The following is a 57,671-nucleotide window of genomic DNA, read 5'->3' on the forward strand; positions in this document are numbered from 1 at the left end:
GCGGAGGCAGCAGCGGCGCCACACGCTGCCAGAAGGCGTCGGGAACGAGTTCGCGGACCATGCACTCAAGCTGGGGATGCCCTTCGTCGGTGGCCACCCCAGCCCTGACTTTTGTTAGGTCCTCTAAGCGGCATCGTCATCCCTGCCGTTGCGCCCACTGTGATGACAACAGCCGGGCTTGTCGGAGGAGGCCCGGTCCTCCTTGAGACGGGACTCGACGCGGTGGGAGTCGTGACCGGAGCATACGGTTGTGGCGTCTACCGGGATCCGTCTGCATGCGGTGATGCTTTCACCTCCGCGGCGGACCTGTATGCGATTGGCGTTCCCTTGCCGCTTTCCGAGGAGAGCCTGTACAGGCGTGTCAAGACGGGCTTTGCGGCTAGGGGCCAGGGGACTGGCGGTCCACCTTCACAGACGGTGGAAGTCGCTGAGGCACCACATGGTGGCTCAGTAACGGTGCCGACGATAGCTGGCACTGGCGGCGCAGCAAGAATTACCACGAATAATCCCGGGAACGCCGTTAGTTCACTGCCTGTCGAGGAGCTTTCTGAAGGCATTGGAATGGCCTACTCCACCAGTAGGCTTGTAGAGCGATCTTATAAGCAAATCCAAGAGGGTAGTTATGATGTTGCCCTGAGCTACGTGAAGCCCAAGAGGTTGAGTGATGGGGTGTTGGTTGATGACAACGTGATCACGGGGCGTACGGATACGTTTAAGGAAGAAATCGATCTATATGTTTCAAATATGAGTAGCGGCATCGAGGCTGTCAGTACGCTGGTCCACGAGTCGAGTCATGTGAGAAGTCTTACGCTGGGGCGGCCAACAAATACGCAATATGATGAATTCATGGCGTTTCGCCGTGAGCATTTATTTCTGTATGGGGAAAAGCCGACGCTCGACGAACGAAGAAGAATCTGGAGGGCCGTTACCAGGGACTACGAACACCTTCCTCCGGGTAATGTCCCTGCTGCATTGAGGAAGTGGTGGTGAGTCGTTCAGTGAAAGACGAAAGCCCTGGGTTGGGTGGTCTTGTGTTGATTTTAAGATTGCGCCCGGGTAAAGTCAGTCGCGTTGTGTTTTATCTTGATTGGTGAGGTGTTGATGTGGAATCGACTCTGTATGATGGGGATGTAGACAGAGCTCTTGAGGTAATTGCCGCTGGCGGGAAGGTGCTGTGTCCCAGGTGTCGAGCAGAGTTAATTGTGGCTATGAGTATGGAAGAGGCTAAGCGATATCGGGTGCGTCCTGGGATATATTGTCCTGTTGAGCCTAAGCACGTCATGGTTACCTTTAGTCTTAAGTCAGAGCGCTCGCTTCTTCTGGACCTCATGAAGAAGTGACGTGCAAGTGCGACGACGGGGATGTCCCGATTGTAGTTGAAATGTAGGCGCTCACCGGCTCATGCAAGGTTTGCGAGCTGAGGGGCCTCTGTAGATGGCGGGAGCGAGGGTGGCGCGAGGCCGAGGTGCGCGCGGAGAAGAAGACGGCGGGCATGACCCGCGAGATTCTTCAACTGGAAGCGTGTCTCTGGACGTTTGTCGACGTGCCGGGCCTTGAGCCGACAAACGACTTCGGCGGGCAGATTGGGGTGCGTGCTTTCGCGTATGGGGACACGGTTTATGCCGCCACCGAGCAAGCTGAGAACGGTCCGGCCTGCGTTCGCCTCGGCGATGTTCTGCATGAAAGCGTCCACCAGATCGACTACATGAAAAAGGGGACATGAAAATTGCTTTGCCGACCTGAAGAGGGGGCGGCCATGCTCCCGTGCGAACGCCGTGCTACCTTCCGCGCCCCATGAAGCGGACTGTCCTCATCGGTAGCCTCCTCCTGGCTCCGGCCTGTGCCACCACGTCGCGTGAGCCCGTCTCCGTCGCGGAGTCCTATGCCCGCGCCCTGGACGAAGGCCGCCTCCAGGAGGCCTACGCCCTCACCACCGATGGTCCGGAAGGGCAGGTCGCCTTCCTGGAGCGCTACTCCGACGAGACCACCCGCCGCGAACGCGCCGCCGCCGTCCGTGCCGGCGCCGCCGTCCTCGAAGCTCGCGCTCCCTCCCTCACCCTCGCTCGTACCGGCGAGGACTGGCGCATCGTCGAAGCACGTCCCGCCGATGTCCCCCGCGCCGCCCTCCGGCGCTTCCTGGACGCCTCCGACACCAAGGACTGGAAGACGGCCTGGAGCCTGCTCGCCGCGCCCCTGCGTGCCCGCTACACCCCCGAGCGACTCCGTGAGGACTTTGATCGCGACCCCCTCGCCAAGGAGCGCCTGCGCCGCGCCCGGCTCGCTCTCAACACGCACGTCCGAGTCGGCGCCGGTGAGGCCGTCTTCCCCATAGGCGACGAGCGGGCCGTCCTCCTGGTCCTCGAGGACGGCGAATACCGGATCTCCGCGCTCGAATAGGCCCGCTGACCCCGACACGCAGTGTCCCTGATGGACACCTTCAGCCCGCCAACACCCTCCAGCCCTCCAGGCCGTCGCCAGGGTGCGTCCGCGTCCACCCAGCGTTAAACGACGTTGACAGTCCCCCCGGGGCTGGCATGTTCCGTGCCCGCTGAGGGGCGCCCAAGCGCCCGTTTTCCAAAGGTTTCAGGTGTCCCGATGAGTGTTACCGAGGCCAGCATCCTCGCGGCGATGTCCAAGGTGATCGATCCCGAGCTGCACGTGGATCTGGTGAAGGCGGGGATGGTGAAGGACATCCGCGTCAGCGGCGACACGGTCAAACTCAAGATCGAACTCACCACGCCCGCCTGCCCCATGAAGGGGAAGATCCAGGCCGACTCCGAGGCCGCCCTCAAGGCCGTCCCCGGCCTCAAGTCCTTCGACATCGAGTGGGGCGCCCAGGTCCGCGCTTCCGGCGGCGGCGCTCCGTCCCCCGGCGGCCTGCTCCCCAAGGTGAAGAACATCATCCTCGTCGGCGCCGGAAAGGGCGGGGTGGGCAAGAGCACCGTCGCCGTCAACCTCGCCGCCGCCCTCGCCCAGCACGGCGCCAAGGTCGGCCTGCTCGACGCCGACTTCTACGGCCCCTCCATCCCCCTCATGACGGGCCTGGGCGAGAAGAAGCCCGTCAGCCCCGATGGCAAGTCGCTGGACCCGCTCATCGCCCACGGCATGAAGGTCATGTCCATCGGCTTCCTCGTGGAGGCCGACCAGGCCCTCATCTGGCGCGGTCCCATGCTCCACGGCGCCCTCATGCAGTTGGTGCGCGATGTGAACTGGGGCGAGCTCGACTACCTCGTGCTCGACCTGCCTCCGGGCACCGGCGACGTGGCCCTGTCGCTCTCCCAGTCCATCCGCGCCGCGGGGGCCGTGCTCGTCACGACGCCGCAGGACGTGGCCCTGGCCGACGTCGTCCGCGCCAAGCAGATGTTCGACAAGGTCCACATCCCCGTGCTGGGAATCGTGGAGAACATGTCCCAGTTCGTCTGCCCGAACTGCTCGCACGTCACCCCCATCTTCAACCACGGCGGGGGCCGGAAGGCCGCGGAGATGTTCGGCATTCCGTTCCTCGGAGAGGTTCCGCTGGACTTGAAGGTGCGTGTCTCGGGAGACTCGGGCGTACCGGTGGTCATCGGTGCCAAGGACAGCCTGGAGGCCAAGGCCTTCCAGGAGGTCGCTCGCAACATCGCGGGTCGAGTGTCCGCACAGGGCGCCAAGAGCATGCCGCTGCCGGTGGTGCAGGCCCGCTGACATCCACCAAGGAGACGCTGCATGCCCCCGGCCGGCAATGACGACTACCCCGACGACCCGTTGATCGACGAGGACCGTTCCGGCCGAGAGGGCCGCTCCGGTCCCGCAGGCTTCGTTCCGGAGTTCGTCCGTCGCATGGCCGTCGCCGGCCTGGGCGCCCTCTTCATGACCGAGGAGGGCATCCGCAACCTGGCCGGGCAGCTCAAGCTTCCCAAGGAAGCCCTCGGCTTCATCCTCTCCCAGGCGGAGAAGACCAAGGACGAGGTCACCGGCGCCATCACCGAGGAGCTCCGCCGCTTCCTCCAGTCGGAGAAGCTCCGCGACGAGTTCCTCAAGCTCGTCTCCGGCATGACGCTGGAGATCAAGGCCCAGGTCCGACTCGTCCCGCCCGACAAGGCCGAGAAGATGGGCGCCGACGAGCCCGAGAGCACCGAGCCTCGGCCCAAGAAGGAGAAGACCGCCGCCCCCACCGCGCGCGTCGTCATCTCCGAACTCAACGCCCGCCGCCCCGGCTCCAAGCGTTCCAAGAAGGAGTAGTGGTGGCGGACACGCCTCCCCCTGAATCAGCTCCACAGCCCCCCGCACGCAAGGGCTGGCGCTCGTCCCCGCTGGCGAAGCGGCTGCCGCTGCTCCTGCTCCTCGGTCTGGGCATCTACATCTGGCAGATCACCGGCGTCCCCGAGCGGGAGCTGGTCATCCAACCCGATGGCGACGGCTGGAGTCAGGCCCGTGCGCTGGACCTCCAGGTGATGGACCCGGAGGGCTCGGTCCTCAAGCGCGAGGAGCGCTTCTTCGGCGACACCGGCGCACCTCCGGAGCTGAGCTTCAAGGTGGACCTGCCCGAGGGCTCCTTCAGGACGTTGTTCTTCGTGAAGCTCGCGGGCCGCGAGGAGCGCGTCCGCGTCGAAGAGCCACTCACGGTGGGAGAGGAGCGCTACATCGTTCGCCGGCTCCAGTTGCCAGCCGCGACTCGTTGACCGCCCTGGGGGCGTGGGCTATGGGCGCACCACGTCATTCACATTCCGACCGAGGGGTTCGAGAGCACCATGGCAACGGAGCACATCGTCGTCGTCGGCGCCGGGCAGATGGGCGCGGGAATCGCGCAGGTGGCATTGCAGGCGGGTCTGCGCGTCACGCTGGCGGACGTGTCCAAGGAAGGTCTCGCCAAGGGCGCTGACCGCATCCGCGCGGGCCTGAAGAAGCTGGTGGAGAAGGGCAAGCTCGACGCCGCGAAGCAGCAGGCCGCCGAGGCCAACCTCGCCACCCTCACCAACGTCACCGAGGCGAAGGACGTCGACTTCGCGATTGAGGCCGTGACGGAGAACGAGGACCTCAAGCGCCGCATCTTCCAGGACCTGGACGCCGTCGTCCGGCCGGGCGGCATCCTCGCCACCAACACCTCGTCCATCCCCATCACCCGCATCGCCGCGTCCACGAAGCGCCCCGAGTTCGTCATCGGCATGCACTTCATGAACCCCGTGCCGGTGATGCAGTTGGTGGAACTCATCCGTGGCGCCGCCACGTCGGACGAGACGTACGCCACCACGCGTGCCCTCTCCGAGCGCATGGGCAAGACGACCGTGGTCTCGAAGGACTTCCCGGGCTTCATTGTCAACCGCATCCTCATCCCGATGCTGAACGAGGCCTGCTACGCGCTGATGGAGGGCCTGGGCTCGGCGGAGGACATCGACACCGCGATGAAGCTGGGCACCAACCAGCCCATGGGCCCGCTCCAGCTCGCTGACTTCATCGGCCTGGACACGGTGCTCTACATCGCCGAGGTGCTGCACAAGGGCCTGGGTGACTCGAAGTACCGCCCGTGCCCGCTGCTGCGCCAGTACGTCGACGCCGGCTGGTACGGCAAGAAGAGCGGTCGCGGCTTCTACAAGTACTAGGCACCACCTTCCCGAGGAGCCTCGAACATGACCTACGAGAACATCCGGCTGGAGCACGACGGCGCGGTCGCCACCCTCACCATCGACCGTCCCAAGGCGCTCAACGCCCTCAACAACAAGACGCTGCAGGAGTTCGAGGCGGCGCTGAAGTCCCTCGGCGCCGACACGCGCGTGCTCATCGTCACCGGCGGGGGCGAGAAGGCCTTCGTCGCGGGCGCCGACGTCGCGGAGATGTCCGCGCTCGAGGTGCCCGAGGCCCAGTTGTTCGCCACCCAGGGTCACCGCGCCTTCGCGCTGCTGGAGTCGCTGTCCATCCCCACCATCGCCGCGGTGAATGGCTTCGCGCTTGGCGGCGGCTGTGAGCTGGCCCTGGCGTGTGACTTCATCTACGCCTCCGAGAAGGCCCAGCTCGGCCTCCCCGAAGTGGGCCTGGGTGTCATCCCCGGCTTCGGCGGCACCCAGCGCCTCACCCGCATCGTGGGACGTGCTCGCGCGAAGGAGCTCATCTTCACGGGTGGGCGCATCGACGCGGCGAAGGCCAAGGAGATCGGCCTGGTGCTGGAGGTGCTTCCGGCCGCCGAGCTGCTCGCGCACTGCAGCTCTGTCGCCGCGAAGATGCTCAAGAACAGCCCGCTGGCCATCGCCACGGCCAAGCGCGTCATCGGGCAGGGCGCGGACAAGGACCTGGGCGAGGCCAACGCGCTGGAGCGTCGGGGCTTCGCGGAGCTGTTCGGCTCGGACGACCAGCGCGAGGGCATGAAGGCGTTCCTCGAGAAGCGTCCCGCCGTCTTCACCGGCAAGTGAATCACCTGCTCGCGGTCGGGAGTCTCCTCACGATTCTCCTGGCCGCGACGCCGGCCCGCTCCGAGCCTGTCTCCGAGCCTCGCTCGGAACCCGCGCCCGAAGCTCGGGACGACGAGGCCGGACGGGCTCCGGCGCTAGTCTCCTGGAAGCGCTCGCTGTGCATCTACACAGGCTGCTTCCTGGAGCCGTTCATCCCCGATGTCCGCTTCCAGTGGGGACAGGGCTCGCGTGAGCACTGGGTGCTGTCCTGGCCCATCCACCCGTGGGCCTTCCCGGCGTGGGACATTCCGGGGCCCACCCTGATCCTGTCGCCCTTCGTGGAGCCTCAAGTTCGCCTGGAGCCGGCGGCCTTCCGGCTGCTCGCGGGGGCACGGGTGTATGCGTTTCCGGACAGCGCTCGCCTGGGTGTACTGGCGGAGGGCGCGGGCCTGTGGGGCCAGGATGGCTCGGGTGGGCTGGCGGGCCTGGGCCTCACCTACGACTTGATTGAACGCGGCCCGAACACGAAGCCCTGGACGGTGTCCGTGGTGCTTCGCCGGGCCTGGACGGGGGAGGGGGCTCGGATGGACCTCTCCCTGGACGTCACGGTGCCATTGAACATGTTCCTGGGCTCACCCCTGGATTCCAGGGAGCCCGGCGGGCGGTCGTCGGCTAATCGGCACGGCAACCCTCGCTTGGGGCCTGGCGGAGCGTCTTCGCTATTCCCTGGGAGCACCCCCCGTAATATGGAGCCCTCATGAACTTCGAGCTGACCGATGTCCAGCGCGAGATCCAGCGGATGTGCCGCGAGTTCGCCGCCAAGGAACTGACCCCCAACGCCCGGAAGTGGGATGAACACCACTCCTGGCCCACGGATGCGGTGAAGAAGCTCGCCGAGCTGTCGCTGCTCGGCGTGGCCGTCTCCGAGAAGTACGGCGGCGCCGGTCTGGACAACGTCTGTTACGCGCTCGCCATGGAGGAGATCAGCCGAGGCTGTGCCTCCACCGGCGTCATCATGAGCGTGAACAACTCGCTCTATTGCGACCCGGTGTCGAAGTTCGGCACCGAGGCGCAGAAGGAAGAGTTCCTCACGCCGTTCGCGCGGGGCGACAAGCTCGGCTGCTTCGGCCTGACGGAGCCCGAGGCCGGCAGCGACGCCGCCGCCCAGCAGACCGTCGCGGTGCGCCGGGGTGACGAGTTCGTCATCAACGGCTCCAAGAACTGGATCACCAACGGCCCCAAGGCCGACGCCATCGTCCTGTTCACGATGACGAACAAGGAGGCGGGCAACAAGGGCATCACCGCCTTCCTGGTGCCCACGAACACCCCCGGCTTCACCCGCGCCGAGCCCGACAAGAAGATGGGCATCAGCGCCGCCTGGTCCTGCTCCATGTTCTTCGAGGACATGCGCGTGCCGGCCAAGAACATCCTGGGCAAGGAGGGCGAGGGCTTCAAGGTCGCCATGTCCACGCTGGACGGTGGCCGCATCGGGATTGCGTCGCAGGCGCTGGGTATCGCCCGCGCGGCGTACGAGGAGGCGGTGCGCTACTCGGGTGAGCGCAAGTCCTTCGGCAAGCCCATCCGCGAGCACCAGGCCATCCAGTTCATGATCGCCGACATGGCCATGGAGATCGACGCGGCCCGCCTGCTGGTGTGGCGCGCGGCGCTCCTCAAGGACAAGGGCGTGCGCCACAGCGCGGAGAGCGCGATGGCGAAGCTGTACGCCAGCGAGATGGCCAGCCGCGTGGCGAACAAGGCCCTCCAGGTGCACGGCGGCATGGGCTACAGCAAGGAGATGGACGCCGAGCGCCACGTGCGCGACGCGCGCATCACCGAGATCTACGAGGGGACGAGCGAGATTCAGCGCATCGTCATCTCCGCCAACGTCCTGAAGGAGTAGGCACCATGAAGAGGGCACTGCTTCCCGTTCTGATTCTGGCCTCGGCCACCGCGTTCGCGGAGAGCGTTCCGCCGAAGAAGCCCGAGGGCGGGAAGCCCGCCCCCACCACGACGGCGCCCGCGAAGAGCGACGCGCCGGACGTGGCCCGCATGCCGTTCACGCCGGACTCCATCCGCCAGGTCGTCACGTACAACCAGGGGCGGATCCAGGAGTGCTACGAGGACCACATGGCGGAGAAGAACAAGAAGGCGGAGGGCAAGCTGCTCACGTCCTTCACCATCGACGCCAATGGTCTGGTGAAGGGCGCGAAGGTCCGCAAGGGCAGCACGCCGAAGGACCCGAACCTTCATGACTGCGTGGTGGCCGTGCTGTCGTCCATGACGTTCCCCAAGCCTCCGGACGGCGCCGACCACCCCATCGAGTATCCGTTCAACCTCAAGGCCATCGAGTAGGACAACAGACGTGAACCTCGAGCTGACCGAGACCCAGACGCTGATTCGCGAGACGGCCCGCAAGTTCGCGCGGGAGCGCGTGGCGCCGCTCGCCCGCGAACTGGACCGCCAGGAGCGATTTCCCACCGAGATCTTCAAGGAACTCGGCGAGCTGGGGCTGCTCGGGGTGAACATCCCCGCGAAGTACGGCGGCTCGGAAGCGGGCGCCGTGTCCTACGCGCTGGCGATGATGGAGATGGCCGCGGCGGATGCGTCCACGTCCGTCGCCATGGCCGTGACGAACATGTGCGCGGAGTTGATCAACGCGTTCGGGACCGAGGCGCAGCGCGAGAAGTACGTGACGCGGCTGACGTCGGGTGAGGCCGTGGCCGGCTCGTTCGCGCTCTCCGAGCCGCACGCGGGCTCCGACCCGGGTGCGCTCCTGACGTCCGCTGTCCGCCGTGGCGACTCGTGGGTCATCAACGGCAGCAAGCAGTGGATCACCTCCGGCGCGCACGCGGGCGTCATGGTGGTGTGGGCGCGGACGTCGGCGACCGGCAACAAGGGCCTGTCGTGCTTCATCGTGGAGGGTGGGACCCAGGGTCTCATCATCGGCCGTCACGAGGACAAGATGGGCCTGCGCTCCTCGAACACCGTCGCGCTGACGTTCGAGGACTGCGTGATTCCGGCGGAGAACCTGCTGGGCTCGGAAGGGCAGGGGTTCCGGCTGGCGATGGTCGCGCTGGATGGCGGACGCATCGGCATCGCCTCGCAGGCGTGCGGCGTGGCTCGCGCGGCGCTGGAGGCCAGCGTGTCCTACGTGAAGGACCGCAAGGCGTTCGGTCAGGCGATTGGCGAGTTCCAGGGGCCGCGCTTCATGATCGCGGACATGAAGACGCAGATCGACGCGGCGGAGCTGCTGACGCTGCGCGCGGCGTACATGAAGGACCAGAAGCAGCCGTTCACTCGCGAGGCGTCGATGGCGAAGCTGTTCGCCAGCGAGACGAGCAACCGCGTCTGCGACAAGGCCGTCCAGCTCCACGGCGGCTACGGCTACATCGACGAGTTCCCGGTGGAGCGGTACTTCCGCGACGCCCGCGTGCAGACCATCTACGAGGGCACCAGCGAGGTGCAGCGGATGGTGATTGCTCGCGAGAGCTTCAAGCTGTTGGGGTGAGCGCGTGGCGCTGAAGAAGAAGGGCCGGTACTTCTACGGCGATTCCCGCGCGGACATCCGCGCGGAGCTCGAGCGGTACAGCAAGCAGAACGGTTATCCCGTCCAGCGACTCGATGAGCTGCGCTGTCCTTGCGGTCACGAGCGGCACCACCTCCTGATCGACGAGGAGGCGGGCGCGGCGGTGCAGTGCTGTGCCAGGTGCGAGCACGAAGTCCCCCTCGCGGACAGCGAGGAGTTCCTCGAGGAGGCAAAGCTCGAGCAGGCCGAGTGCCCCTGTGGGAATGGGGCCTTCGAGATGGCCCTGGGCGCCGCCTTCTACACGGACACCACTGATGTCCGCTGGGTCTACATCGGCTGCCGGTGTCCGGAGTGCGGACTCACGGCGTGTTTTGGGGACTGGAAGACGCCGTGAGGCCGCCAGGAGCGACTCACCACCAGCGGTTGCCACTTCGCGGTGCCCGGCGCTTCATGTTGAACCAGAGCAGGCTGGTGCTCACGAGGAGGACGTACCAGAGCATGCCCGCGCCGAGCAGGAACATTCCTATGAGCAGCGCCGTCAGGGCGTACCACTGGAAGTGGTCGCGCAAGCGCCACTGGGGAGAGCCAAGCACCTCGCGCACGGGCCGCCAGGGCTCTGATTCAGAGAGGGATATCTCATCCGAGGCATCCACCAGCCCCGTCTTCAACGCCTGACGGACCTCTTCGACTCCGGCATAGGACAGTTCGCCTTCAGCTGTTCGGATTCGCACCGGCATGGTTCGCGCCCACCTCAATTGCAAACGCAGGTCATTGAGCTGCAAGGGACTCTCGGGGCGCCAGGGATTGATGGGCCCCGAGAGCCCAGGCCACTTCAGTCAAGCCTCCGGCCGCGCGACCGGAGGACTGACACTCCCATCCAGAGCGCCAGCATCATGAGGGATGAGCTGCCCGCGTCGGTGGCACCACATCCCCAGCCGGTGACCGTCAAGTCGCGGGGGCCCGACGGATTGGGCCCTTCTGGGTCCGTCGTGCTGCCCGCGTCGTCCGTGCCGGCATCATTCTCGCCAGCATCGGGTTCTGGCTGCGGGGTCACTCCACCATCCTCGCCCGCGTCGGGCTCGGGAGTCGTTCCACCGCCATCGCCCGCGTCGGGCTCGGGAGTCGTTCCACCGCCATCGCCCGCGTCGGGCTCGGGAGTCGTTCCACCGCCATCGCCCGCGTCCGGCTCGGGAGTCGTTCCACCGCCATCGCCCGCGTCGGGCTCGGGAGTCGTTCCACCGCCATCGCCCGCGTCGGGCTCGGGAGTCGTTCCACCGCCATCGCCCGCGTCGGGCTCGGGAGTTGTTCCACCGCCATCGCCCGCGTCGGGCTCGGGAGTCGTTCCACCGCCATCGCCCGCGTCGGGAGTCGGCGTGGTGCCTCCGTCGTCGTCCTCGCCAGCATCCACGGGAGGCGGCGTACCCGCATCGTCGTCCTCGCCAGCGTCTGCTGGAGCAGGCCCGCCGTCCGGTCCCGCATCGATGGTGCCTGAATCGAGGGTGCCCGAATCAGGGGGCCCGGCATCCGGCAGGCTCCCGCCATCCGGTGCTTCAACGAACACCGGCAGCTCCTCGGAGTTGCTCCAGGCGTAGAGGCCATCAATCCCCCCGAACTCGGCGAGGAGCGTGTGCTCGCCCATCGGGAAGAAGGAGAGAGAGACCGTGGCGGTTCCCGCGCCGTCGAGCAGCTCGGACGTGACGTGATCGCCATCCACGTAGAAGCTCACGCTGCCCATCGTCAGGGGCACGCCATCCACGGTGGTCACGGTGGCCGTGAAGAAGGCCAACTCTCCCTCGATCACTGGACCGCCCTGGCCCTCCACCCAGGTCACCGTGGGTTCGATTCCCACGCCTCGGACGAGGAAGACCCCGTCATAGAACATCCGATTTCCACCGGAGTTCATGTACTCCCAACCCATCAGCCACGTGTCGGTCGCTTCCATGGGCGCCAGCATCAGCACGTGGGGCGTGCGCTGCTGGTCGCTCCAGGCCTCGATGGGCGTGGTCTCGGTGATCTGGAACTTCCCGTACTCCTGTGTCCCAAGCCGATTGTACGCAAGGGGAGACAGCCACTCCCGAGGGGGAATCGAGGCCAGGACATCGGTCGACTCCTGCTGGTGCAGGTCCAGGTTGAGCAGCGTCTTTGAGAAGTGGACGTTGATGTCGCCATGCCCCCACAGCTCGCATTGGAGCCGGCCCTCAGGCGTCGTCCCCGGCAGGAAGCAGGTGTCCGTGGCTCCGCCGTAGATCTGCTCCACGTACGTCACGAGGAAGAAGACAATCTCCCGCCCGCCGTCCACGGTCCCCAGGCGCACGCGGCGATCATCCTCCGTGATGGCCGCCGTCACGTCCCGCCCCGGAATGACCCGGCCGAAGGGGTCGAACGCGCTCGCCTTGTAGTCGGGCCGCCCGTCGAAGAGTCCAGACCGGTCCCAGATGGGACCCAACGAAGCTGGCTCCCCTGGACCCGGTGAGGCCACTCGAGGCGTCAGGCACTCCACCGCGGGCGAGGCCGGGCACAGCGAACCATCATCATCCGTGCTCAACAGGATGATGTGCCCCAGGCCCAGGTGGCCGTTCTGCGAATCATCCGGCTCGAGCAGATTGGGGACGTGCGGGAAGACACCCCGGTCGCTGAAGTAGGCATCCACCAGTCCTGGCACCACTCCCGGGCGGAAGTCTCCGCTCGCGGTCACCAGGTCGGTCGCATCAAGCACGCGCTGGCCCACCACCGAACCCCCTGGACGCACCGGGTAGCCCGGCGCTCCGTCCGGCCAGCGCTTGGGCCCCGCATCCGCCGCATAGCTGCCAGGAGCGAGGCAGGAGCCCGTCAGCAGCTCCGGCTCTCTCAGGCGGAGCACCTCGCCCGACTCCCGTCGGTGGAAGAAGATGCGCTCGGGAATGCAGCGCGTGCTCTCTCCGATGTAGACCCGGTCCGGGTTCAGGTTGAACAAGTCCTCGTGGAAGTCCGGGATGCCATTCCCCTCGACGTCGCGGAGCACGTCGTCGTTCGGGTTGGCCGGGTCTCCAATGTCGATGTACCCCCGGGCCACCAACTCGTCGTAATAGAACCACCCCAGCGTGCTGGAGGCCCCACCCCCTGCCTGGTCATCGACGAGCAGCACCTCCACGTTCCGGTCCCTGGACAGGATGAGCCGATTCGAGTCCACGCCCTGCGCGGACACAGGGCCCGCGCCCACGCCGACGAGGACCAGCAGAAGGAGGGAAGGGCTCCAACGACGCATGGATGTCCTGTGCCAGCCGAGAAATGAACGCGGCATTCTATGTCCTTCTTGGATTCCCAGTACACGTGGCAACGGACCGCGACACGAGTCGTCTGCCCTCGAGAAGGGATGGCGTCGTGAGCAGCAGAGGAGGCAAGGGAAGGAAGAGGCCCGCGGCCGCCGACGTGCGGGAACGATTCACCCCCCCGGGCGCACCTCCCCCATGACTCACGCCGGGCACCGGACTCGTGGACCTCGACCCACGAGCGGAACGCAGCCGGACGATGTGGGTCGCATTTCAGCGGATTTTTCGAGTAGGTTGTCGCGCTCGCTGGCCGAACAGGCGAACCGGGCGCTCGCGGGGTCCTCTGAGTCGGGAGGGCTGCGCAGGAGGGCGAGCGTTCTTAGAACGAGGGGTGCGGATGGCTGTCCCGGGTCTTGACACTCCCGGGTCAACGCATCCGCCGATCAGCACATGGGGCACGTGCTCGCTTGACTACCGGAATAACCGGTGTCTAGGGTGCGCGGCCTCATTCAGCACCATTCAAAAGTCCCCAGAGGTGGGGACGCCCGCGGACTCCCGTTGCGCCCCGCAGGGGCCCGCGTTCCTCAAATCAGGGGGCAGCTGTGCCGTTTCAAAGGACTTCCATTTCCATGCAGCAGAACGTGAACCAGCAGGTCGAGACTGACGCCGGGGAAGAAAACTTCGCGGCGATGTTCGAAGAGTCGCTCAAGCAGCGCGGTGGCGACGGCATCCTGAAGGAAGGGGAGATCGTCAAGGGCACCGTGGTGCAGGTGACGAAGGACTTCGCGATCGTCGACATCGGCTACAAGTCCGAGGGTCAGGTCCCGATCTCCGAGTTCACCAATCCTCGCGGAGAGGTCTCCGTCAAGGCGGGCGACCCCGTTGAGGTCCTCCTGGAGAGCCGCGAGAACGACACCGGCATGGTCGTCCTCTCCAAGGAGAAGGCCGACAAGATGCGCATCTGGGACGAGATCAGCGCCGCCTGTGAGCGCGACGAGATCGTCAAGGGCACCATCGTGGGCCGCGTGAAGGGAGGCCTCTCCGTCGACATCGGCGTGAAGGCGTTCCTGCCCGGCAGCCAGGTGGATATCCGGCCCGTGCGCAACCTTGACCAGTACATCTCGAAGGAATTCGAGTTCAAGGTCATCAAGTTCAACAAGAAGCGCGGCAACATCGTCCTGTCGCGCCGGGTCCTCCTCGAGAAGCAGCGCGAGGAGATGAAGAAGGAGACCCTCAAGAACCTGAAGGAGGGTGCGGTCCTCAAGGGTGTCGTCAAGAACCTCACGGACTACGGCGCCTTCATCGACCTGGGCGGCATCGACGGCCTGCTCCACATCACGGACATGTCCTGGGGCCGCATCGGTCACCCCAGCGAGATGTTCAATGTGGGCGACGAGGTCCGCGTCGTTGTCCTCAAGTTCGACCCGACGCAGGAGCGCGTCAGCCTGGGCCTGAAGCAGATCCAGGAGGACCCGTGGCACCGCGCCGACGAGAAGTACCCGGTCGGCACGCGCGTCAAGGGCAAGGTCGTGTCCATCACGGACTACGGCGCGTTCATCGAGATCGAGCAGGGCGTCGAGGGTCTCGTCCACGTGTCCGAGATGTCCTGGACCAAGCGCCTCAAGCACCCGTCCAAGATCCTGGAGGTCGGCCAGGAGGTGGAGGCCGTCGTCCTGGATATCGATCCCAAGGCCAAGCGCATCGCGCTGGGCATGAAGCAGATCGAGCAGAACCCCTGGACGCTGCTCGAGGACAAGTACCCGATCGGCTCCGTCATCAAGGGTCAGATCCGCAACGTCACCGACTTCGGCGTGTTCGTCGGTGTCGAGGAGGGCGTGGACGGCCTGGTGCACGTGTCCGATATCTCCTGGACCCAGCGCATCAAGCACCCGGGCGAGATGTTCAAGAAGGGCGACGAGGTCGAGGCGGTGGTCCTCAACATCGACGTCGAGAACGAGCGGTTCAGCCTGGGCATCAAGCAGCTCCAGCCGGACCCCTGGGAGACGCTGTCCGAGCGCCTGCCTGTCGGCAGCCGCGTGAAGGGCAAGGTCACCAAGGTCACCGACTTCGGCGCGTTCGTGGAGATCGAGCCGGGCATCGAGGGCCTCGTCCACGTCTCCGAGCTGAAGGAGGAGCGTGTCGAGAACCCGCGTGACGTGGTGCAGGAGGCGCAGGATGTCGAGGTGAAGATCATCGACATCAACACGCCGGACCGGAAGGTCGCGCTGTCCATGAAGGCGCTGATCGGCGAAGGCGACGACTACCGCGAGTACCTCCGCAAGCAGGCGGAAGGCTCCAAGGCGCGCCTCGGCGACGTGATGGGCAAGCTGACGAAGAAGTAGTCTTCGTTCAGCACCGCCTCACGGCGTGACGGCCGGGTTCCCGTAAAGGGGGCCCGGCCGTTGCCGTTCCAGACGACTACTCCAGGTAGCTGGGGAACGCGGGCAGCGCGCGGAAGTCCTCGGGCGCGTGCTGGACGACGAAGCGGCCCTTGGAGTCCTTCACCAGCGCCTCCACGTGGTTGATGGATGAGAGGGTTTCCTCGCGGCTGGTGTTGAAGCCAGGCACGCCGTGGTGCTCCCAGTTCGCGCGGGTGTGGCAGAGGTCTCCGGACAGGACGACTGTGCCCGTCCGAGGCAGGTTCACCTGCAGCGACTGGTGGCCGGGCGTGTGGCCCGGCGTGAAGAGGATGCGCACGCTGCCGTCGCCGAAGACGTCGCGGTCTCCGTCGAGCGGCTCCACCTTCGCATCGCGCCACGTGGAGAACTTCGTGGGGTCCACGCCCAAGGGCGCGGGCGTCGCGGTGGCCCACGTCAGCTCCTTTTGCTGGAGCAGCCACGTGGAGCCGGTGAAGGCATTGGCGTTGCCGGCGTGGTCCGCGTGCAGATGGGAGAAGCCCACGTAGCGCACGTCCGAGGGCTTCAGGCCCAGTTGGGCGAGCTGGGCGTGCAGCGTCTTCTGGACGAAGTAGCGCGGGCCAATCGGATCCGCCACGCCGTCCGGGCTCTGGGCGATGACGTCATCCAGCCCCGTGTCCCAGAGCAGCGCGCCCTGGGGGTGGCGGATGAGGAAGCAGGGGACGGACATCTCCCCGCGCTGACCGTTGGGCTGACTCCCGTCCGTGAAGAACCCCATGTCGTGGATGTCGATGCGTCCGCAATCCAGGGCGTAGAGGCGCAGCTCCGGGGGATGTTGCGTGGACGCGGCGTTGGTGGACGCGGCCTGGTGCGCGCAGCCACCAGTGAAGGACAGCAGGAACAGGGAGGGGAGAATGGAGCGTGAGACGCGCATGACTAGAAGGACCTCAAGAGGGCATCGACGATGCGGGTGAGACGGGTGGTGTCCTCCGCCGTCTTTCCGAGCACGCGGAGGCCAGTGAGGTTGTTGAGGAGGAAGCTCGCGAGCTCCCGCGCGTCACGAGTAGCGTCGACCTCGCCGGTGCGCTGCCCTTCTTCGATGAGCGACAGGAAGGCGGCTTCGGTCTGCTCGAACATTCGCGCCGCCAACCGGGCCGCGGCGGCGTCACGCCCCGCCAACTCGATGGCGGTGTTGATGGCCAGACATCCCCGGCGCTCGGGGTCCGCGACGTCGGTCTCGATGACCGCGAGGAGCAGCGCCCGCAGCCGCTCCTTGATGGGGCCTGGTCGGGTCAGCAGCGCCAGGAGCTTGGGCGCCTCGTGCTCGTGGTAGTGACGCAGGACGCACTCGAAGAGGCCCTGTTTGCTCTCGAAGGCGTTGTAGAGGCTGCCGCGCCCCAGCCCCATCCGCGCTCCCAGCTCCTGGGGGGACGCCGCCGCGTAGCCCTTCTCCCAGAAGACCTCCATCGCCTTCGCCACCGCCGTCTCGGCCTGGAACTTCCTCGGACGTGCCATGGCCGTCTGTTAGGTCGTTTTGTACCTCAAGGTCAAATACCTTGGACTCGCGCGGCGCGAGCGTCCGACCGGTCGGGTGGTGAGTGGGCGGAAGGAGGAGGAACTTCGCGGGCTTGGGCGTCGTTTCGCGGTGCGTCGCGCGCAGTGGACGCTCATGTCCGGACGCCGAGCGAGGACGCTTGAACTCCGGGGAGTGCCCGGTGATAAGGGCGACCGCCGCTGTTATCGAAGGACATCCGTACATCCTCAAGAGGAGGCAGTTTTCATGGCTCGTGACGTCGTCATCGTGGGCGCGGCCCGTACCCCCATCGGCGCCTTCCAGGGAGCGCTCGCCAAGCTGACGGCGCCGCAGCTCGGCGCGGTGGCCATCAAGGCCGCTTTGGAGCGCGCGGGCGTGAAGCCGGAGACCGTCCAGGAAGTCATCATGGGCTGTGTGCTCCAGGCCGGCGTCGGTCAGGCGCCCGCTCGTCAGGCCACCATCTTCGCGGGCCTGCCCGAGACGGTGCCCGCCACCACGCTGAACAAGGTCTGTGGCTCCGGTCTCAAGGCCGTCATCGCGGGCGCGCAGGCCATTGCCCTGGGTGAGGCGGACGTCGTCGTCGCCGGCGGCATGGAGTCCATGAGCAACTCGCCCTACGTCAGCCACACGATGCGCGGTGGTGCGCGCATGGGCAACGTGGAGTTCAAGGACGCGATGATCCTCGACGGTCTCTGGGACGTGTATGGCAACGTCCACATGGGCCTGTGCGCCGAGGAGTGCGCCACGTCGCAGGGCATCAGCCGCTCGCAGCAGGATGAGTTCGCGCTGGAGTCCACCCGCCGCGCGATTCAGTCCCAGAAGGACGGCCTGTTCGCCGCCGAGATTGTCCCCGTGCAGATCCCCGGCAAGAAGCCGGACGAGGTGACGACGGTCTCCGAGGACGAGGGCCCGCGCAACGCGAAGCCGGACAAGATTCCGGGCCTCAAGCCGGTGTTCAAGAAGGACGGCACGGTGACGGCCGCCAACGCGTCCTCCATCAACGACGGCGCCGCGGCGCTGGTGCTGATGAGCGAGGAGAAGGCGAAGGCCGAGGGCCGCACCATTCTGGGCCGCATCACCGGGTACGCGCAGGCCGCGCGCAAGCCGGTGGAGTTCACGATTGCCCCGGCGGACGCCATCAACACGCTCCTGAAGAAGAAGGGCGTTGCCGCGGCGGACGTGGACCTGTGGGAGATCAACGAGGCGTTCGCGGTGGTGTCGCTCGCGAACAACCGCATCCTCGGGTTGGATCCGTCGAAGGTGAACGTGCGCGGTGGCGCGGTGGTGCTCGGTCACCCCATTGGCGCTTCCGGCGCGCGCGTGCTGGTGACGCTGCTGCAGACGATGAAGGACCTGGGCAAGAAGCGGGGCGTCGCGTCGCTGTGCATCGGCGGCGGCGAGGGCATCGCGCTGATGGTGGAGAGGTAGTCAACCCTCTCCCCACGGGGAGAGGGACGGGGTGGGGGCCTTGGTGGCCTTCACCCCGTTTCCGTTATCGGGAGGGCGAATGAACAAGGTCTACGCGAGCGCGGACGAGGCGGTCGCCGACATCCCGGATGGCTGCACGCTCATGAGCGGCGGCTTCGGGCTGTGTGGCAACCCTGAGAATCTCATCGAGGCGCTTCACCGCAAGGGCGTGAAGAACCTCACCATCATCTCCAACAACTGCGGCACCACCGAGCTCGGCCTGGGCATTTTGCTCCAGAACAAGCAGGTCAAGAAGATGGTGTCGAGCTACGTGGGAGAGAACAAGGAGTTCGAGCGGCAGTACCTCTCCGGCGAGCTGGAGGTGGAGCTGAACCCGCAGGGAACCCTGGCCGAGCGCATCCGCGCGGGCGGCTGTGGCATCGGTGGCTTCTTCACGCCGACGGGCGCGGGGACGCAGGTGGCCGAGGGCAAGGAGTCGCGCATCATCGACGGCCGGCTGCACGTGCTGGAGACACCGCTGAAGGCGGACTTCGCCATCATCCACGCGGCGAAGGCGGACACCCACGGCAACCTCATCTTCAACAAGACGGCGCGCAACTTCTCCCCGATGATGTGCATGGCGGCCAAGGTCACCATCGTCGAGGCGGAGGAGATTGTTCAGCCCGGCGAGTTGGACCCGGACCAGGTGCACCTTCCGAGCATCTTCGTGAAGCGCATCGTCCTGGCGAAGAACCTCCAGAAGTGGATTGAGCGGCGCACCGTCCGCAAGACGGCCTGAGGACCCCATGCCACTGACTCGTGAACAACTCGCGAAGCGCATCGCCCTGGAGCTGCGGGACGGCTTCTATGTAAACCTGGGCATCGGCATCCCCACGCTGGTCCCCAACTACATCCCCGAGGGGGTGGAGGTGGTGCTCCAGTCGGAGAACGGCCTGCTGGGAATCGGGCCGTACCCCGAGGCGGGCAAGGAAGACCCGGACCTCATCAACGCGGGCAAGGAGACGGTGACGACGGTGAAGGGCGCCGCGTTCTTCGACTCGGCCCTGTCCTTCGGGATGATCCGCGGCGGCCACATCGACATGGCCGTGCTGGGCGCCATGGAGGTCTCCGAAGAGGGGGACCTGGCCAACTGGATGATTCCCGGGAAGATGGTCAAGGGAATGGGCGGCGCCATGGACCTGGCGGTGGGCGCCAAGCGCATCTACGTGGCCATGGAGCACGCGAACAAGGAGGGTCAGCCGAAGATCCTCAAGAAGTGCTCGCTGCCCCTGACGGGCCTCAAGTGCGTGCACCACATCGTCACGGACCACGCCTTCCTGGACGTGACGCCGGAGGGGCTCGTCCTGCGCGAGCTGGCCCCGGGCGTGACGGTGGAGCTGGTCCAGAAGCTCACCGAGCCGAAGCTGAAAATCGCTCCGGACGTGCGCGAGATGAAAGTCTGAGCGCGCAAGGCTAAGGTGCGCCGCTGGGGGAGGGTGGTATGGACGACTTCCCCGGCGGAGCCCCTTTCATGGCCGATACCTCGGAGAAGCTGAACCCCATCGACCACCGCGCGCCGCGAGTCGAGTACGAGCTGCCGGTGGCCTACCGCAGCGTGGCTGGCTTCGTGACGGACTGGGCCGTCAACCTTTCCAAGGGCGGCCTCTACATCAACACCGACAAGCCCCTGCCGGTGGACACGGTGGTGAAGCTGCTCGTGACACTGCCGGGAGCGCACTTCCCGGTGGAGCTGAAGGGCCGGGTGACGCGCACCAACGCGCTCGGCACCGCGTCTCCGCAGTCCCCGGGGATGGCGGTGGAGTTCCTGGACGTTGACGAAGACAAGCGGTCGCGCATCGGGGAGTTCGTGGAGCGGTTGCGCTCGGAGCTCCCGTCGGAAGCGACCCGGAAGTAACGGCGGCCCGCGCGGGCGCCCCCACCGAGCGCCTGCATGCTGCCCCTCCCTGAGACCCCCGTTTCCCTGACCATCGACCGCCTCGGCCAGCTCGGCGAGGGCGTGGCTTCCTGGCAGGGCCGCACCGTCTTCATCCCTGGCGCCTTCCCGGGCGACACCGTGCGCGTCCACCTGGAGTCGCAGGGACGCGTGCTGCGTGGGCTTTTGCGCGAGGTGGTCTCTTCCGGACCGGACCGTCGTGAGGCGCCGTGTTCCCTGGCCGGCGAGTGCGGCGGGTGCGACTGGCTGGGCCTGGCCGAGTCCGCCCAGCGAAGCGCGAAGCAGGAGATCGTCCTCTCCACCCTGGAGCACCTGGGCCACCTGCGGCGCGAGGATTTCACCGTCCGACCGCTCCTGGTGGCGCCTCGGGACTGGGGCTACCGCCGACGCGCGGTGCTGCATCCGGCGGGGAAGGGAGCGCTGGGCTACTTCAGCCGGCGCAGCCACGAGCGGCTCGCGGTGTCCGAGTGCGGTGCCCTCACGCCAGTGCTGACCGCGTTGCCGGGGAAGCTGGCGCCGCTGCTCAAGCCGCTGGCGAAGGACACCGAGGAGGTGCTCCTGCTCGCCGAGGGCGACAAGGCCGCGTTCGCGGTGAACCTGACGGGGCAGGTGACGGCGCGGCACGTGGAGGCCGCGGAGGCCGCCGTGCGGGCGCTGCGGTTGGAGGGCGCGGTGCTGGTGCCGAAGGAGGGCTCGCCCCGGGTGCTGGGCAAGCCGGCGCTGCGCTCATACTCGCCGCTGAGGCCGGAGGTGCCGCTGTACCTGCGACCGGATTCGTTCGCGCAGGCGCACGCGGAGGCCAACGTGGGGCTCGTGACATCGGCCATCCTCGAGCTGGCGGCGCGGGACGAGGACTCCGTGCTGGAGCTGTACTCGGGCAACGGCAACTTCACGTTCCCACTGGCGGCGGGCTCCGCGTCGGTGCTGGGCGTGGAGTCGTCCCCGGTGGGCGTGGAGCTGGCTCAGCGCAGCGCGCGTGAGGCGAGCGTGAGCAACGTGCGCTTCGTGCAGGGGGATGCGCGCAAGGTGTGTGACGGGCTGGTGTCCGAGGGCCGGCGCTTCGACGTGTGCCTGGCGGACCCGCCGCGCGCGGGAGCTCCGGGGCTGGCGAAGTGGATGGTGGCGCTAGGAATCCGTCGGGTGGTGTACGTGGCGTGTGACCCGGCCTCGCTCGCGCGGGACGCGGCGGGGCTGGTGGAGGCGGGTTACAAGCCGCAGGCGCTCCAGGTGGTGGACATGTTCCCCCAGACGCACCACGTGGAGGCCGTGATGTCCTTCGAGCGGCAGGGCACGGGGAAGGGACGCTGATGGACGCGCGCATCGTCGAATTCGCCGAGGTGCTCCGACAGAACGGTGTGCGCGTGAGTACCTCCGAGGTGCAGGACGCGCTGCGGGCCACCGCCGAGGTGGGGCTGGTGGACCGGTCCCTGTTCCGCGCGGTGATGCGCACCACGCTGGTGAAGCGTGAGCTGGACGTGGACACGTTCAACCGCGCGTTCGACTTCTTCTTCTCCGGCGCGGCGGCGACGTTCGAGGCCATCGACAAGTCCCTGGCCGCGCAGCTCCAGGAAGAGGGCTACCTGGACGGGGACACGCTCAAGATGGTCATCTACCAGATGAACCTCCTGCTGCCGGAGATGTCTCCGCTCGCGCAGGCGGTGCTGGAAGGGGACCGGGCGCGGCTGGCGCAGATCTTCCGGACGGCCTCGCTCCAGTTGGACTTGTCGAAGCTGGAGAGTCCGCTCCAGGGGGGATTCTTCGCGCGGCGCATGCTGGCGGGCGCCGGCATGGAGCGGGCTCGCTCCGACATGAAGTCGCTGGAGGATGAGCTGCATGCGCGCGGCTTGTCTCCGGAGGGTGTGGAGATTGTCTCGCGCCACGTCGCCGCGGCGATGCGGAAGATTGAAGATGCCGCGCGCCAGGAGGTGAAGCGGCAGGCGGAGGCTCGCATCCGTCGTCGCACCGACACGGTGCAGGACAAGCCGCTGCACCTGCTCACCCAGGCGGAGGTGGACCAGATGGAGTCCGCCGTGCGCACGATGGCGGAGAAGCTGCGCAGTCGCTTGATTCGCCGGCAGCGCTCGCACCGCAAGGGCGCGCTCAATGTCCGCCGCACGCTGCGCAAGAACATGACGTGGGGTGGGGTGCCCATGCTGCCCCAGTTCCGTCGCCGCCGGCCGGAGCGTCCGGAGTTGGTGGTGCTGTGCGACGTGTCCGACTCGGTCCGCAACGCGGCTCGGATGATGTTGCTGTTCATGCACACGATGCAGTCGCTGTTCGTGCGCGTGCGCTCGTTCGTCTTCGTGTCAGACGTGGGCGAGGTGACGCAGTACTTCAAGGACCTCGACGTGGACGAGGCCATCGACATGGCGACGGCGGGCAAGACGGTGTCCCTGAGCGCCAACTCGAACTATGGCCGCGCGCTGGCGGACTTCACCCGGGACCACCTGGGCAGCATCACCCGCCGCACCACCGTCATGATCATCGGGGACGGGCGCAACAACTACAATGCCAACAATGTCTGGGCGCTGAAGGACCTGCGTCGCAAGGCGAAGCGACTGCTGTGGATCTGCCCCGAGCAGCGCGGCAACTGGGGCATTGGTGACAGCGAGATGCTCACGTACGAGAAGCACTGTCACCAGGCCGTGGTCGTGACCTCCGTCTCCGACCTGGCCCGCATCGCTGACCAGCTCGTTCCGGCTTGAGCATCGTCCCTGAATGTTCGCGGGAGGCGGCGGGTTTCGAACCCGCATCAAGGCGGAAGCCTCCCAACCAAGTCGCGCTGTTACCGGCTAACAACTACCTTGACGCTCATCGCCACAGCCAGCCAAGAGCGACAGGCACCTGCCGCGCCCCTCCTGGGAAGGCGGCTGGGCTGGGGAGGGACGCGAGCCCTGTGAAGGGATCGGACTGGAGCCGAGGAGCTGAAGAAGGCGGCTGACGGGCCCCAAGCTGTGCGCCAAGCCCGTGGGAAGGCCATGCAACCCCTTCTGGACATACGCTGACGGGGAGCCCCTGTGCCGCACTCCGGGCCGGCGCAGAAGCCTTTCATCTCCAGCAGACACACGCCTGCCCAGCTCTCGAGATCCTCAAGCATCAGATGTATGGCCGCGCCAACTTCGACATGCTGCGTCGTCGAGTGCTGCTCACCATCTGAACCTGCGGTCCACACGAAGTGTGGGAGAGCCAGTTTCCGGGGGACTTCACGCGTGGTGCGCAACCATTGGCCGGCGACCGCCCGAGGCGGGCAAGCGACACGCACAAGAGTCGGCTTGACATCAAGCGTCAGAACGGCGAGCGTCTCGCCATCGGGCGAAAGGGCAGAAAGGCGGGACTTATTAGGTACTTAGCGGATCTTGCCAAGCTACTCAGCGGCCCCGTACTGAGAGATCTTCACCGCACGTCTTACTCGAAGGTCCTAGCCGAAACTCTTAGAGTGGCGCGCTCGGAATTCGCTCTTCTCGACACATCCAGTTTGCTTGATACAGCACGGCATGTTTTCGATTTGCTTAAGAGCGACTACCGCACCGACTACGTGTTTCGCGCTGCGATTGCGAAGAAGATTTTCCTTGGCCGCCACTCGCCCTCGACTACCGCCCTGTTGCCTGAACTTAGAGTGTGGCGCTCCCGCGTCGATCTGCTGATGCTGAACGGAACATCGACGGCGTACGAGATAAAGAGCGGTTTTGATACGACCCGGCGATTGGCAGCGCAGGTTGCAGATTATTTGAAGATGTTTGATCGCGTCTACGTGGTGACCGAAGAGCGACTGGTCGGCGCAGTTTCCAAGGAATTGCCTGACTCCATCGGTATAATTGTGCTGACGCCCGACTACACACTTAGGTCGGTTCGTGGTTGTGTGCCGAATGCTGAGCGGGTCGACATTGCTGCGATTGCCGACGCTTTGCGCAAAGAAGAGCTATGTGAACTCACACGCAGAATTTGCGGCCGAGTGCCTGAGGTGCCCAGCAGTCGGCTATTTGATGACTGTTTAGAGGCTTTGCGGCGAGATGCTCGACCGAAGGACGTACATGATGAGGCCGTGAAAATTCTAAAGCGTCGCGCGGTGTTAGGTTCGGAAGCCTTTCGTGATGTTGAGGAAGCACTTGTCCCGGCGTTCATTGAGAGTGGACTTCATCACTCCGAGTGGCCTACGCTAACCGGCATTTTGCGCCGATTGACTGTCGGCAATCTTTTGGGGGGATTATAATGACAGTGTATTATCCGTATTTCCGGTCGAAGACTTATGAGTGCAAGGCGGTGGCTAACGCTGCGCACGTGATGGCTAAGAACGGCAAGATCACTCCGATCTTCGAACCGGTGAAGGTAAACTCCAGCCCTCTCATTTCACGCGCAGCGAAGTTCCAGGCTGCCGGACTGAGGGTAGCGGTTGTTCTGAATCCCCAGGTTGGCGAGTTGGTTGGGAGCGTAAGCGCGCCAGCGAATATCTTGGCAAGCATGCGTGCAGCTGGCGGGCAGGTTAGCAAAGGCTGGATCGTCGACCAGTTGACTAGCCTCTCCGACGTCACTGCGCTGGCCGGCGACGCGCTGCCGATCGTGTTCGTGCACCGGGGGGTCCCTACCGATCCCCACGTTACGGCAGCCTTGGTTGCTTTCCCTAGTGCGGAACACCTGTTCCACGAGGGAACAACGTCGGTCGTGCACATCCAGGGATTTCCTCCTGCCAACCGTGCGCTTCTGCGCGATGGGTTCCAAGCCCAAGTTAGAAACTCCGCGTACCCCCCGCAGAGCTTCTTCAGTGACCTGCATCTGACTTACAAAGGCGCGGGATATTCTGGATTCGGTGACTTCCAGATCGTTGGAACCGATTATTCGCTCGGTGGCGGTCCGGCTTATGCCGTCGCAATTCATGTGACGGAAGATGCCGGAACCATGATTATCTGTAATCACTTCATATCAACTACGAACCTGACTGTCGCAAATCCGGGGGGCAAGTTTGCGGAGGCGGTAAAGGCGCTGGCTCAGTACGTCGCTGCGCATCCGGGCAAGATTGACCAATCAACTGCGTGCCAGGAATTCCTCGCTCATTACCAAAGCGGCCACTTTCCCGGACTCGGCGACGTGAAGCGCCTCAGCATCCAACACCACCTCGAACTGATGTCGACAATCGTGTAGCACATTTGTAGGCGTTCACGGGGTTAGGCTGTCTGCGGGGTGAGCGAGGGGAACAGGCCACAACCGCGGCACGTGTAGCGTCACCACGCTCATCCCCTCGGGGACGGGCTACAACGGCCTGATCACGGTGGCCACCAACTACAGCGGAGTCGGGGTGGAGGGGCCATACCGGCGAACGCAGAACCACATCCACTACCGCTCGGACTTCAAGCCGGACTGCAACAAGCTCGCGGTCGAGATTGGCTGCGGGGCGCTGGCCATCTGCGTCTACATAGCACCGGAGTCGCTCGGCTTCGCGTCACTCGTACCAAGGGGCGGCCGAAGCCCGCGCCCTAGCTCTCCTCCACGATCTTCCGGGCCTCCAACTCCAGGACGTGGGCCTGCAGCTCGTGCAGCAACTCGGAGAGTCGCGTGTGACACGCTCCGCTGCGCTCGGGGTCCGGCGAGCCGATTCCATCGGCGAGCGCGCGCCATCGCACGTCCTTCAGCAACTGCTGTCGCAGCGCCGCGCTGACCACGTCCGCCCAGGTGGGCTGGCTGTAGGTGAAGTTCAGCGCCAGCGTGTCCTGCGAGGCCTCGGTGGAGTGCCAGTAGCCGCGCGGGACGAAGAGCACCGAGCCGGGCTCGAGCGTGATGACCTCGGCACCCTCGGGCATCTGCTCGGGTAGCTCCTGCTCCAGGTAGCTGGCCAGCTCGGGCGAGGGCGGGCCCATGTTCATCGCCCAGCGGTCCGTGGGCAGGGGCAGTTGTGTGTTGGCTGCGAGCGTCCAGCGCTTGGTGCCGCGCACCTGCACGACGATGTTCGCGTTCGCGTCGAAGTGGGGGCTGTTGCCGCCACCCGACGGCGAGGCATAGAAGATGGCCCGCGCCACGGCGTTGCGCGCGAGTCCCAGCTCGAACGCCACCATGTGCAGCCACTGCTCGACCAGGGGGAGGTAGCGCTCCGCCGAGTCGAGGATGAGCGCCATCCCGCTGCGGTACAGCGCCGCCGCGGTCTGCGCCTCCACCCGGATGACGCTGTGCTCATCGCGACGGTCCGGCAGCGCGACCATCACCGGGTTGCGGTAGGTGTGCAGCAGCCGCTCGAGGTCATGGAGCTCGGGGAGCGCCGCGAGCTCCCCGAGCCGTTCGAGCGGGCCGTGGCAGACCAGATGCCGCGTGGGCCAGTACTCCGCCAGGAACTCGCGACCCGAGTGCGGCGCGAAGAGCTGTTCGAGGAAGGGGCGCTCCGATGACTCCAAGTCCATGAGCGACATTAACACGCGAGCCAATGGGCCCTGGGATGAGTCTCCGGAGCCCAAACCGTACCCGGGGGCCGCCGCGTCACGGCGACTTCTTGAAGGTCTGGCTCCAGGTGGGGGCTACCTGCTCGATGAGCGTCACCAGAGCCGGCGGGATGTCCTCGGCGCCGGTGAGGGGCCGGACCTCCATCACGTCGTCATTGCCCATCCCGCCCGGGTAGCGGCGGGCCCATTCAATGGCCTCCTCCTTCGACGCCACCTCCAGCACGTAGAAGCCGCCGATGAGCTCCTTCGTCTCCGCGTAGGGGCCGTCCCTCACGCTGGCCTTGCCGCCCTTGAAGACGACGTGCGCGCCCGGGGACGGGCTGAGGCCCTCGGAGGCGATGAGCACTCCGGCCTTGTGCATCTCCTCGTTGTATTTCATCTGCGCGATGAAGACGGCCTCGTCGAAGGCTGCCTCCGGGGGCGTGGGCTCCAGCGTGGAAGGGCGGGGGATGAGCATGAAGCGCATGCGGTAACTCCTGGAGTGGGGATGTGAGGCGTGGCTCCATCCCTACAACGAATGACCGTGCGGCGGTTCGACACGGTCATTTCAGGGGACGCTGCCGCGCGCCGGTGGGCCCCTCGGCGCGTGGGGTGGCTCAGAATGTCCGGTAGCAGAACTGGCCCGGGTTTCCCTGGGTGCAGTCCTCGGGGCAGCTCTGCGTCGTTTCACCAGGGCAGCACGCCCTGTTCCCGCAGTACTCGCCAGGAGGGCAATCCGCCGGACAGCGCAGTCGCTCGATGGGCGCGCAGACCCCATCGCCGCAGACGGCGAGCTCGGACTCCGACGTGGCGAGCGCCTCCTCCACCCCGGGGTCCTCCTCCATCGCACCAGCACCACATCCCACGATGAGCCCCACTGTCAGGGCCACTACGACACTCCAAGCCGCCTTCATCGGAACGCTCCTTGTCGGGTCCGCCTGCATGAGGAATGCGCGCAAAGGCTAGCAGGCTTCGCGGACAGGACAACGGGGTGCGCATCCAGGCGTTGTCGCCGCATTGCCTGTCGGATGAAGTGCCCGTGGGGGGCGCGTGAGGCCTCAGGTTCTCACGCTCGCGGATGGCGGCATGGACGGTGCGGTGCGCTTCCACGCCTCGAGCTCCTGCACGCGACCGAGCCAGCTCCGGAGGTTCGCATGCTCCCCGAGAGGCAGTCGCGCCGGTCCGGCGAGGGCGAACGCCGCGGCCAACGAGAAGTCCGCGAGCGTCAGACGTTCCTGTGAGACCCACGTCTTGCCCGCGAGGTGCTCGTCCAGGACGCGCGCGTGCTGCGCGAAGAGCGCCTCGCCCCGTGCGACCTCCGTGGGGTTCGGCGGCCCACGGCCCGCCACCGCCTTCACGAAGTTCTCGAAGACCAGGATGGTGCATGCCTGCGCCATGTGCGCCGAGCACCAGAAGAGCCAGCGCGTCACGTCAGCACGCCCACGCGCATCCGTGGGGAGCAGGGTTTGTCCCGGCGTCATCTCGGCCAGGTACTGCATGATGGCGCGCGACTCCCAGAGCAGGAAGCCATCGTCATCGAGGACAGGAACGAGGCCGTTGGGATTGCGGCCCAGATGCGGCGTCGCGCGCTGCTCGCCGTTTGGCAGGTCCACCACGACGCGCTCGAGAGGTACTTCGAGGTGGGTGGCGACGAGCAGGACTCGGCGCGAGTTTCCGGACAAGGGGTGGAAGTAGAGCTTCATGAAGCGTTCTCCTGGACCGCGCGGATGGATGAAGGGGGAACCTGCCCGCAAGGGGTGACAAGGGCTTGTCAGGTATCTTCGGGCCCGTCCTGAGGCACCGCGCGCCCGGCGTGGAGGAAGGCGTTCGACGCGTAACGCGGAGCCGGCGTCTGTCCTTCCCATGCGCTCAGTGGCATACTGGGAGTTCGGACTCTGGGAGGGAAGTCGGATGGCATCCCACCAATCAATGTCAGTCACCGTCGGGCTTTGCGCCATGGGCGCGGCGACCTCCCTGGGCCCTGTCACCCAGGCCGCCGCGGCTGCGAGGGCGGGCATCGTCCGCGCCAGTGAATTGGCGTTGAGCACCTGCCTCGATGAGGTGACGTCCGAGCGCGTTGCCCTCGTGGGCCACACCGCTGGCCCCCTGACCGAGGGATTCGAGGGAATCGGTCGGCTCGTACAACTCGGTGTCGCGGCCTTGGAGGACCTGGAGGCGACCGTCCACGGAGACTGGTGGGGGCAGCTCGACTTTTTCCTCTGTCTTCCTCGAAGCCTTGGACATGGGACGAGTCCGACAAGGGAGTCCACCGAGGTCGCGGGGTTGCTGGCGGCCCGGCTCCAGGCCGAGGCGCGCTTCATTCCCACGCCGATGTCACTCCATCTCTTCCAGGACGAGAGAGGTGGGACCATTCAGGCACTCACGAAGGCCATGGAGTTGCTCGCGGCACGGCGGTGCGACCAGGCGTTGGTGCTGGCCTGCGACTCACTCGTGTCGCCAGAACGAATCGAGGCACAACTCGAGACGCGTCGCCTCAAGACGCCCGATTATCCGGTGGGGTATTTGCCGGGCGAAGGGGCCGTGGCCTTGCTGCTGGAACGTCGGGACGCAGCCCGCGAGCGCGCGCGGCCTCCCATTGCCTACCTCTTCAGTCCGGTGACGGCCCAGGAGACGCAAAGCCGCGATGCGAAGGCTCCTCCCATGGGGCGGGCAATGGGGGAGAGCCTCACCATGGCCCTGGTGCGAGCAGGCGCCACGTCGATTCCGGAGGGAAGTCTCTATCTGGACCTCAACGGGGAAGAGTTCCGGGCGAGGGAGTGGGGCCAGACGTTGCTTCGGGCGCGGGACGCATGTCGCGTCGAGGAATGGAGGTCCGTCATTCCTGCCCTGAACTTCGGTGAACTGGGGACCGTGTCCCCACTGGTCTCGGTCTGTCTCGCCACGCGAGCCTTCGCCCGAGGCTACGGCCCAGGACGGCACGCGTTGATTCTGGTGGCCGGCGATGACGGCCACCGCGCAAGCGTACTGCTCGAACGCGGGCCCGACCTTCGGAGTCCGCCGTCGATGACCGCGGGGAGGGCGCAATGAGCCTTGTGAAACACATCGCGAAGACGCGCAAGCGGGAGATCGTCACGCAGCGGGTGAGCGGCTTCCAGAAGAACTGCAACACCGGCTTCGAGAGGCCAGGGTTCTGGGAGGCACATCACATCGTCTGTGTGTCCTCCGTGGGAAAGCGAAGGGGGGACTATCCCAAGTCGCCGCCAGACCTCGCCGACTACATCGAGGCGTGTCTATGGGTGACGCCGTGGGACATCAACGCCGCTCACAATCTCATCGGACTCCCCTTGAACCGGCAGTACCGGGACTCCGATGGAGAGAGCCCCGTGGACCTTCCTTCCCACCAGGTGGACCACAACACCCGGGATGGGTTCACGGACGAGGTTTCGAAGTACCTGAAGGAGAATGTCTGGTGCTCCCTCACCGCGAAGAAGAAGGTTCATGACGTCGACATCGCGAAGCTGAAGGAGGAGCTGCGAAGCGCCAGTATCGAATTTCGTGGGCGCCTGGAGTCCCGTGGCACGCGAAAAGGCGGCACGAAGCTCTGCTGGAGGAGCCGACACGACGAGGGCTTCGCGCGCAAGTGGTACTACCCCTTCTCGATGGGGAAGACGCCCAGCCATCGTTCTCCCGGCGTGGCGTATTCGCTGCTGGACTCCATCTTCAAGAAGATCAAGCTGCCGTTCTGATACCTGAGGTGAACGTGAGCGTCATGCCCGTCGTCTGGGAGTGGGATGTCGGAGATCGTTTTTGTGTCCTGGATGGCGTCCTGAATGTCGAGGACGAGTATCAGCTCAGCAAGGGCGTCAGCCGGGCACAGGGCTTTCCGGCCGATGCGAGCTTCGCCATGTCCGCCAAGCACCGGAAGTACATCGCCCTGGCGGATAACATCAGCAACCTGAACCGGGCGCTGGTGGTCTCCCGCCGGCTGAAGGACGTGATCGAAGCCAGGCGGCCGCGCGACGTCGAGTATCTTCGCGTTTCAATCATCGACCACAAGAAGAAGGTCGCCAGCGATGACTACTTCATCGTCAATCCGTTCAAGGTCGTCGACTGCATCGACAAGGATAAGTCCAAGTACCGGTGGAACAACATCGACCCGGAGAAGATGAGCTCCTGTACGAAGCTGGTGCTCAAGCCGGAGGCAATCAATCCAGAGCTGCTCCTGTTCCGACCCCAGCACCTCGAATACTACGTCCTGGTCCACCCGGACCTGGCCGCGGCGCTGGAGGAGGAGGGGTTCACGGGCCTCCGCTTCACGCCCATCGACGAGTTCGAGTCCTGAGCTGCCCGGAGGGTGCATCTCGATGAGCTTGCACGCCCAGCAACAAGACATCATGGAAGAGCTCCAGGAGCATCTGGCCACCATCGCCGGGGGTGCTCCCGCCGTGGAGCTGGGGCGGGTCTACGAGGAGGTGGAGCAGTGCTTTCAGGCGACAGCCTGCTGTGCCTTGCTCGTGGCCGCGGACAGAGCGAGCTTCCAGAAGCACCTGTGCTGGGCGGCGCTGGCACGGCGGGATTATCTCCGTCGCATCCGTGACGAGGGCCTTCCGAACGATTTTCGGTGTGCCAGGGGCCGAAGCGAGGCCTTCTTCTGCGCGGTGGCCGCGGGCGACATCGCCTTGGCTGTCGAGATTGGCGACCTGTCTCCCTCGGTGAGGATACCGGATGGGGAATACGAAGATGACTTCGCGTATCAGTGTTTTCTCCACCAATGCCTGAAGCGCGCCGACCCAGTCGTCAGGGGGACAGTGCTTCGGCGATTCGAGGCGGCCGTCAAGGACAGTCACTCGAGCCGCTTCGACGTATGCACGGCGTTGCAGCAGGGCTCTCGCGAGGATTTCGAATCAGCCTTGGAGGCAGTCATCGATGGACACTGCCTGGAACAGGACGACCTGCGGCCTCACTCCGAGGATGTGTCGACGTTCGAGCCGCGAAGCCGCGTCTTCATCGAGGGGCTGGCGCTGCTTCGAATCGCGAGCACCCAGGGGCTCCACTCCACGGCACGGACTTTTCGCCGATGCCCATGGAGTGTCCGTGAGTACGCCCTTGAGGGCAGGCCGGACGATATCTTCGCGGAGATGACGAAGCTGAGCGGAACACGGCGGCCCACGCGCCGAGGCTCGTCGCCGGCCTGACTCCCTCGTGCGTCACGGCGCGCTCCCTCAAGCAGGGGTGGCGCCGGGGTTGGAGGAGGAGATCCCCGTCCATCCGCCAGAGCATGAAGGCCCACCGGAGTCCCTCTCCCTCGAGCAGAAGAGCGATCTGATCGCCTTCCTGCGTCGGCGCTGAGCCGCACCAGCGAGTCACAAGTGAAGTTCCTGCGCGGCGCAGGAGCGAAGCCCGTGGTGCCCGCCCGCCTGCTACCCGCAAAGCGCTCCTGTTCTTCTCATCCTCGCGCCAGGCGTCCGCCGAGGACGCGAACGCGTTCTTGGGGAACGCGGGCCGTGCATGCCCTGGAGCGCTCGCTCGCCCTCCAGGCGGGCTGAGTGTGTTGCGGCACAGCGCTTGCTGTGCCTTGAAAAGTCGCCCGCAGTGGCACGGCGAGAAACCGCATCGTGCCTCTCGATCTTGGCGCAGGCCCCTCTTGCCTGCCCTGCGCCATGCATGACGACCTGGGTAACGCCGCTTGGGAGCCCTCATCGGCCTACGTCCTCCCCGGACGCCGCCCACGGACGTCGACACGAAGCTCACGCATGTCTTTTACGCGCGAAGTCCTCGCGATGGATCCGATACATGTCTTGTGGAATTTGTGGGAAGAGCGTGGGGGCGGGCCAGGGTGCAAAGGCCGTTTTCTGCACCTCCTGCACGGAAGATCTGAAAGCAGAAGGCGTCCCCGTCGACTGGGCCACGAAACAGTACCTGGCGACTCGACTCCAATCGACCCTGCAGACGCTCCAGCAGCGTTATCAACGCTTGCGCGCCCAGTCGGCCGCTGGCTCGGGCGCCGGCGCCGTGGCATCCAAACCAAGCAAAGAACAGGTCCCGAAGAACCCCAAGGGGGCGGCGACAGGGTCAGCCGCTGCCGCTGCCGCCGCAGGGGCCTCTTCACTGGGAAAACACTGGGAAGGGAGAGTGGAGCCTCGTCGACGCAAGCCGCTGACGCCTGAACAGCAGATCCAGTTGGACTCGCTCTATTCGGATTTGCAGCTCCCGTATGTGGACATCCTGGTCAACAGTGCGGACCAGAATGGTTTTGGCGACCTGATCAACGGCCTGCATACGGGGCGTCTGCTTCACCAGGGGACGGGATGGAGGATCGTCGCCACCTCGAACCATTCCCAATTCGACACGATGCTGTCGAGTTTTCCGTGGGTCAGTAAGGTGCAGGAAGTGGGATGGAGTCCGGATATCTCCCTGGAGACTCCTGCTGCCACCACTACGGAGGGGGATCTGGCTGTATCGGAGTATAGCTATCGCGTCGGGAGGGCGCTGGACGTCTTCACAAGGCAGTCGGGGTTGGGGGACGGTGAAATCGGTATCATGATCAACAAGGAGTTGAGAGCGCCGATCCCACTTGCCGAGTTGAAGCTGTCCGATGCCGAGAAGTCCGATGCCGAGAAGTCCGATGCCGAGAAGTCCACAAAGGCGCTTTGTGACTTCTTGAGGAAGTACCACCAGGGGTGTCGGTTCTTTTTTGGTTATGGTGCCGGCCAGAAGTCCAAGGCTCGATACGATCTTTTACTGGATCGCGTCGTGTTTGATGTCGGCATCAAGAATGCCATCGTCTTGCCCGTCAATCACAATCTCATGGAACAGGGCGGAGCGGGCGGTAAAGGTCGGCGCAATAAGGCGTCATACATCGGCGAGTATTGTCGGACTCGAGGACTCCGCGTTCTGGAGGTCGAGAAGAATAAGTGGTTCAGTGTGTCTACTCTGATCCAGGATGATCGGACGACAAAGGTTGTGGCCATGGAACCGGGCGCGGTGATTCCTTATTCCGTCATGCAGAAACTGTGGCGCGCCGCGGATAGGTCATTCACTATCGCAGAGGGGGATCAGTCTTTCGGTGAGGCTATTTCAGCAGGCATCCCGATGGCCTATCAACTCTGGCCTGATGGCAAAGGCATAATACACAAGCAGGCATTGTTTGATAATTTTGTCAAGAGGAGTGGCGGTGGTGATGTTGCTGAGTTTATCAGGGTATGTGCCAACTATCCGGATGGAGGAGTCGATGTTCGGCAGAGGGATTGGATTATCGAGCGCTGCAATGACAGGGATTTTTTGCGGCGATATGTCAATTCCATGGATCTGATCGCGAGCAATCACGATATACAGGGGCGACTGCAGTGCTTTGTCAAGCGGCACTGGTTGCGAAATAACCGGGCGCGGTTGCTGGGAATCAATTCGGATCTCGGTGCTTTGGTTGGAGAGATTGTCGAACTGGAGGATCGCGGAGAGTTCGATCTGGTTGTGGCGCAGACCCGGAAGATGGTTGCAATGTATCGCGCGGTGATCTTTGACTTCAATGTCAAGCAGGGGGTTCTGGATAAAGGCCCGGGTTCTGTTGCTAAAAGGGCCGCAGCCGTCAAGGACGCCTTGAATCCAGGGCCGGGCGGCGCAGCCGGGGCTCTGACTCATCCCCCTGTCGCGACGGGGACGTTCAATCCCGAACTCCTGAATTTGATTTCGGACTATGAGCGCACGGACGTTCTGCCCGCCATGGGTCCGATGGGGGCGGCAGGCGCCTCGCCAGCGGCAGAAGCGGCGGCAGCGGCAGCGGCGGGCGCCGCCCCTGTTGGCGTATCGGCCGCGGCGGCAGCGGGGGTGGTCTCGCCTTCAGGGAAACAGGGAGCCTCCTCGTGAGCTGAACGAGCGCATCCTGGCGAGTGCATGTTCCGTGGGTGGGGCCGCTCGGTGGCGCGCTACCTGGGCATGTTCAGATTCGCGCCAGGAGAGGAGTGTCGCGAACCCTACCGCGACGGGACGGGCCCTGTTACACCTGCCCGGCCTTTCCCCAGGAGTCCCATGGCCCCCTCCCTCTTCGACGACCACGGCTACCAGGACGTCCCCAACCGCGAGACGGGTACCCACCTCTCCGCGGCGGATGACCGGACCCTTCGCATGGCCATGCCGCCCGTGGACGGCGCCTTGCTCGATGCCCTGGTGCGCTACCAGGAGGCCTTCCTGGCCGACGTGGGCTCGGCCAGAGGCTCGGAAGCCCTGGCCCGTGCCCACGCCCTGGCCCAGACGGCCTCCGGCCTGGATTCCCAGGCGCTGGAGCAGGGCATCGCCATGCTGCGCGCCTTCGGCGGCCGCCGGTGGACGGCTCGGAAGCTGGACGACAAGCTGCGTCAGCTCGAAGGGGCCTCGGAGGCTTCGGCGGAGGAGCTGCGGACCCGCGTCCGGGACGAGCTGGGCAAGCAGGAGCGGGAGACGGTGGCCCTGGGCCGCCGCTATGGCGAGGCCACCCTGGCGCTCCTCCGGGAACGCGAGGGCTCCCTCCTGGATCTCCACACCCGGATGACCGGACTGCTCAGTCAGGGATGACCGCGGGCCCCGGTTCGGTTGATTTCCGTGCCCGACCGTCGCATAAGGGCACGTTCTTGCTCAGAGAATCCCCATGAAGCGCTACTTCATCCACACCTTCGGCTGCCAGATGAACGTCAACGACTCGCTCCGCATGAGCGAGGTGCTGGCGAAGATGTCCTACGAGCCGACGCCTGTGCCGGAAAACGCGGACCTCATCATCCTCAACACCTGCTCCATCCGCGAGAAGGCCGAGGACAAGATGCTGTCCGCCCTGGGCCGCTACAAGCCCGTAAAGGCCAGTCGCGGCGCGCTCATCGGCGTGGGCGGCTGCGTGGCCCAGCAGGAGAAGGACCGCCTCATCAAGAAGGTGCCGTACCTGGACTTCGTCTTCGGTCCCGACAACATCGCCCGCCTGCCGGACATCATCGGCCGCGTGGAGTCGGAGCGGGAGCGGGTGGTGGAGACCGCCTTCGTGGACTCGGAGGAGTACGTCTTCCCGCGCGCGGACCCGGAGACGTCTCGCGGCAAGGTCACCGAGTTCGTCACGGTGATGAAGGGCTGCGACAACGTCTGCTCGTTCTGTGTCGTCCCGCACACCCGCGGCCGTGAAGTGAGCCGCGCCTTCCCGGAGGTCCTCCTGGAGGTGGACTCACTGGCGAAGGTCGGCGTGCGCGAGGTGACGCTCATCGGCCAGAACGTGAACTCGTACCTGGGCGGTGTGTCCTTCGCCCAGTTGCTCCTGCGCACCGCCGAGGTGCCGGGCATCGAGCGCGTGCGCTTCACGACCAGCCACCCGCACGACCTCTCCGACGAGCTGATTGAAGCGTTCCGTACGCAGCCCAAGATTGCCCCTCACTTCCACCTGCCCGTGCAGTGCGGGAGTGATCGCATCCTGAAGATGATGCGCCGCGACTACACCGTGGTGCAGTACATGGAGCGGCTCAACAAGCTGCGCGAGGCGCGGCCGGGCATCGCCGTCACCACCGACATCATCGTGGGCTTCCCCGGAGAGACCGAGGAGGACTTCGAGATGACGATGAAGCTGACCGAGGAGGTCCGCTTCGACAACCAGTTCTCCTTCATCTACAGCCCCCGCCCCAAGACGGGCGCGGCGCTGCGCGAGAAGGACTGGGGCCCCATTCCGCACGAGGTGAAGATCGCCCGGCTGGAGCGCCTGCAGAAGCTGCAGCGTCGCATCAGCGCGGAGACGACCGCGGCCCTGGTGGACACGGTGGTGGAGGTGATGGTGGAGGGCCACTCGCGCTACGACGCCGCCAAGCGCTTCGGCCGCACGCCGGAGAACCGCACCGTCAACTTCGAGGGCGACGCGCCCACGGGTTCCTTCGTGACGGTGAAGGTGGATCGCTCCACGCCCAACCAGCTCTCTGGAAAGCAGCTGGCGGTGTTGCAGTTGCCCACCGTGGAGCCGCTGCCGGTAGCGCCGCCCGTCTCGCCGTTCCACGTCGTCGCGGAGGCCTGAGGGCCGCTCGCGCAAGAGGTGACTGCATGGCGCTGAGAGCGTTTCGCGGGGTGACCCCCCGCGTCCACCCGAGCTGCTTCGTGGACGACTCCGCCCAGGTGGTGGGGGACGTGGAGCTGGGCGAGGACTCCTCCGTCTGGCTCAACACGGTGATGCGCGGCGACGTGAATCCCATCCGCGTGGGCAAGCGCACCAACCTCCAGGACTTGTCCCTGGTCCACGTCACCGGCGGCAGGTCGAGCACCGTCATCGGTGACGACGTGACGGTGGGGCATCACGTCGTGCTGCACGGCTGTACCGTGGGCAACCGCGTCCTCGTCGGGATGGGCTCCATCCTCCTGGATGAGGTGGAGGTGGGGGACGACTGCATCATCGGCGCGGGGACGCTGCTGACTCCCGGGACGAAGATACTTCCCGGCTCCATGGTGATGGGGGCTCCCGGCAAGGTGAAGCGGCCCCTCACCGAAGCGGAGCGCGAGTTCCTCCTGATGTCCGCCCATCACTACGTGCAACTGGCCTCCGAGTATCGCGCCAGCCGCTGACTCGCGGGCGCGTCACTTTCAAGACGCTCGGCGAGGGCTGCTCGGTGGTTCTCAGGTGCCCGGCCTCGACGATGTGGTGTTCAAAGGCCTTGCGTTCCTCCCATTACACCTTGGAGCAGTGTGCCTCCAAACGTGAGGCATTGGTGCTGCGTGTGTTTGATTACGGGTCCCGGACGGGTTTGGCGATTCCTCCCCAGTCGTCGTAGTAGCCCTCAAACAGGTAGTGCCTCAGGTCGGGGGCCTCCGGCATCAATCGCGCCACTGGCCAGTCCTTGTCCGCTGGCTTGAGGGTGACGTCCCAGCCCAGGACGGTAAGCCCGAGTCCTTCCGCGACACGAACCAGTTCGCGCGCGGCGGGTTCGTGCCCGGGATGTGTCGCGAACCACTCCTGGCTGAGGAGGTCGAACATCTCGTGCCAAGGTTCGATGCCGGGAGGAGAGAAGCGGTGCCAGACTCCGGCGACCACCGGAGCCACGACGCTCAACAGCATCTGGAAGTACTCGGCGGGTTCCTCCGGGCCACGTCCCTCGAAGGACATCTCGGTTCGGCTAGGAGGGAGTCGGGGGCTCAGTGGACACTCGATATCGTAGTAGTTGTTGATGTCCCGTGGAGTGGTCTGCACAGTGGCGGGATGGCCCAGGAGCTGGGTGACGCTTTGCCTCAGCACCTCGAGCTGGCGCTCCTGGGTCTCGGCTTGGTTGGCGGGCTCTTCCCAGTACTGCCATCCATCTACGTAGATTCTGCGAAGCCGCGCCCTCAGTTCTCGTTCCACCGTGTCCATCTAGAACCCTCTCGCGAACCGCACCGCAATCTCGCGGCGGATGTCGTCAACGGTGCGTGTCCCGGCTTGGATCGCATTGGCATATGCCTGGATCTGCGCTTTCGTCAATGTGAGCTGACCTCCCTGGACATAAATTGAGTTCACTTTCAGGCCCCCCCCTGATTTCGGGCCCACCCAGCATTCGAGGCGATTGTTGCGCAGGCTGATATTGAGGCCGTTTTTTTCGGCCTCGGTGATGTTGCGCCCTCCCTTCCCGGAGAGTGCCTGCTCAATGAGGGTGTAGAGTTCGCGGCGGTTCGTGATGGTCCTCTCCGGGAAGAACGAGGTGACGTGCGTGTTGAGCTTTTTCTGGAGCTCCCCGATGCGCCGGACCGGATCGAAGTTCTCGACCGTATGGGCATTCAGGATGTGGTCCAACTGCTCTGGTGGCACTTCCACCGTGATCTTGTTGGCGGTTGTGACGTGAGTCGGGACGTCGCGGGAATCCGCGCGGGGCGGCTTGACGGCCGCCGGGTTCTCCAGGGCGTGAACATCCTTGGAGAGTGTGGGTAGGACCTCGTCCTCCAACTGCCTCAATCTCGTGGCATCCGTCTGGCTCAGTTGGGTCATCTGGCGCAGCCGGTCGTACTCGCCCTTCGCCTTGTTCAGCTCGGCGCGCATGCGGTTGGCGAAGTCCTCCACGGACTCCAAGTGGGGCCACGGGTTCCGGGTGTTCGCCGGGGTCGTCCCCGCCGTGACCAGGTCGTCCGCATGAACCTTGTTGAGGTAGTCCTGGGGATGGGTGCTCTGGCGGAGTTCGGCGAGCTGCTTGTTGCTGAGCCGCGTGGCCCCAGGCGTATGGACATCTGCCTCGGTGATGGTTCCCTGGACCAGCAACACCCAGGGATTGATGCGGCCCTCCAGCCGGAAGCGACGCCCCTGGAGCAGGATGCGGAAGCCTTTGAACCGGGTGCGGCTCAGCAGCCTGCCGCCGAGCGCGCGCAGGTTCTCGACGCCTCGCGCGATGCCTTTGCCGACGCCTCGAATCAGGACCTTGCCGCCCTCGAGCACGTAGCTGGCGCCCCCGCGAAGTACACGCGCCGCTCCCGAGGCACCTTGGGCCAGCGCCTGGGCGCCCTTCACCGCGCCCCGGGCCGTGGCGCGCGCCCCCTTGACCACCAGTCCGCCGGCCTTGAAGGTCAGCAGTGAGATGATCTCGATGGCCCCGGCCGCCATGCCCTTCGCCAGGCTCTTGCCTCCGCCCGCGATGTCTCCATTCCAGCCCTTCTGCAGGAAGTCGCGGACATGCCCGGCCAGTTGCATCACCATGAGCCCCGTGAAGAGGGACCCCATCACGCTCATGATGGGCATGAGCGCGGCCAGGAGGGCGCCTCCCGTCAGGATGTTGGCGATGATGAAGCCAGCGAGGGCGAGGACACCGCCCGCGAGCACATAGGGCCAGTTCGCGGACCACCACGCGGCCAGCCCCTTCTTCATTGCCTCCCACTTGATCGCCGCGCGCTCTCGAGGCGTGAGGCCATCGTCCGGGAACGCCTCTTGTCCCGCCTCCGTCTGTGTCTGGGATGCCGGAGCCTGCCCGGACGTGGGCAGTCCCAGCGCGGCGTCGAGCGTCCGGTTCGCCTCGGTGGATTCTCCGAAGACGACCGTTCCGTCGCCGCCACCCGTCTGTTGATGCAGCTCCGCCAGGAGCAGGGGAGGCAGCTGCTCCCCTTCGGCCACCGCATCCGCGCCGACGTTGGCCTCCGTCCAGGGCGGGCCGGGGAGCGGCGCGTCGGCGCCTGGGTCTTGCGTGGCCTGCGGCGTGGCGGGCGCCGTGCCTTCCGGGGACGCCGCGACCGCTGGCGGCATGCGCCCGGCCGCGGCGAGCTCCGAGGGGGAGAGGGGCTGGTCGAGGTTGCCCCCGAGCAGCTCCTCGTAGGCCGCCGTCTCGAACTGGCCGGGGGCCGTCTTCGCGGCCGCGACGAGGTCCGCGAAGCGGGCGATCAGCTCCTGCAACTCGCCGCTGATGAGCATGCCGACCACGGTGAGGAGGCCGTTGTAGATGCTCTGGACGAGTCCCAGCGCCTTGTCGATGGTCTCCGCCAGGAAGTCCAACACGGCGGCGACGCCTTTCTTGAGGACCTCCGCCGCGGTGTTGACGATCCGCGTGGCCGTCTCGACCGCCTGGTCGATTCGCCGCAGCATGCGGTCGCGGATGTCGGGGAAGGCCGCCAGGGCGATACCCACCAGGCCCTTCAGGATGGCCCCATAGGCCTGGATGAGCCCGACGATGGCCTTGCTCGCCAGCTCGATGGCCGCGAGCGCCAGCTTCTTGGCGGCGTCGAAGATGGCTTTGACCGCCTTGCGCAGGTTGTCATAGACGAAGTTGACGGCGGCCTTGAGGCCGTCGATGAGCGCCTTCGCCTTCGACTTCACCCAGCCCCAGAAGCCACTGGACTTCTTCTTGGCCTCGCGCTTCTTGCGTTCGACCTCGGCATCCGCGCGCTGACTCTCCGTACTCGCGTCCTGCTCCGCCTTGGCGATGTGGGCGTCGGCCTTGCTGTTGCCTTCCCGCGTCTCGGTCGAGATGCGGTCGCGATGGTCCGTCCTCGCGGTCTGTGCCTTGCCCTGGAAGTCCGCCTCGACGCGCGCGTGCTCTCCCTCCCAGTCACGTCGCGCGAGGCCGACGGAGGCGCGGGCCGTGGATTGCGCATCCGTCTGGGTGGAGCGGGCCTCGTCGCCCAACTCGGCGATGTCCTCATGGGCCTGCGCATGGGCCTGCTCGGTATCGCTCTCGTACTTCGCCTCTTCCTGCGTGTAGTGCTGCTGTTCGGCGCCGATGCGCTCCTGGAGCGGAGGGGAGACGCCAGCGTCGATGGAGGCCCGCGCCTCGGCGGGAATCGACAGCGCGGCGGCGGAGGCTCCAGGCATGGCGGCGGTTGCTCCCGCCTCTGACAGGTGCGGCCGGAGCATCGAAGGATCGGCCTCCGGGAAGATGGCGTTCTCTCCGAAGTCCCCCTGGATGTCCTGGGCAGCGTCGAGGCGAGCGGCGTGCGTCTGCTGGTCCGACGCGCCGTAGGCCAACTCCAGGTGTGTCGGGTCGGCGTCGCCGCTCAGGTCGACGGAGGGCCGCTCCGTGGCCTGTGTCGGCACTCCGGTGGTCTGCGGGCCCACGCTGGCGAGGGCCCCTTGTGCGCTGTGGGCGAGTTCCTGATCGCCGTCACGCTGTGCGTCGCTCGACTCGCCCGTGCCTCCCGCGAGGACCGCGGGCTCGGGAGGGGGCAACGCCGGGGCCTCGGGCACCAGCGGTCCCACGAGGGAGCCGCCTGGCCCGGTGGAGGGGGCGCTTGCCTGGAGCGGAGCTGTCGCGGCCCCCATGGAGAGGGCTTGTTCCGAGGGAACGCGTTCCTGGGCGAGGAGTCCCGTGGGGGTTGGCATCACGGGGAGGCGCACCTGGGCTTCGTCGCGCTGTGCCTGGAGGACGCCAGGGGAGGACTCGCTGGCCTGGGTGAACGCGGCCAGGGCCGCCGTGGCCGGTGTGCGCGCGAGGGATTCCAGCACGGCGCCGGGGCTCCCCGTGTCGAGGGTGGCTGGCGCCTCGGCCGTGGCACCAGTCCCGCCACCGTCGCCACTCAAGCCTCCGTCTGTCAGCGCCGGAGCCTCCGCCCTCACCGCCGCACGGGCGGGTTCGGCGCTTCGGGATTCCTTCTCGGGTTCTGGGGCGCTCGTTGCCGTGTTGGTATCGCTCGTGTCGGGCAATTCCGTGTCGGCACCGTCGACGCCTGGGCTTGCGTTCGCCCTGGCTGCGAGCAGGCTCGATTCGGAGCCCAGGTAGCGCGGAACGCCGAGCCCTTCGGGTCCGCGCGCTCCATCTTCGTCCAGCGCCGGTCCTCGACCTCCGAGGTACACGGGGAGCGTCTCGACTTCCGGCGTCCCCTGTCCGCCGAGATAGCGCGGAACGTGGTCCCGGCCGCGACGTGCCCCCTCTGGCTCGGGCGTCTCCTCCGGGTCGAGGCCCTCCCGCTCTTGCTCCCGAATGCGCGGAGGACGTGGAGCGCGCTCCCTCGACGCGATGTTCGTCGAGCGGGCAACACGTTCTTCCTTGCGCGGACCGCGGCGGAACATGAGGACCGACCTTCCGGCTACTTCCTGTGGAGAGGTGGGTAGTAGAGCTCGTACGTCCCCCGGGCGGTGTCGTTGGCGCCGCCGACGATGAGGACGCGGCCGTCGTTGAGCAGGACCGCGGCGTGGTAGGCCCGCGCCACGCTCAGCGACGACACGGTGCTCCAGGTGCCGGAGTGCACGTCGTACAGCTCGACGCTGTCGAGGGTCCCCACGTGCTCGTGGCCGCCACCGGTGACGAGGACATGGCAGGTGGGCAGCAGGGTGGCGGTGTGCTTGCGACGAGGCCGGGCCATGTTGCCCACCGGCGTCCAGGACTTCTCCGTCGGGTCATAGACCTCCGCGGAGCCGCTGATGTCCATGAAGGGTGCGCCTCCCGCCACGATCACGCGCCCGTCCTGCATCAGCGTGGCCGTGTGCTCGAAGCGCAGGCCCGCCATGTCGCCCGCGGCCTCCCAGGTGCCCGTTGCGGGGTCGTACAACTCGGCCGAGCGCAGCGGGTTCGAGGACGCGTCCAGTCCTCCCGTCACGAGCACGTGCCCGTCCGGAAGCAGCGTGGCGGTGTGCTTGCTACGGCCGGTGCCCAGCTTGCCGGTGGCCGTCCACGTGTCGCTCCCCGCGTCATACAGCTCGCACGTGTCGAGCCCCTGCGTGGACGGGTTGTAGCCTCCCGTCACCAGCACCCGGCCATGGTTCAAGCGCGTGGCGGTATGGGTGATGCGCCCCACACCCATCGGCGCCAGGGCCCGCCACGTGTCCGTCAGCGGGTCATGGAGCTCGGTGGTGATGGGTTGACTCTCTCCGCCCGTGACGAGGACCTGGCCATGTCCCTCCAACAACGTGGCGGTGTGGAACCGGCGGTCGATGAGCGAGTCGCGCGCGGCGACCCAGGCATCGGGCGTTCCGAGCGAGGCCGGCACGAACAGATCCACCACGGGCTGGGAGTCTCCCAGGACGAGCACCCGGCCATCCGGTCGGAGCACGGCGCGGGGCAGGGCCTTCTGGCTGCGGCCCGCCGGGCGCGGAAGCTCTGGCCGGCCTCCGCGAAACCGGAAGATGTGGCGCCCCAGGCTGGCGCTGTTCCGGCTGGTGCGCGTCAGCCCGGTGGCCGCGTTGTCATCGAGCAGCGCGCCGGGTGTGCGCGCGCCTGGGAACTCGAAGGCGGTGCCCGCTTCACCCGTCCCGGACGAGAAGCCACCCCCTGCGGCGTGGCCTCCCAGGCCATCACTGCCACCGCCGGACTCGCCTGACTCCCACACCAGGCGGTCGTAGTTCATGACGATGTCGAAGCTGCCCAGACCCAGGTCGTTGCGGTCCACAAGCAGCAACTGGAAGCGGTTGCGTTTGTTGGAGCGCCCCGCGTGATAGCCGACGTCGATCCAGTTCACGCAGAAGGCCGGGCTGCCCTCGAATGTCGTGGTGCCGTGGCGCACGCGCGCGGAGGCGCCGCCCCTCACGTCCACGTCCGACAGGAAGGGCGCGATGATGGGCGGTGTCCCAGCCCCCATGGGGAAGGGCAGGTACTTGTAGAGCGGCTCCCGGAAGGTGACGTTCCCGTTGGTGTTGATGAAGACCGACGTGTGGAGCGTCCCGAAGAAGTTGACGGGGAAGCCCAGCTCGATGGGGCCCGCCGAGCCGTCGTCATTGGCGGGGAGTACGTGGGTGTTCGCGCTCTCGCCCAGCACAAGGGTGGATGTCGTGGGCCCGGGTTCCGGTGATGGGGTGGGCATGTGCCATTCCTCCATGGACTCGCGTGTCGGGAAGCCAGCGAAACGAAGCAGGGTCAGGGCTCGCCTGGGGGCGGGCGGGGTGGGGTCGCCTTCACGGGCGGCGCCGGAGTGGGGCCAGCGTCACGCAGCTCCGTCGGGACGTGCCGACCGAGCTTCTTGTATTCGCTGGCGAAGCCTCTCAAGAGGTCGGCGCACTCGATGGGGCGCGCCTCCTGATGCGCCAGCACCGCGGCCAGCAGCACTGCGTTGCGGATGTGCCCGCCCGCCAGCTCCGCCATGGCCGACAGCCGATTCAAGTCCCTGGGACTCACTCGATGCCGGGTCCCCAGGTGCGACAGCCACAGCGCCCGCCGCTCCTCGGGCCCTGGCATCGGGAAGTCGATGATGGCATCGAGCCGGCGCATGAACGCCGGGTCGAACCGGCCCTTGCTGTTGCTCGTCAGCAGCGCGACGCCGTCGAAGGACTCGATGCGCTGGAGGAGGTAGTTCGTCTGCGCGTTGGCGAAGCGGTCGTTCGAGTCGCGAATGTCCGTGCGTCGGCCGAACAGCGAGTCCGCCTCGTCGAAGAGGAGCATCACCTCGGCGTGCTCGGCACGCGCGAAGATCTGCGCGAGGTTCTTCTCTGTCTCGCCGATGTACTTGCTCGTCACGCTGGCCAGGTCCACCCGGTACAGCGGCATGCCCAGCCGGGTGGACAGCCAGCCCGCGGCCAGTGTCTTGCCCGTGCCCGAGGGTCCCACGAAGAGCGCCGTCACGCCGGTGCGATAGCGCGTCGTCGCGGACGCACCCAACCCCTCCGACAAGCCGTCCCGAGCGCGGCAGCGCAGCAACAACGCCTGGAGCTCCGCGGCGAGCGGGGGAGGGACGACCAGGGCCTCGTCGCTGATGTGCTCGGGCAGCGCCTGGGCCAGCGCCCCCAATCCACCCCCATCTCCCGCCCATGACGCGGCCATCAGGTCCTGCGCCTCGGCGCTTGTGCCGCCGCGAAGGGCCGCGTGGCGGTGCGCCGCCTGGGCCAGATGGGCAATCCTCCCCGCGCGGTGGCGGTGGGTGCTGGCGAGCCGCGCCGCGAGCACGTCGTCCTGGAGCGCCTCGCGCCACAGGGCCTCTCGCTCGTCGCGTGCGGGGACCGGCAGCGTCCAGGTGAGCAGACTCCCCGAGGGCCATTCGAAGCCACCCTCCACGCCGCCGAGGATGAGGACGGGACCGTCGTACGCGGAGGGCTGCGGCACGACCTTGCGCTCCCCGGGCGCGAGGTCGAAGCAGAACACGGGCAGCAGCGAGCGCAGCGACAGGAAGGGGCCCAGCGAGTCGAGGCGGTCGGTCTCGATGAAGAGGGGGCGCCGTCCCATGGCCGCGGCCATCGCGGTGGCGACGGTGCGGTGCTCCGCCGTGGAGCCACCGCGGAGGATCAGCGCGCCGCGCGCCTCGGCCATCAGCGTCCGCGCGTGGCGGTGGACACTCTCGAGCGTGGAGTCGGGCAGGGGAATCGTCGGCAGGGCGCCAGGCCCGAGCGTTGTCCCGGGCCACGCGCCATCCTGACCCTGGAGGGCCAGGTAGAGGGGCAGTGGGAGGGCCAGCGACTGCTCGGCGAGGGGCAGCTCCACACCGTGCCGCACGAGCAATCCACTCTGGAGGGCGGCGCCCGCCGCGAGGATGTGCAGCGGCGATTGTCCTGGCGGGGCCGCGTCGGCGAGGGCCCGGGAGATCAGCCCGAGTGTCGGACGCGAGCCGCCGGTGGGCGCCTGGACGAAGGCGAGGACGCGCCCCACGACGGGCTCCTCCTCGACGGCGGCGGCCAGCGCCACGACGAACTGCTCCAGCAGAGTGAGGCCGAGTTGTCCGGCCAGCCGCACCAGCGGGACGTCGCGAGGCGCGGGGGCCTCGATGCAGGCCCGAGCACCGAGGACCCAGTCGGAGTGCCGCGCCTCCACGGCCTCCAGGGTCTGACGCAGGAAGTGGACCTCCAGCCGCGGGGCCTCGTCGGGGCCGAGCTGACGCGCCACGCTCGCCAGGGCGAAGTCGCGCAGGGTGAGTGGAGGCTCGTGGGTGGGTTCGGGCATGACGGCGGGACTCTTCACTTGCTCACATCCAGCGCGGGAACAGGTTCGAGGTCGCCCAGTCGGATGGCCTGGATGGGGCCGGACATCGACGCGTACGGCTCGACGTCGGGCGTGTGCGGAGGGTTTCGAGGGACATCGGTTCCCCGCTCAGCCTTCCCTGTAGACGTAGTGGAACCGCACCACGCGGCCGAGCCAGGGCACCCAACCCGGGTCGATGTCGAGCCCGAGCCCGCGTACGCGCGGGTCCGCATCGCGGATGTCGAGCAGGACGTCGAGGTGCGTGCGCGTGGCCATGATGCGCGCCGGGCGCAGGACGAGCGCGCGCAGCCCGATGCCTCCACGCCGCAGACACCAGCGCCGCACCGCCACCCGCAGGCCGCGCAGCAGCCGCTCCAGGTCGAACTCCAGCCCACGCGGAAGCGCGCCGAGCGCCCTGGCTCCGAACAGCGCGAGCGTCGCATCCGCTTCGGTGGCTGCGAGCCTTCGCGCGATGGCGCCGAACAGGCGCTCCGGCATCTCGGCTTCGATGAGGGACGGGAATGTGTCGAGCAGGGCAGGGAGGCCGAGCCTCTCGAGGATGGGGATGAGGAAGAGGAGCCCGCCCAACTCCGTGGGCATCGGTGTCTCGGACCACGTCGGTCGGTCGGACCCCGCGGCGGGCTCGGCTGGGCTGTCGGGCTTCCTCCGCGACTCGCCGGGAACGAGGGTGCGTGCTCCAGCGGACCGAGGCGCTGCGTCCACGGGCTCGGTGGGCGGAGACTTCGGACTCGCTGAAGGCGCCGAGGACGTTTCGGGGGGCTGCTCTCTCACCGATGCAACCGTCGACGTGGCCTCGGGGCCGGACCCACGCAGGGGCGCTCCCTTCGCACCGTCCTTGAACGGGGCCGACGCCGTGGAGTTGCGGGCTTGGTCAGCCTGGGCGCTGGCTCGCGTGGGGTGGGGGGCTTTCGATATCTCCGGGGGCGCGGCGAACCCAGCCGCGAGTCGCGCGGCCCGCTCGAACAGTCCCCGGTCCGCCAGTCTCGCGCGTCGCTCCACGACGAGCGCCACGGCTGTGAGCCACACCGACCTCGCGTCCACGGGGCCCCAGTCGGCGACCCAGCGTGCGACCGCGGACCGCAGCGCGGCGTGTTCGAGCCCTGCCTCGATGCGTTCCAGGCGCGTGCTCACGGAGCCGGGGACTGACGGCGTACCTCCCGAGACCTGGAGGAGGGGCGCACCATCGCTCCGCCGCAGGGCGCCAAGCAGTACGTCCAGGTCGCCCCGCTGGTGGAGCACCTCGACCAGCCGCACGGCGGCACCCAGCCCGGCGCTGCTCGTGAACGCGGCGGCGAGCGCGCGGCGCAGTTGTTCGTCCCGGGGGCGGGAGGGGGCGAAGTCCGCCACGGCGAAGGGCCAGAACCAGGCCATCACCGGTTCGCCTCGCACCAGCCTCCGCGCGAGCGCGAGCGGTGGCTCCGAGTCGTCATGGAAGAAGACCGCGTCCCGGTGTGGAGCGGACGGCTCCTCGGCATGGACCGCGGACGCCGCCAGCTCTCGCACCACTCGCTCCATCGCGAGGGCGACGCTCGCGGGGGGCAGGTGGCCATGGATGACGCCTACCGGCAGCCGTCGGATGACGAGGACCCGGCCACGGCTGGCCTCCGGGAACGAGGCGGTGCGCAGCGCGTCCTCCAGCAGCACGGCGCCGCGACGCACGAGCGCCGGGGTTCGGGCCGTCAGGCGAATCGTCTCCACGTGCCGCGTCGCCCCGTTCACCATGCGGCATCCAGGAAGGGCAGCAGCCCGTGGCCACCGCGCATGGGGTCGGCGAAGCGGGCCGAGGCGCGCTCCGGCAGCGTCACCGTGGGCGTCGACGTCGACAGCACCCGCGCTCGCACCACGCTGGAGGCGATGTCCTCCACCACTGCCTGCACCGTCTGGGTGCCCGAACGGATCTGCACCTGCATCCCCACGCGCACCCGCTCCGGATCCACCGCCAGCTCGATGGAGCCGCCCACTCGGGCCTCGGTGGGCTTGGTGACGTGGCCGGACAACAGCTCGTTCACGGGGGCATGGCTCGCCACGAGCATGCACACGCGCACCAGGTCGTTGACGAGCGAGACGGCCTCGGTCTCCGTGGAGACGACCCGCGCGAACAGCCAGCCCGTCAGCAACTGCATCTCGCGACGCGCCCTCACGTCGACCTCTTCCCAGCGGGGCAGGCGCGACAGATCGCGCAGCTCGACGGGCGCGTCGTACTGGCTCATCTGCTCGGCCCACTCCAGGCGGATGGCGGGCAGCACCGCGCTGAAGCGCTGGTACAGGCCCGTGGCCACCTTCGTGATGTGCTCCAGCAGCGTCGCCGCGTCGCGGGCCACATCCGTGCGTCCGTGCGCGCTGTCGATGAGGTCTCCCAGCGACAGCTCCTCGCGGGCACTCTGCTGGAGTTCCAGCCATGTCCGTGTCTCGAGGATGGCGGGCTGGAAGCGACTGAAGGTGAGCCGCTGACGGGCCACCAGGTCCTCGCGGGAGGACAGCAGGCGCGACAGGCCCTGGACGAAGGGCGAGGCGGCACGGCTGGAGACCAGCGGGTAGCGCACCGGCAGCCGCTGGAGGGCGCGCGCCTGGGCCCTGACGAAGGTGCGGTGGATGACCTCCATCCGGTCCAGGCTCCCCAGCAATCCGGGCGCGAGGGAGAACCACTTGAGCCGCGAGTCGCGGACGAGCTCCACGTAGGAGAGCAGCTCAGGCGGCGCGGCGGCGGTGCTGGCGAGCACTTCGGGGAGGATGTCCGGGGCGAAGCCCGGGTCGAGCAGGCGAGAGAGGTCGCCCCAGGTCAGGTCGAACTGGCGGGGACGCAAGTAGATGAAGAAGGGCACGTGCCGCGCGAGCACCTGTGAGCGTCGGGTGTTGACGGCCGCGACGCGGATCGTCTCCTCGGCGAGCAGGGCGCGGGCGACGGTGGTGTCCTGACGTGCCTCGGCCACCTCGCCGTCAACGACCTTCAGACGCCTGTCCAGCTCCGTCGACGCCTGTTCGAGGCGGGCCAGGGGACCCTTGTAGCCCGCCATGGCATTCACCCGGGGGCGCAGGCGGCGCTCCAACGCCCGCAGGAGGCCAAGGGTGTTCTCCAGGTGCTGGAGCGCCGTGGAGAAGTACGCCGACTCCGTCCACTTGAAGCGCGCCGTGGCGAGCGCGCGGCGGATGTTCTCCGGCTCCTCGTCGATGCGCGCGAGCGCGTCCGCCAGCATCCCTGGATTGTTCACGAGGTCGCGCAGCGAGAGGTTCTCCCGTGACACCTGCCTCGTCGTGGTGAGCGTCACCCGCCTGGGGCCCGCGGAGGTGGTCACCTTCGAGATGCCACCCAGGTACAGGTCTGTCACGTCGAGCCCGAGTTCCTTCACGCCGACCAGCCGCTTCACCAGGTCGAGCAGGGGGCGGAGCAGCTCGAGCCGTGTGGTGGTGGCCTGCTCCAGCGCCTCCATGGCGTCCGACAGGCGGATGAGCGTCACGCGTCCCAGAAGGGTGGGGAAGCGCGTCAGGTAGGTGTCCGTGTCGGAGCGCAAGACCAGCGGGCTGTCCACCAGGGTGCTGCCCTCGTTCGCGGAGACCGCGAGCCGGCTGGCCTCCGTGCTGCTCGTGAGCATGACCTGCCGGAGGTGCTGGAGCTCCGCCTGCACGCGCGTGGAGCTGGTGTCGATGAGCCGCGTGGCCTCGGTGTAGAGGCCCTCCACGTTGCCGACCAGCCCTCTCAGGCCGCGCTGACGGACGCTCTCCCGCGTGCTCTCGGCCACCTTTCGCAGACGCAGCAGTCCCCGGTTGGCTGCCAGGAAGACGTTGGGGCTGGCCCCCTCGAGGATGACGTCGAAGGGCTGCTCGAGGACGGTGTTTTTCCAGTTCAGGTAGAGCCCCTCCTGCGTCAACAACTCGGCGGGCTGCCAGCGGGTTCCGTCGAACCGGCGGTACCACAGCGGGCCATAGCCGGAGAACGACGCCTCGCCCGGGCTGTCCCACCAGAAGGCGTGGACCTGGCCATCCCCCTTCGACACGGCGACGAGCGCGTCCCCTCCCGTGACGCTCACCAGCTCCATGCCCAGCTTCCAGGTCCCGTCGAACCACGCGTGTCGCAGCCCCATCGACGGGCCGCTGCCCATCACCAGCACGTCGAGCCGCCTCGTGGTGCCGCTGGAGACGACGGCCTCCAGCCTGCGGCCCCTGGCGCTCGTCACTTGGACGGCGGCCAGCGTTCCCGTCGGCTGCCGGGGACGAAGCTCCGGGCGGCCGCCTTCATGCCAGGCCGAGATGTGGTGGAGCCAATAGGACTGGGCATCGCCGCTGGGGCTCCCCAGGAAGAGCAGCTCGACGCCCAGCTCCTCCGGGCAGAGGGCCACGACCTTGTGGACGTACGTGTCGGGCGCGAGCAGTTGCTGCCCCTGCGGAGTGAAGTCGATCCACGTGAACTTCCGCAGGCCGGAGGTCGTGGCCACGAACGCATCGATGCCCCCGCTCCGGAACGACACGGCGGTGAAGTGCCGGATGCTCGATGGCGAGAGGTTCAGCTCCTGGATCCCCACGGGCTCCCAGCCCCGTGACGACTTGCGCAACAGCAGGATCTGCGTCGCCGCGCTGCCGCGACCGTGGGCGAGGAGGACGATGACCGGCTGGTCGCCGGTGTAGAGCAGCTTGAAGTCGGTAGGCCCCCATGGATGGAGGATGCGCTCCAGTGTCTGGGTGCCATCCGGCAGCAGGCGCCGCAGGGTGAGGTATGTGCCGAAGATGTAGGAGGTGCTTCGGGACAGCACCGCGATGCCTCCCGTCCCCGGAGCGCGAGCGGTGGATACGCCGTAGTTGTCCCAGCCCAGCCAGGTGGGTTCGGCCCAGGTGCCGTTGACCAGCAGCGTTTCGTCCAGCAGGGGAACGTTGCCCGGTGGGGGGACGTCCTGCGTCTCGTAGGCCTTCTCCCGCGAGCCATAGGGGTTGGGGTTCGGGAGCCGCTCGCCGTCGATGACGGGGTCCAGCCCTGGGAAGCGCTCGGACTCCGACTTTTCGCCCGACAACGCGTTAAGGAGCAGCGTGGCCCTGCGGCGCAGAATCTGTCTGCGGCCCAGCCACTCCTCGAGCCGCGCCAGGCCGGCGTCGATGGCCTGCTGGAAGGCGGGGGCCACCTCTTCCTCGCGCAGGAGGAAGGGCTCGAAGTGGGATTCCGGCACGGGGACGAGCACCTGCACGTGCTCGGGCCGCGCGATGTCCAGTGGTGCCAGCGAGCCGCTCGCCTTCGCTACCGCGTCCAACTGCTCGAGGGGCACCGGGCGGAAGTCCAGCTCGAAGCTGGAGGGGAAGAAGCGGCGCTCGTCGCCCACCGCGCCCAGCTCCAGGTTGATGGCGTGTCGGGGCAACTGGCCCACCGGCGGCACCAGGGCCAGGGACTGGAGCACGGTCCCGTTGTCGATATCCCCGGGGAGGAACGCGGTCAGGTGCTCGGAGAGCTGCCGGATGCGGGCCTGCCAGAGCAGCGGGGTTCCGTGCGCGGGCAGCAGCGGGGTGCGCGAGCGCGGCGCGCCTCCCGGACGCACCACGGCTGCGCGGTCGACGAAGATGGGCGTGGCGGGCTCCTCGGCGCAGGAGTCCGACTCGAACCCGACGAGCGCCAGCGGGACGCCCACCTCCTCCCAGGGCGCGGGCTGGCCATGCGGACGCAGGCGCTCGCGCTCGAAGACCTCCCAGGCTAGGCGATTGCGCCACCGGGCATCCCTCGCCGGCAGGGGCCACTCCGCAGGCCACGCGAAGAGCACCAGCGTGCAGCCGTCCACCCACTGGTGGTCGTCGAGGGCGCGCGTTTCCAGGTCGACCTCGCCCGGGTCGTTCGGGTCCGGCGCGTGATCCCTGCGAGTCACCACCGGCACCAGGACGAGCACGGCGGCGCGCAGGCCGTACTGCGTGTCGGCCGCGTTCACATGGGCCAGCGCGTCGAGCGGCAGGCCCGAGGGACTGTCGCCCGTCCGGTACACCGGGACCCGGGCCACGCGGACGCGGAGGGCGCGCGGCAGGTGCACGTCTTCGCCGCTGGCGGTCAGCCCCATGCCGGGCTCGATGGTGAAGACGGGGAAATGGGCCTCCCGGTCCTCGCCCAGGTCGGAGTCCAGCTCGACCTCCAGTCCGGAGATGACGCCCGCGGAGCGCACCTGGCCGCGCATGGCGAGCCAGCCCGAGTGCTGGCGCTGCTCGGCCGCGAGCGCTTCGGCGGAGAGCGCTCGGCCCGTGTAGAGGTTCGGACGGCTGCGCCAGCCGGAGTCGGCGAACGGCTTCAGCGGCGGCTCCACCTGGAGGACGTGCTCGTCGGCGAGCGGCTCCTTCAGCGGTCGGGGACTCATGCGCGGACTTCCTTCCGGGAGGTTCCAGGCTTCATCGAGGCCTCACCGCCAGATGCCCACATAGGGCAGGAGGGCGCCGGTGCCGCGGGCGGGTTCGGAGAAATACGCCGAGGTCTTCACCTGCAGGGTCACCACGGGCGCGGACGTCAACACCACGCGGGCGCGCACGGAGCTGGCGGACAGGTCCACCACCACCGCCTGCACCGTCCGCTGCTCGGAGCGGATGGTCACATGCATGCCCACGCGCACCCGGGAGGGGTCCACCGCCAGCTCGATGGAGCCTCCCACACGGGCCTCGGTGGGCCGGGAGACGTGTCCGGACAGCAGCTCGTTCACCGGTGCGTGGCTCGCCAGCAACATGCATCCGCGCACGAGGTCGCTGATGAGCGAGACGGCCTCCGGCTCGGTGGCCACCACCCGCTGGTACAGCCAGTCCGTCAGCTGCTGCAACGCGCGCCGCTCGACGACGTCCACCGTGCTCCAGCCCGGCAGTCGCGACAGGTCGCGCAGGTCGACGGGCGTGTCGTACTGGCTCATCCGTTCGGCCCACTCCAGGCGCAGCGCCGGCAGCACCTCGCCGAAGCGCTGGTACAGGCCCGTGGCCACCTTGGCCATGTCCTCCAGCTCGGTGGAGGCATCGCGGCCCACGTCGGAGCGGCCATGGGCCGTGTCGATGAGGTCCCCCAGCGACAGCTGCTCGCGCGCGTTCTGCCGCAGCTCCAACCAGGTGCGCTCCTGGAGGATGGCGGGCTGGAGGCCGACGAAGGCGACGCGCTGATGCGCGATGAGGTCCTCGCGCACGGCCAGCAGGCGGGACAGGCTCTTCACGTAGGGCGAAGCCGCCCGGCTGGTGACGACGGGGTACTTGATGGGTGTCCGCTGGATGGCGCGCACCTGGGCCCATTCGAAAGTGCGGTGGAGGAGCCCGATACGGTCCAGCCCGTCCAGGAGCCGGGGCGCCAGCGTGAACCACCTCAGCGGGGAGTCCCGGACGAGTTCGATGAAGGCGAGCAGCTCCGGGGGCGCGGCGGCGGTGCTGGCGAGCACCTCCGGGAGGATGTCCGGAACGAAGCCCGGGTCCAGCACGTGCGAGGGCGCGTCGCTCGTCAGGTCGCACTGGCGGGGGCGCTGGTAGACGAAGAAGGGCACGTGCTGGTCGAGCACCTCTTGGCGCCGCTCGTTGATGTCGTGGACGCGGATCTGCTCCTCCGCCTTCAGGGCGCGCGCGACGGTGACGTCCTGGCGGCCTTCAGCGACCTCCGTGTCCACGACCGCCAGGCGCCTGGCCAGCGCGGCATGGTCCTGTTCGATGCGGGCGAGGGCGCGCTCGTAGCCCGCCACCGCGTTGGCGAAGGGCCGGGTCCGGCGCTCCAGCTCCCGGAGCAGCACGAGCATGTCCTCCAGGTGATGGACCGAGGTGCTGAAGTAGTCGTTCGGCCCCCAGGACACGGGCGGAACACGACCCTGGAGCGCCGCTTCGATGCCTTCCGGCTCCAGGGTGAGCCGCTGGACGACGGCATCCAACTGGGTGCGGTTCTTCACCAGCGTGTCCAGGGGGATGCTCTCGCGGTCGACGACCTTGGTGCCCACCACCAGCCGGACCTTCGGTTTCGTGGCGCTGCCGTCGTGGATGGCGATGCCCGACAGGTTCATGCCCGCCACGTCGACCTGGAGCTCCCTCACCAGCTCCACCAGTCGCCCGGTCAGCGAGGCGCGCGTCAAGGTGGCCTGGACCAGCGTCTCGCGGGCGTCCTCCTTGCTGACGGGGTCCTCGACCTCCGGGACGAAGCGCCGCTTGAGGAAGCGGTTGAAGTAGTGCTCGATGTCGGCTCGCGCCGCCAGCGGGCTCTGCACCATGGTCGCGCCGAGGATGGGGGACACCACCAACCGGCTGGCCTCCGTGCTGCCGCCGAGCATCAGCTGCCGCACGTTCTGGGTGTCCGCCTGTAGTTGGGAGGAGCCCGCCTGGATGAGGTCGTCCACCCGGTTCAGCAGGCCCTGCGTCTGGGCAAGGGTGCCCCGCAGTCCCTGCTGCTCCACGAGCGCGCGCGTACTGTCCGGCAGCATCTTGAGGTGCTGGAGGCCGTTCTGCGTGGCGAGGAAGACCTCGGGCGTGCCGCCGGAGATGGCCGCGTCGAACACCGTGCCCACGCGGAGCAGATCCACATGCGCCAGCATGCGCGCCGGGTGCCACTTGTCGCCGTCGAACCACGCATTGAAGAGGAGCATGTCGGGCAGGGTCCACCAGAAGGCATGGAGCTGCCCGTCCATCCGCGACACGACCTGGAGGCCGGAGCTGCCATTCGCCTCGCTCAGGGGGGCGTCGTCGAAGTTCCAGTCCGTCTGGAACCGACCGTGGAAGATGCCGGTGGACCTCATGACGAGGACGTCCAGGACGGCCTTGCCGGACAGGCAGGCCGCCAGGGCGTCGCCCGTGGCGCTGTTCACTTCGACCAGGGTGATGGCGCTCAGCGAGAAGGCGCCGGCCTCGTGCACACCAGAGAGGTGGTGAAGCCAGGCCGGTTCTTGGTCTCCGACCTCCGCCTGCTTCGCGAGGAAGAGCAGGTCGATGCGCCGGGTGTTGTTCTGTTCCTCCCGTTGGAGGGCCTTCAGGCCTTGCACCTGCCGGCCCACCGTCTGCGTCAGCGAGGCGACGGGAGGTGGGTCCTTGAGTTCGTCGACCCAGGTGAAGTGGAGGACCTCGTGTGTCGTCCCCGCCTCCACCGTCGTCGAAGAGGCGGCGAACACGTCGATGCGGCCCTCGCCCCAGGACACCGCGGTGAAGTCGGAGATGGCGGTCGCCTGGGCCCGCCGCGTCTCCTCCCAGCGCCAGCCCCTACCGGCCGTGTGGTGGTAGACGCGCACGAACCAGGTTGCCGGTGAGACGTTGGGGCCTCCTGGCGGAGGGGGGGCGCCGGGTTCGCTGACGAGGACCACCACCGCGGGGTCTCTGTCGTTCCAGACCACCCTGAAGCCGCGCAGGGTCTGCGTGGCGCCCTCCAACGTGCCCAGGAGGGTCTCCCAGGGTTGCCAGGTGTCCGCGAAGCTCGTCAGCGCGAGCGTGTCCGCGCCCTGCCGCGCGGCGAGGCCGAACCGGTCCGCGCCCGACGCGGTCGACATGGAGGTGGAGACCTCATCCGCGTCGAAGCCGAGCAGGGCGGGGTCCCCCCAGCGGCTGGTCTCTCCCAGGGGAGGGAGGACTTCGTCGAGCGCGGGAACGGTGTTGCTGACGATTCCGTAGTCCGCCTCCTCCGGGCCATACGGGTTCGGGTCGGGGGGCCTGGGCCTCGGCTCCTCACCGGGAACCTCGTCGGGTTCCGGCATCGGGAACCGCTCGGCCTTCGTCTTGCGGCCTTCGAGCGCGTTGAGCAGCAGCGTGGCCTTGCCGCGCAGGTCCTCGCGCCGCCGCAGCCATTCACCCAGCCGGGCGAGCGCGGCCTCGATGGCCTCCTGGAACTCGGGGGCCACTTCCTGCCGGCGCAAGAGATGGGGCTGGAAGTGCGCTTCGGGCACCGGGACGAGCACACGCACGTGCTCGGGCCGAGAGGTGCTCAGCGGCGCCAGGGAGGCGCTGGCATGGGCCACCGCGTCCAACTGCTCGAGCGGGACGGGCACGAACTCCAGCTCGAAGGACTCGGGAAAGAAGCGGCGCGCGACGCCCACTTCGCCCAGCTCCACGCTCAGCGCGTTCCGAGGCAGCATGCCCATGGGGGGCAGCCTGTCCAGGGCCATCATGGCGGCGCCGCTCTCGACCTCCTCTGGCGCGAGCGAGGCCAGGTGCTCGGCCAGTTGCTGCATGCGGGCCTGCCAGAGCAGGGGCGTGCCCTGGGAGGGAAGGAGCGGGGTGCGCGCGCGAGGAGCGCCGCCGGCGCGGACCACGGCGGCGCGGTCGATGAAGAGCGGCGTCGCGGGCTGGCCCTCGTCCGCCGGCGGGTCGAAGCCGATGAGGGCCAGGGGCACGCCCACCTCTCCCCAGGGAGCATGTTCTCCGTGAGGACGCAGGCGCTCGCGCTCGAAGAGCTCCCAGGCCAGTCGGTTGCGCCACTGGTCATCCCGCGTGGGCAGGGGCCAGTGCGGCGGCCAAGCGTAGAGCACCACCGCGCAGCCCTCCACGAGCTGCTCATCCTCGAAGGCCTCGTCCTCCGACGTGGCCTCGCACGGGTCCACGAGAGCGGCGGGCGGCGCCTTGCGATGCGTCTCCAGGGGGACCAGGACGAGCACGGCCGCCTGCAGATCGGCGTGTGTCCTCGGGATGTCCGCCTCCGCCCGGTCCGACAGGATGCTGATGTCGAAGTCCACCGGCCCCTCGGGCCGCTGCTGCCAGTAGGCCAGCAGCCGGTCCACGCGGACGCGGGCGGCGCGCGGCATCACCACGTCCTCGCCCGTGGCCATCAGCCCCATGCCGGCACTGATTTGAAGCAGGAACGTTGGTGCGCCACCGGAGGTGGACTCCTCCTGCTCCAGGCGCACCTCCAGCCCGGCGATGACGCCCGGGGCCCGCATCTGTCCGCGCAGGGCGAGCCGACCGGAGCGCTGTCTCTGCTCGGAGGCAAGCGCCTCGGCGGAGAGCGCGCGGCCGTTGTAGAGGTGGGGGCGGCTGCGCCAGTCGGCATCGACCGACGGGCTCGGGCGCGGCTCCACCTGGAGGACGTGCTCGTCGGGGAGCGACTCCTTCAGCGGTCGGGTGTTCATGGGCTGCGTCTTCTCCGTCCGTGGCTAGGTGGGAGGCGTCTCGAGCGTTTCGCGGATCTCCTCGACGGCGCTGTCCAGGGTGCGCCCCTCCCGAAGCGTCCGGGTGACGATGCCCCGCAGGTGCTCCACCTTCTCCGCGCCCTCCCGGCCGGCCTGCAGGGCGTAGCGGTCCAGTTCGGCGATGGTGCTGGCGCGCGCGAGGGCCTCCTGGGGAAGCGTGCTCGCGACGCTGGCCCCGGGCTTCGCGCCGGTGGTGCGCCGAGGGGTGGGGGCCTTGGCCAGGAGCGCCAGGCCGCCGCCCCGTCCCTCATAGGTGTAGCGCTTCTCCACGGCGGCCACCGACTCGGCGGTGACACGCTGCTGGCGGAGGATCTCCCCGGCGGCGCCCGCGAAGAGGTGCCGCGCGCCGGCGTCGTCGTCGCGCAGCAGGTTGCTCAACAGCTCGTAGGCCTTGCCGATGCCCAGCGCGCTGGCGCGCGAGGGGAGGGTGCGGAACTCCGTGTAGAGCCCCGCCTCCTTTAGGGCGCTGGTGAAGTCGTCGTCGGGAGGCTCCGCGTCCTGGGGCTGGCCCACCACGGCGGCCTTGTAGGGGAAGTTCTTGCGGCGCGCGTACCAGAGCGTGGTGGCGTTGGAGAGCAGGCCGCTCCACA

At 67.3% G+C, this 57,671-nt stretch carries 45 protein-coding genes and 1 pseudogene (1 of these 46 running past the window's edge); 29 read left to right on the forward strand and 17 right to left on the reverse strand.

Annotated features, from left to right (window positions below; all coding sequences use genetic code 11):
• Positions 1-231: 231 nt before the first annotated feature.
• The 12 genes from HUA75_RS33060 (at position 232) to HUA75_RS33115 (ending at position 10,282) form a co-directional block, all read left to right on the forward strand.
• A complete protein-coding gene (locus HUA75_RS33060; RefSeq protein ID WP_174488657.1) occupies positions 232-990 on the forward strand; it encodes a hypothetical protein in 759 nt (252 codons plus the stop codon).
• A gap of 475 nt (positions 991-1,465) precedes the next feature.
• A complete protein-coding gene (locus tag HUA75_RS33065) occupies positions 1,466-1,723 on the forward strand; it encodes a hypothetical protein (protein WP_174459074.1) in 258 nt (85 codons plus the stop codon).
• Positions 1,724-1,794: 71 nt separating this feature from the next.
• Entirely contained in the window at positions 1,795-2,397 is a 603-nt protein-coding gene (locus HUA75_RS33070) for a hypothetical protein (RefSeq protein WP_174488658.1), read from the forward strand.
• A 198-nt stretch (positions 2,398-2,595) separates the two neighbouring features.
• Positions 2,596-3,684, forward strand: a complete 1,089-nt coding sequence (locus HUA75_RS33075; RefSeq protein WP_174459122.1) for an Mrp/NBP35 family ATP-binding protein — start codon at positions 2,596-2,598, stop codon at positions 3,682-3,684.
• A gap of 21 nt (positions 3,685-3,705) precedes the next feature.
• Positions 3,706-4,221 (forward strand): hypothetical protein, encoded by a 516-nt coding sequence (locus HUA75_RS33080; protein WP_174488659.1) that lies wholly within the window; start codon positions 3,706-3,708, stop codon positions 4,219-4,221.
• 2 nt (positions 4,222-4,223) lie between these two features.
• Complete coding sequence (locus tag HUA75_RS33085) at positions 4,224-4,661, forward strand: hypothetical protein (RefSeq protein WP_174488660.1); 438 nt, start codon at positions 4,224-4,226, stop codon at positions 4,659-4,661.
• 69 nt (positions 4,662-4,730) lie between these two features.
• On the forward strand, positions 4,731-5,579 hold the full coding sequence (locus HUA75_RS33090) for a 3-hydroxyacyl-CoA dehydrogenase family protein (RefSeq protein ID WP_046713803.1): 849 nt from the start codon (positions 4,731-4,733) through the stop codon (positions 5,577-5,579).
• A 27-nt stretch (positions 5,580-5,606) separates the two neighbouring features.
• Complete coding sequence (locus tag HUA75_RS33095) at positions 5,607-6,383, forward strand: enoyl-CoA hydratase/isomerase family protein (RefSeq protein ID WP_174488661.1); 777 nt, start codon at positions 5,607-5,609, stop codon at positions 6,381-6,383.
• Between the two features lie 736 nt (positions 6,384-7,119).
• Complete coding sequence (locus HUA75_RS33100) at positions 7,120-8,262, forward strand: acyl-CoA dehydrogenase (protein WP_174459118.1); 1,143 nt, start codon at positions 7,120-7,122, stop codon at positions 8,260-8,262.
• Positions 8,263-8,267: 5 nt separating this feature from the next.
• Positions 8,268-8,714 carry an AgmX/PglI C-terminal domain-containing protein gene (locus HUA75_RS33105; protein ID WP_174488662.1) on the forward strand — a complete coding sequence of 149 codons (447 nt, stop codon included), beginning with the start codon at positions 8,268-8,270 and terminating at the stop codon, positions 8,712-8,714.
• A 10-nt stretch (positions 8,715-8,724) separates the two neighbouring features.
• A complete protein-coding gene (locus HUA75_RS33110; protein WP_141644389.1) occupies positions 8,725-9,870 on the forward strand; it encodes an acyl-CoA dehydrogenase family protein in 1,146 nt (381 codons plus the stop codon).
• 4 nt (positions 9,871-9,874) lie between these two features.
• Positions 9,875-10,282: a hypothetical protein gene (locus HUA75_RS33115; protein WP_174488663.1), complete on the forward strand. Its 408-nt coding sequence runs from the start codon at positions 9,875-9,877 to the stop codon at positions 10,280-10,282.
• Positions 10,283-10,298: 16 nt separating this feature from the next.
• On the opposite strand, the gene HUA75_RS33120 is transcribed toward HUA75_RS33115, so the two are convergent.
• The 3 genes and pseudogenes from HUA75_RS33120 to HUA75_RS47105 form a co-directional block, all read right to left on the reverse strand.
• Positions 10,299-10,625, reverse strand: coding sequence for a hypothetical protein (locus HUA75_RS33120; RefSeq protein ID WP_174488664.1), 327 nt, complete (start codon positions 10,623-10,625; stop codon positions 10,299-10,301).
• A gap of 313 nt (positions 10,626-10,938) precedes the next feature.
• Positions 10,939-11,487: a magnesium transporter MgtE N-terminal domain-containing protein gene (locus tag HUA75_RS48020; RefSeq protein WP_371746263.1), complete on the reverse strand. Its 549-nt coding sequence runs from the start codon at positions 11,485-11,487 to the stop codon at positions 10,939-10,941.
• Positions 11,456-13,168 (reverse strand): annotated as a pseudogene (locus HUA75_RS47105) (Ig-like domain-containing protein); the annotation flags it as partial. The gene HUA75_RS48020 and the pseudogene HUA75_RS47105, both read right to left, overlap by 32 nt.
• Positions 13,169-13,765: 597 nt before the next feature.
• On the opposite strand from HUA75_RS47105, the gene HUA75_RS33130 reads away from it, so the two are divergent.
• The gene (locus tag HUA75_RS33130) at positions 13,766-15,478 is read left to right on the forward strand and encodes a 30S ribosomal protein S1 (RefSeq protein WP_141644393.1); all 1,713 of its coding nucleotides are present in this window, start codon (positions 13,766-13,768) and stop codon (positions 15,476-15,478) included.
• A gap of 76 nt (positions 15,479-15,554) precedes the next feature.
• Here HUA75_RS33130 and HUA75_RS33135 read toward each other — a convergent pair whose 3' ends face one another.
• Entirely contained in the window at positions 15,555-16,427 is an 873-nt protein-coding gene (locus HUA75_RS33135) for an N-acyl homoserine lactonase family protein (RefSeq protein WP_174488665.1), read from the reverse strand.
• A gap of 2 nt (positions 16,428-16,429) precedes the next feature.
• Positions 16,430-17,008 carry a TetR/AcrR family transcriptional regulator gene (locus HUA75_RS33140; RefSeq protein WP_174488666.1) on the reverse strand — a complete coding sequence of 193 codons (579 nt, stop codon included), beginning with the start codon at positions 17,006-17,008 and terminating at the stop codon, positions 16,430-16,432.
• 265 nt (positions 17,009-17,273) lie between these two features.
• Here HUA75_RS33140 and HUA75_RS33145 point away from each other — a divergent pair, with 265 nt between their 5' ends.
• The 8 genes from HUA75_RS33145 to HUA75_RS33180 all read left to right on the forward strand — a co-directional run bounded on the left by HUA75_RS33145 (position 17,274) and on the right by HUA75_RS33180 (position 25,524).
• Positions 17,274-18,455: an acetyl-CoA C-acetyltransferase gene (locus HUA75_RS33145; protein ID WP_141644396.1), complete on the forward strand. Its 1,182-nt coding sequence runs from the start codon at positions 17,274-17,276 to the stop codon at positions 18,453-18,455.
• 79 nt (positions 18,456-18,534) lie between these two features.
• Positions 18,535-19,233 (forward strand): CoA transferase subunit A, encoded by a 699-nt coding sequence (locus HUA75_RS33150; RefSeq protein WP_141644397.1) that lies wholly within the window; start codon positions 18,535-18,537, stop codon positions 19,231-19,233.
• 7 nt (positions 19,234-19,240) lie between these two features.
• Positions 19,241-19,897 carry a CoA transferase subunit B gene (locus HUA75_RS33155; RefSeq protein WP_141644398.1) on the forward strand — a complete coding sequence of 219 codons (657 nt, stop codon included), beginning with the start codon at positions 19,241-19,243 and terminating at the stop codon, positions 19,895-19,897.
• 68 nt (positions 19,898-19,965) lie between these two features.
• Entirely contained in the window at positions 19,966-20,349 is a 384-nt protein-coding gene (locus HUA75_RS33160; protein WP_141644399.1) for a TIGR02266 family protein, read from the forward strand.
• Between the two features lie 36 nt (positions 20,350-20,385).
• Positions 20,386-21,696: a class I SAM-dependent RNA methyltransferase gene (locus HUA75_RS33165; protein ID WP_174488667.1), complete on the forward strand. Its 1,311-nt coding sequence runs from the start codon at positions 20,386-20,388 to the stop codon at positions 21,694-21,696.
• On the forward strand, positions 21,696-23,093 hold the full coding sequence (locus tag HUA75_RS33170) for a VWA domain-containing protein (RefSeq protein WP_141644401.1): 1,398 nt from the start codon (positions 21,696-21,698) through the stop codon (positions 23,091-23,093). The genes HUA75_RS33165 and HUA75_RS33170 overlap by 1 nt, the downstream gene beginning before the upstream one ends.
• A gap of 731 nt (positions 23,094-23,824) precedes the next feature.
• Positions 23,825-24,598, forward strand: coding sequence for a sce7726 family protein (locus HUA75_RS33175; RefSeq protein ID WP_174488668.1), 774 nt, complete (start codon positions 23,825-23,827; stop codon positions 24,596-24,598).
• The gene (locus tag HUA75_RS33180) at positions 24,598-25,524 is read left to right on the forward strand and encodes a sce7725 family protein (protein WP_174488669.1); all 927 of its coding nucleotides are present in this window, start codon (positions 24,598-24,600) and stop codon (positions 25,522-25,524) included. Before HUA75_RS33175 ends, HUA75_RS33180 begins: the two co-directional genes overlap by 1 nt.
• A 332-nt stretch (positions 25,525-25,856) precedes the next feature.
• On the opposite strand, the gene HUA75_RS33185 is transcribed toward HUA75_RS33180, so the two are convergent.
• The 4 genes from HUA75_RS33185 to HUA75_RS33200 form a co-directional block, all read right to left on the reverse strand.
• Entirely contained in the window at positions 25,857-26,771 is a 915-nt protein-coding gene (locus tag HUA75_RS33185) for a JmjC domain-containing protein (protein ID WP_174488670.1), read from the reverse strand.
• A gap of 76 nt (positions 26,772-26,847) precedes the next feature.
• Positions 26,848-27,276 (reverse strand): YciI family protein, encoded by a 429-nt coding sequence (locus HUA75_RS33190; protein WP_141644403.1) that lies wholly within the window; start codon positions 27,274-27,276, stop codon positions 26,848-26,850.
• A 130-nt stretch (positions 27,277-27,406) separates the two neighbouring features.
• The gene (locus HUA75_RS33195) at positions 27,407-27,679 is read right to left on the reverse strand and encodes a hypothetical protein (RefSeq protein ID WP_371746247.1); all 273 of its coding nucleotides are present in this window, start codon (positions 27,677-27,679) and stop codon (positions 27,407-27,409) included.
• A 168-nt stretch (positions 27,680-27,847) separates the two neighbouring features.
• The gene (locus tag HUA75_RS33200) at positions 27,848-28,492 is read right to left on the reverse strand and encodes a glutathione S-transferase family protein (protein WP_174459108.1); all 645 of its coding nucleotides are present in this window, start codon (positions 28,490-28,492) and stop codon (positions 27,848-27,850) included.
• A 253-nt stretch (positions 28,493-28,745) separates the two neighbouring features.
• Here HUA75_RS33200 and HUA75_RS33205 point away from each other — a divergent pair, with 253 nt between their 5' ends.
• The 8 genes from HUA75_RS33205 to HUA75_RS33240 all read left to right on the forward strand — a co-directional run bounded on the left by HUA75_RS33205 (position 28,746) and on the right by HUA75_RS33240 (position 37,301).
• Entirely contained in the window at positions 28,746-29,837 is a 1,092-nt protein-coding gene (locus HUA75_RS33205; RefSeq protein ID WP_217446397.1) for a hypothetical protein, read from the forward strand.
• Entirely contained in the window at positions 29,834-30,496 is a 663-nt protein-coding gene (locus HUA75_RS33210; protein ID WP_174459106.1) for an AHH domain-containing protein, read from the forward strand. The genes HUA75_RS33205 and HUA75_RS33210 overlap by 4 nt, the downstream gene beginning before the upstream one ends.
• 23 nt (positions 30,497-30,519) lie before the next feature.
• Complete coding sequence (locus HUA75_RS33215) at positions 30,520-31,092, forward strand: imm11 family protein (RefSeq protein WP_371745618.1); 573 nt, start codon at positions 30,520-30,522, stop codon at positions 31,090-31,092.
• Positions 31,093-31,114: 22 nt separating this feature from the next.
• Positions 31,115-31,945, forward strand: coding sequence for an Imm49 family immunity protein (locus HUA75_RS33220; RefSeq protein WP_174459104.1), 831 nt, complete (start codon positions 31,115-31,117; stop codon positions 31,943-31,945).
• A gap of 598 nt (positions 31,946-32,543) precedes the next feature.
• Positions 32,544-34,613, forward strand: coding sequence for a hypothetical protein (locus HUA75_RS33225; RefSeq protein WP_174488672.1), 2,070 nt, complete (start codon positions 32,544-32,546; stop codon positions 34,611-34,613).
• A gap of 162 nt (positions 34,614-34,775) precedes the next feature.
• Positions 34,776-35,297 carry a hypothetical protein gene (locus tag HUA75_RS33230; RefSeq protein ID WP_141644406.1) on the forward strand — a complete coding sequence of 174 codons (522 nt, stop codon included), beginning with the start codon at positions 34,776-34,778 and terminating at the stop codon, positions 35,295-35,297.
• Positions 35,298-35,370: 73 nt separating this feature from the next.
• Positions 35,371-36,759, forward strand: a complete 1,389-nt coding sequence (miaB, locus tag HUA75_RS33235; protein WP_174488673.1) for a tRNA (N6-isopentenyl adenosine(37)-C2)-methylthiotransferase MiaB — start codon at positions 35,371-35,373, stop codon at positions 36,757-36,759.
• Positions 36,760-36,785: 26 nt separating this feature from the next.
• The gene (locus HUA75_RS33240) at positions 36,786-37,301 is read left to right on the forward strand and encodes a gamma carbonic anhydrase family protein (protein ID WP_141644408.1); all 516 of its coding nucleotides are present in this window, start codon (positions 36,786-36,788) and stop codon (positions 37,299-37,301) included.
• 160 nt (positions 37,302-37,461) lie between these two features.
• Here HUA75_RS33240 and HUA75_RS33245 read toward each other — a convergent pair whose 3' ends face one another.
• The 8 genes from HUA75_RS33245 to HUA75_RS33280 form a co-directional block, all read right to left on the reverse strand.
• Positions 37,462-38,082 carry a hypothetical protein gene (locus HUA75_RS33245; protein WP_174488674.1) on the reverse strand — a complete coding sequence of 207 codons (621 nt, stop codon included), beginning with the start codon at positions 38,080-38,082 and terminating at the stop codon, positions 37,462-37,464.
• Positions 38,083-41,622 (reverse strand): hypothetical protein, encoded by a 3,540-nt coding sequence (locus HUA75_RS33250; RefSeq protein WP_174488675.1) that lies wholly within the window; start codon positions 41,620-41,622, stop codon positions 38,083-38,085.
• A gap of 581 nt (positions 41,623-42,203) precedes the next feature.
• Positions 42,204-43,913, reverse strand: a complete 1,710-nt coding sequence (locus tag HUA75_RS33255; protein ID WP_174488676.1) for a kelch repeat-containing protein — start codon at positions 43,911-43,913, stop codon at positions 42,204-42,206.
• A 53-nt stretch (positions 43,914-43,966) separates the two neighbouring features.
• Positions 43,967-45,976, reverse strand: coding sequence for an ATP-binding protein (locus HUA75_RS33260; protein WP_174488677.1), 2,010 nt, complete (start codon positions 45,974-45,976; stop codon positions 43,967-43,969).
• Positions 45,977-46,123: 147 nt separating this feature from the next.
• Positions 46,124-47,737, reverse strand: a complete 1,614-nt coding sequence (locus HUA75_RS33265; protein ID WP_174488678.1) for a hypothetical protein — start codon at positions 47,735-47,737, stop codon at positions 46,124-46,126.
• On the reverse strand, positions 47,731-52,329 hold the full coding sequence (locus tag HUA75_RS33270) for a hypothetical protein (protein ID WP_174488679.1): 4,599 nt from the start codon (positions 52,327-52,329) through the stop codon (positions 47,731-47,733). The genes HUA75_RS33265 and HUA75_RS33270 overlap by 7 nt, the downstream gene beginning before the upstream one ends.
• A 42-nt stretch (positions 52,330-52,371) precedes the next feature.
• Positions 52,372-57,021 carry a hypothetical protein gene (locus HUA75_RS33275; RefSeq protein WP_174488680.1) on the reverse strand — a complete coding sequence of 1,550 codons (4,650 nt, stop codon included), beginning with the start codon at positions 57,019-57,021 and terminating at the stop codon, positions 52,372-52,374.
• Positions 57,022-57,045: 24 nt separating this feature from the next.
• Positions 57,046-57,671, reverse strand: the 3' end of a protein-coding gene (locus tag HUA75_RS33280) for a hypothetical protein (RefSeq protein WP_174488681.1). 1,300 nt of this gene lie beyond the right edge of the window; 626 of the gene's 1,926 nt are visible here — the last part of the coding sequence; the start codon falls outside the window, past its right edge; its stop codon occupies positions 57,046-57,048.

Source organism: Myxococcus sp. CA040A (assembly GCF_013336725.1).
GTDB classification, from domain to species: domain Bacteria; phylum Myxococcota; class Myxococcia; order Myxococcales; family Myxococcaceae; genus Myxococcus; species Myxococcus llanfairpwllgwyngyllgogerychwyrndrobwllllantysiliogogogochensis.

Bases quoted from the DNA above. Each gene is read 5' to 3' on its own strand.
- HUA75_RS33070 (WP_174488658.1), top strand. From the start codon at position 1,795: ATGAAGCGGACTGTCCTCATCGGTAGCCTCCTCCTGGCTCCGGCCTGT.
- HUA75_RS33075 (WP_174459122.1), top strand. From the start codon at position 2,596: ATGAGTGTTACCGAGGCCAGCATCCTCGCGGCGATGTCCAAGGTGATC.
- HUA75_RS33080 (WP_174488659.1), top strand. From the start codon at position 3,706: ATGCCCCCGGCCGGCAATGACGACTACCCCGACGACCCGTTGATCGAC.
- HUA75_RS33090 (WP_046713803.1), top strand. From the start codon at position 4,731: ATGGCAACGGAGCACATCGTCGTCGTCGGCGCCGGGCAGATGGGCGCG.
- HUA75_RS33095 (WP_174488661.1), top strand. From the start codon at position 5,607: ATGACCTACGAGAACATCCGGCTGGAGCACGACGGCGCGGTCGCCACC.
- HUA75_RS33100 (WP_174459118.1), top strand. From the start codon at position 7,120: ATGAACTTCGAGCTGACCGATGTCCAGCGCGAGATCCAGCGGATGTGC.
- HUA75_RS33105 (WP_174488662.1), top strand. From the start codon at position 8,268: ATGAAGAGGGCACTGCTTCCCGTTCTGATTCTGGCCTCGGCCACCGCG.
- HUA75_RS33120 (WP_174488664.1), bottom strand. From the start codon at position 10,625: ATGCCGGTGCGAATCCGAACAGCTGAAGGCGAACTGTCCTATGCCGGA.
- HUA75_RS48020 (WP_371746263.1), bottom strand. From the start codon at position 11,487: ATGGCCTCTACGCCTGGAGCAACTCCGAGGAGCTGCCGGTGTTCGTTG.
- HUA75_RS33130 (WP_141644393.1), top strand. From the start codon at position 13,766: ATGCAGCAGAACGTGAACCAGCAGGTCGAGACTGACGCCGGGGAAGAA.
- HUA75_RS33135 (WP_174488665.1), bottom strand. From the start codon at position 16,427: ATGCGCGTCTCACGCTCCATTCTCCCCTCCCTGTTCCTGCTGTCCTTC.
- HUA75_RS33140 (WP_174488666.1), bottom strand. From the start codon at position 17,008: ATGGCACGTCCGAGGAAGTTCCAGGCCGAGACGGCGGTGGCGAAGGCG.
- HUA75_RS33145 (WP_141644396.1), top strand. From the start codon at position 17,274: ATGGCTCGTGACGTCGTCATCGTGGGCGCGGCCCGTACCCCCATCGGC.
- HUA75_RS33150 (WP_141644397.1), top strand. From the start codon at position 18,535: ATGAACAAGGTCTACGCGAGCGCGGACGAGGCGGTCGCCGACATCCCG.
- HUA75_RS33155 (WP_141644398.1), top strand. From the start codon at position 19,241: ATGCCACTGACTCGTGAACAACTCGCGAAGCGCATCGCCCTGGAGCTG.
- HUA75_RS33160 (WP_141644399.1), top strand. From the start codon at position 19,966: ATGGCCGATACCTCGGAGAAGCTGAACCCCATCGACCACCGCGCGCCG.
- HUA75_RS33165 (WP_174488667.1), top strand. From the start codon at position 20,386: ATGCTGCCCCTCCCTGAGACCCCCGTTTCCCTGACCATCGACCGCCTC.
- HUA75_RS33170 (WP_141644401.1), top strand. From the start codon at position 21,696: ATGGACGCGCGCATCGTCGAATTCGCCGAGGTGCTCCGACAGAACGGT.
- HUA75_RS33180 (WP_174488669.1), top strand. From the start codon at position 24,598: ATGACAGTGTATTATCCGTATTTCCGGTCGAAGACTTATGAGTGCAAG.
- HUA75_RS33185 (WP_174488670.1), bottom strand. From the start codon at position 26,771: ATGGACTTGGAGTCATCGGAGCGCCCCTTCCTCGAACAGCTCTTCGCG.
- HUA75_RS33190 (WP_141644403.1), bottom strand. From the start codon at position 27,276: ATGCGCTTCATGCTCATCCCCCGCCCTTCCACGCTGGAGCCCACGCCC.
- HUA75_RS33200 (WP_174459108.1), bottom strand. From the start codon at position 28,492: ATGAAGCTCTACTTCCACCCCTTGTCCGGAAACTCGCGCCGAGTCCTG.
- HUA75_RS33205 (WP_217446397.1), top strand. From the start codon at position 28,746: ATGGGCGCGGCGACCTCCCTGGGCCCTGTCACCCAGGCCGCCGCGGCT.
- HUA75_RS33210 (WP_174459106.1), top strand. From the start codon at position 29,834: ATGAGCCTTGTGAAACACATCGCGAAGACGCGCAAGCGGGAGATCGTC.
- HUA75_RS33215 (WP_371745618.1), top strand. From the start codon at position 30,520: ATGCCCGTCGTCTGGGAGTGGGATGTCGGAGATCGTTTTTGTGTCCTG.
- HUA75_RS33220 (WP_174459104.1), top strand. From the start codon at position 31,115: ATGAGCTTGCACGCCCAGCAACAAGACATCATGGAAGAGCTCCAGGAG.
- HUA75_RS33225 (WP_174488672.1), top strand. From the start codon at position 32,544: ATGTCTTGTGGAATTTGTGGGAAGAGCGTGGGGGCGGGCCAGGGTGCA.
- HUA75_RS33230 (WP_141644406.1), top strand. From the start codon at position 34,776: ATGGCCCCCTCCCTCTTCGACGACCACGGCTACCAGGACGTCCCCAAC.
- miaB (WP_174488673.1), top strand. From the start codon at position 35,371: ATGAAGCGCTACTTCATCCACACCTTCGGCTGCCAGATGAACGTCAAC.
- HUA75_RS33240 (WP_141644408.1), top strand. From the start codon at position 36,786: ATGGCGCTGAGAGCGTTTCGCGGGGTGACCCCCCGCGTCCACCCGAGC.
- HUA75_RS33245 (WP_174488674.1), bottom strand. From the start codon at position 38,082: ATGGACACGGTGGAACGAGAACTGAGGGCGCGGCTTCGCAGAATCTAC.
- HUA75_RS33255 (WP_174488676.1), bottom strand. From the start codon at position 43,913: ATGCCCACCCCATCACCGGAACCCGGGCCCACGACATCCACCCTTGTG.
- HUA75_RS33260 (WP_174488677.1), bottom strand. From the start codon at position 45,976: ATGCCCGAACCCACCCACGAGCCTCCACTCACCCTGCGCGACTTCGCC.
- HUA75_RS33265 (WP_174488678.1), bottom strand. From the start codon at position 47,737: ATGGTGAACGGGGCGACGCGGCACGTGGAGACGATTCGCCTGACGGCC.
- HUA75_RS33270 (WP_174488679.1), bottom strand. From the start codon at position 52,329: ATGAGTCCCCGACCGCTGAAGGAGCCGCTCGCCGACGAGCACGTCCTC.
- HUA75_RS33275 (WP_174488680.1), bottom strand. From the start codon at position 57,021: ATGAACACCCGACCGCTGAAGGAGTCGCTCCCCGACGAGCACGTCCTC.